Source organism: Cohnella massiliensis (assembly GCF_900169535.1).
GTDB lineage: Bacteria > Bacillota > Bacilli > Paenibacillales > Paenibacillaceae > Cohnella > Cohnella algarum.
Window position 1 is genome coordinate 1 of sequence record NZ_LT821255.1, and the last position, 56,548, is coordinate 56,548.

General features: G+C 59.0%; 51 protein-coding genes and 2 pseudogenes (1 of these 53 cut by a window edge). 19 read left to right on the forward strand and 34 right to left on the reverse strand.

Translation table 11 applies throughout. The features are described 5' to 3' along the window. Window positions 1-884: IS110 family RNA-guided transposase (locus B7E11_RS03320; RefSeq protein ID WP_139787052.1), on the forward strand; the 884-nt coding region annotated here is incomplete at its 5' end. On the opposite strand, the gene B7E11_RS03325 is transcribed toward B7E11_RS03320, so the two are convergent. From B7E11_RS03325 to B7E11_RS03355, 7 genes are all read right to left on the reverse strand, one after another. Continuing rightward, window positions 881-2,221: an FAD-dependent oxidoreductase gene (locus tag B7E11_RS03325; protein ID WP_080832208.1), complete on the reverse strand. Its 1,341-nt coding sequence runs from the start codon at window positions 2,219-2,221 to the stop codon at window positions 881-883. The genes B7E11_RS03320 and B7E11_RS03325 overlap by 4 nt on opposite strands. Before the next feature lie 340 nt (window positions 2,222-2,561). Further along, window positions 2,562-3,431, reverse strand: coding sequence for a carbohydrate ABC transporter permease (locus B7E11_RS03330; RefSeq protein ID WP_080832209.1), 870 nt, complete (start codon window positions 3,429-3,431; stop codon window positions 2,562-2,564). Beyond that, window positions 3,421-4,329 (reverse strand): carbohydrate ABC transporter permease, encoded by a 909-nt coding sequence (locus B7E11_RS03335; protein WP_080832210.1) that lies wholly within the window; start codon window positions 4,327-4,329, stop codon window positions 3,421-3,423. The genes B7E11_RS03330 and B7E11_RS03335 overlap by 11 nt, the downstream gene beginning before the upstream one ends. Before the next feature lie 7 nt (window positions 4,330-4,336). Beyond that, window positions 4,337-5,032, reverse strand: a complete 696-nt coding sequence (locus B7E11_RS03340; RefSeq protein ID WP_080832211.1) for a beta/alpha barrel domain-containing protein — start codon at window positions 5,030-5,032, stop codon at window positions 4,337-4,339. A gap of 64 nt (window positions 5,033-5,096) precedes the next feature. Further along, window positions 5,097-6,428 (reverse strand): ABC transporter substrate-binding protein, encoded by a 1,332-nt coding sequence (locus B7E11_RS03345; protein WP_080832212.1) that lies wholly within the window; start codon window positions 6,426-6,428, stop codon window positions 5,097-5,099. 118 nt (window positions 6,429-6,546) lie between these two features. Next, window positions 6,547-7,305, reverse strand: coding sequence for a response regulator transcription factor (locus B7E11_RS03350; protein ID WP_080832213.1), 759 nt, complete (start codon window positions 7,303-7,305; stop codon window positions 6,547-6,549). Then, window positions 7,283-9,091, reverse strand: a complete 1,809-nt coding sequence (locus B7E11_RS03355; RefSeq protein WP_176220588.1) for a cache domain-containing sensor histidine kinase — start codon at window positions 9,089-9,091, stop codon at window positions 7,283-7,285. Before B7E11_RS03355 ends, B7E11_RS03350 begins: the two co-directional genes overlap by 23 nt. 796 nt (window positions 9,092-9,887) lie before the next feature. On the opposite strand from B7E11_RS03355, the gene B7E11_RS03360 reads away from it, so the two are divergent. Further along, entirely contained in the window at window positions 9,888-11,105 is a 1,218-nt protein-coding gene (locus B7E11_RS03360) for an IS4 family transposase (protein ID WP_080832214.1), read from the forward strand. 626 nt (window positions 11,106-11,731) lie between these two features. On the opposite strand, the gene B7E11_RS03365 is transcribed toward B7E11_RS03360, so the two are convergent. From B7E11_RS03365 to B7E11_RS03375, 3 genes are all read right to left on the reverse strand, one after another. Then, on the reverse strand, window positions 11,732-12,511 hold the full coding sequence (locus B7E11_RS03365; RefSeq protein ID WP_080832215.1) for a sporulation protein: 780 nt from the start codon (window positions 12,509-12,511) through the stop codon (window positions 11,732-11,734). Window positions 12,512-12,620: 109 nt separating this feature from the next. Next, window positions 12,621-13,538, reverse strand: a complete 918-nt coding sequence (locus tag B7E11_RS03370) for a ChbG/HpnK family deacetylase (protein WP_080832216.1) — start codon at window positions 13,536-13,538, stop codon at window positions 12,621-12,623. Further along, window positions 13,507-14,856 carry an MFS transporter gene (locus B7E11_RS03375; protein ID WP_080832217.1) on the reverse strand — a complete coding sequence of 450 codons (1,350 nt, stop codon included), beginning with the start codon at window positions 14,854-14,856 and terminating at the stop codon, window positions 13,507-13,509. The genes B7E11_RS03370 and B7E11_RS03375 overlap by 32 nt, the downstream gene beginning before the upstream one ends. Window positions 14,857-15,097: 241 nt before the next feature. Here B7E11_RS03375 and B7E11_RS03380 point away from each other — a divergent pair, with 241 nt between their 5' ends. Beyond that, window positions 15,098-15,277: a hypothetical protein gene (locus tag B7E11_RS03380; RefSeq protein ID WP_080832218.1), complete on the forward strand. Its 180-nt coding sequence runs from the start codon at window positions 15,098-15,100 to the stop codon at window positions 15,275-15,277. 64 nt (window positions 15,278-15,341) lie between these two features. On the opposite strand, the gene B7E11_RS03385 is transcribed toward B7E11_RS03380, so the two are convergent. After that, window positions 15,342-15,608 (reverse strand): CD3324 family protein, encoded by a 267-nt coding sequence (locus B7E11_RS03385; protein WP_080832219.1) that lies wholly within the window; start codon window positions 15,606-15,608, stop codon window positions 15,342-15,344. Between the two features lie 306 nt (window positions 15,609-15,914). Between B7E11_RS03385 and B7E11_RS03390 the strand changes: the two genes are divergently transcribed. Next, window positions 15,915-17,216: an IS1380 family transposase gene (locus B7E11_RS03390; RefSeq protein WP_080832220.1), complete on the forward strand. Its 1,302-nt coding sequence runs from the start codon at window positions 15,915-15,917 to the stop codon at window positions 17,214-17,216. 387 nt (window positions 17,217-17,603) lie between these two features. Here B7E11_RS03390 and B7E11_RS03395 read toward each other — a convergent pair whose 3' ends face one another. Then, on the reverse strand, window positions 17,604-18,620 hold the full coding sequence (locus tag B7E11_RS03395) for an alpha/beta fold hydrolase (RefSeq protein WP_080832221.1): 1,017 nt from the start codon (window positions 18,618-18,620) through the stop codon (window positions 17,604-17,606). A gap of 99 nt (window positions 18,621-18,719) precedes the next feature. Between B7E11_RS03395 and B7E11_RS03400 the strand changes: the two genes are divergently transcribed. From B7E11_RS03400 to B7E11_RS03410, 3 genes are all read left to right on the forward strand, one after another. Next, window positions 18,720-19,337 (forward strand): TetR/AcrR family transcriptional regulator, encoded by a 618-nt coding sequence (locus tag B7E11_RS03400; RefSeq protein WP_080832222.1) that lies wholly within the window; start codon window positions 18,720-18,722, stop codon window positions 19,335-19,337. Window positions 19,338-19,453: 116 nt separating this feature from the next. Next, window positions 19,454-19,909, forward strand: coding sequence for a VOC family protein (locus tag B7E11_RS03405; protein ID WP_080832223.1), 456 nt, complete (start codon window positions 19,454-19,456; stop codon window positions 19,907-19,909). Next, window positions 19,906-20,652 (forward strand): ThuA domain-containing protein, encoded by a 747-nt coding sequence (locus tag B7E11_RS03410; protein WP_080832224.1) that lies wholly within the window; start codon window positions 19,906-19,908, stop codon window positions 20,650-20,652. The genes B7E11_RS03405 and B7E11_RS03410 overlap by 4 nt, the downstream gene beginning before the upstream one ends. Here B7E11_RS03410 and B7E11_RS03415 read toward each other — a convergent pair whose 3' ends face one another. Then, complete coding sequence (locus B7E11_RS03415; protein WP_245809610.1) at window positions 20,653-21,360, reverse strand: cupin domain-containing protein; 708 nt, start codon at window positions 21,358-21,360, stop codon at window positions 20,653-20,655. It lies immediately after the preceding gene. Window positions 21,361-21,562: 202 nt separating this feature from the next. On the opposite strand from B7E11_RS03415, the gene B7E11_RS03420 reads away from it, so the two are divergent. Both B7E11_RS03420 and B7E11_RS03425 read left to right on the forward strand, forming a co-directional pair. Next, window positions 21,563-22,303 (forward strand): TetR/AcrR family transcriptional regulator, encoded by a 741-nt coding sequence (locus B7E11_RS03420; RefSeq protein WP_080832453.1) that lies wholly within the window; start codon window positions 21,563-21,565, stop codon window positions 22,301-22,303. Beyond that, window positions 22,215-22,643 carry a Rossmann-fold NAD(P)-binding domain-containing protein gene (locus B7E11_RS03425; protein ID WP_139787053.1) on the forward strand — a complete coding sequence of 143 codons (429 nt, stop codon included), beginning with the start codon at window positions 22,215-22,217 and terminating at the stop codon, window positions 22,641-22,643. The genes B7E11_RS03420 and B7E11_RS03425 overlap by 89 nt, the downstream gene beginning before the upstream one ends. A gap of 37 nt (window positions 22,644-22,680) precedes the next feature. Here B7E11_RS03425 and B7E11_RS03430 read toward each other — a convergent pair whose 3' ends face one another. From B7E11_RS03430 to B7E11_RS03460, 7 genes are all read right to left on the reverse strand, one after another. Next, window positions 22,681-23,100, reverse strand: coding sequence for a VOC family protein (locus B7E11_RS03430; RefSeq protein ID WP_080832226.1), 420 nt, complete (start codon window positions 23,098-23,100; stop codon window positions 22,681-22,683). 115 nt (window positions 23,101-23,215) lie between these two features. Next, window positions 23,216-24,067: an AraC family transcriptional regulator gene (locus B7E11_RS03435; protein ID WP_240353177.1), complete on the reverse strand. Its 852-nt coding sequence runs from the start codon at window positions 24,065-24,067 to the stop codon at window positions 23,216-23,218. Between the two features lie 146 nt (window positions 24,068-24,213). Next, complete coding sequence (locus B7E11_RS03440) at window positions 24,214-25,260, reverse strand: glycoside hydrolase family 53 protein (RefSeq protein ID WP_080832228.1); 1,047 nt, start codon at window positions 25,258-25,260, stop codon at window positions 24,214-24,216. Window positions 25,261-25,289: 29 nt separating this feature from the next. Then, a complete protein-coding gene (locus B7E11_RS03445) occupies window positions 25,290-26,132 on the reverse strand; it encodes a sugar ABC transporter permease (RefSeq protein ID WP_080832229.1) in 843 nt (280 codons plus the stop codon). Beyond that, window positions 26,129-27,457 carry a carbohydrate ABC transporter permease gene (locus tag B7E11_RS03450; protein WP_080832230.1) on the reverse strand — a complete coding sequence of 443 codons (1,329 nt, stop codon included), beginning with the start codon at window positions 27,455-27,457 and terminating at the stop codon, window positions 26,129-26,131. The genes B7E11_RS03445 and B7E11_RS03450 overlap by 4 nt, the downstream gene beginning before the upstream one ends. Before the next feature lie 18 nt (window positions 27,458-27,475). Then, on the reverse strand, window positions 27,476-28,726 hold the full coding sequence (locus B7E11_RS03455) for a sugar ABC transporter substrate-binding protein (protein WP_080832231.1): 1,251 nt from the start codon (window positions 28,724-28,726) through the stop codon (window positions 27,476-27,478). A gap of 220 nt (window positions 28,727-28,946) precedes the next feature. After that, on the reverse strand, window positions 28,947-30,587 hold the full coding sequence (locus B7E11_RS03460; RefSeq protein ID WP_080832232.1) for a glycoside hydrolase family 53 protein: 1,641 nt from the start codon (window positions 30,585-30,587) through the stop codon (window positions 28,947-28,949). A 145-nt stretch (window positions 30,588-30,732) separates the two neighbouring features. Between B7E11_RS03460 and B7E11_RS03465 the strand changes: the two are divergent. Further along, window positions 30,733-31,200 (forward strand): annotated as a pseudogene (locus tag B7E11_RS03465) (SDR family NAD(P)-dependent oxidoreductase); the annotation flags it as partial. 7 nt (window positions 31,201-31,207) lie between these two features. On the opposite strand, the gene B7E11_RS03470 reads toward B7E11_RS03465, so the two are convergent. Together B7E11_RS03470 and B7E11_RS03475 are read right to left on the reverse strand one after the other, a co-directional pair. Continuing rightward, complete coding sequence (locus B7E11_RS03470; protein WP_080832233.1) at window positions 31,208-31,597, reverse strand: MmcQ/YjbR family DNA-binding protein; 390 nt, start codon at window positions 31,595-31,597, stop codon at window positions 31,208-31,210. A 45-nt stretch (window positions 31,598-31,642) separates the two neighbouring features. Further along, entirely contained in the window at window positions 31,643-32,449 is an 807-nt protein-coding gene (locus tag B7E11_RS03475) for a helix-turn-helix domain-containing protein (protein ID WP_080832234.1), read from the reverse strand. 114 nt (window positions 32,450-32,563) lie between these two features. Here B7E11_RS03475 and B7E11_RS03480 point away from each other — a divergent pair, with 114 nt between their 5' ends. Together B7E11_RS03480 and B7E11_RS03485 are read left to right on the forward strand one after the other, a co-directional pair. Next, window positions 32,564-33,790, forward strand: a complete 1,227-nt coding sequence (locus B7E11_RS03480) for an MFS transporter (RefSeq protein WP_080832235.1) — start codon at window positions 32,564-32,566, stop codon at window positions 33,788-33,790. 36 nt (window positions 33,791-33,826) lie between these two features. After that, window positions 33,827-36,949, forward strand: a complete 3,123-nt coding sequence (locus B7E11_RS03485) for a hybrid sensor histidine kinase/response regulator (RefSeq protein ID WP_080832454.1) — start codon at window positions 33,827-33,829, stop codon at window positions 36,947-36,949. A gap of 52 nt (window positions 36,950-37,001) precedes the next feature. On the opposite strand, the pseudogene B7E11_RS28760 reads toward B7E11_RS03485, so the two are convergent. Both B7E11_RS28760 and B7E11_RS03490 read right to left on the reverse strand, forming a co-directional pair. Further along, window positions 37,002-37,097, reverse strand: a pseudogene (locus B7E11_RS28760) (SDR family oxidoreductase); the annotation flags it as partial. A gap of 6 nt (window positions 37,098-37,103) precedes the next feature. Further along, entirely contained in the window at window positions 37,104-38,045 is a 942-nt protein-coding gene (locus B7E11_RS03490; RefSeq protein ID WP_080832236.1) for a helix-turn-helix transcriptional regulator, read from the reverse strand. Window positions 38,046-38,180: 135 nt separating this feature from the next. On the opposite strand from B7E11_RS03490, the gene B7E11_RS03495 reads away from it, so the two are divergent. Then, window positions 38,181-38,924 carry an alpha/beta fold hydrolase gene (locus B7E11_RS03495; protein ID WP_080832237.1) on the forward strand — a complete coding sequence of 248 codons (744 nt, stop codon included), beginning with the start codon at window positions 38,181-38,183 and terminating at the stop codon, window positions 38,922-38,924. Window positions 38,925-39,533: 609 nt separating this feature from the next. On the opposite strand, the gene B7E11_RS03500 is transcribed toward B7E11_RS03495, so the two are convergent. Then, the gene (locus tag B7E11_RS03500) at window positions 39,534-40,724 is read right to left on the reverse strand and encodes a YhgE/Pip domain-containing protein (RefSeq protein WP_080832238.1); all 1,191 of its coding nucleotides are present in this window, start codon (window positions 40,722-40,724) and stop codon (window positions 39,534-39,536) included. Window positions 40,725-40,893: 169 nt separating this feature from the next. Between B7E11_RS03500 and B7E11_RS03505 the strand changes: the two genes are divergently transcribed. Continuing rightward, window positions 40,894-41,517 carry a TetR/AcrR family transcriptional regulator gene (locus B7E11_RS03505; RefSeq protein ID WP_080832239.1) on the forward strand — a complete coding sequence of 208 codons (624 nt, stop codon included), beginning with the start codon at window positions 40,894-40,896 and terminating at the stop codon, window positions 41,515-41,517. Window positions 41,518-41,550: 33 nt separating this feature from the next. Here the strand turns inward: B7E11_RS03505 and B7E11_RS03510 are convergent, their stop codons facing one another. The 4 genes from B7E11_RS03510 to B7E11_RS03525 form a co-directional block, all read right to left on the reverse strand. Continuing rightward, a complete protein-coding gene (locus tag B7E11_RS03510; protein ID WP_080832240.1) occupies window positions 41,551-43,026 on the reverse strand; it encodes a sulfatase in 1,476 nt (491 codons plus the stop codon). 5 nt (window positions 43,027-43,031) lie between these two features. Further along, the gene (locus tag B7E11_RS03515; RefSeq protein WP_080832241.1) at window positions 43,032-43,898 is read right to left on the reverse strand and encodes a carbohydrate ABC transporter permease; all 867 of its coding nucleotides are present in this window, start codon (window positions 43,896-43,898) and stop codon (window positions 43,032-43,034) included. A gap of 10 nt (window positions 43,899-43,908) precedes the next feature. Then, window positions 43,909-44,781, reverse strand: a complete 873-nt coding sequence (locus B7E11_RS03520) for a carbohydrate ABC transporter permease (RefSeq protein ID WP_176220589.1) — start codon at window positions 44,779-44,781, stop codon at window positions 43,909-43,911. Window positions 44,782-44,849: 68 nt separating this feature from the next. Next, window positions 44,850-46,142, reverse strand: coding sequence for an ABC transporter substrate-binding protein (locus B7E11_RS03525; RefSeq protein WP_176220590.1), 1,293 nt, complete (start codon window positions 46,140-46,142; stop codon window positions 44,850-44,852). Between the two features lie 216 nt (window positions 46,143-46,358). Between B7E11_RS03525 and B7E11_RS03530 the strand changes: the two genes are divergently transcribed. The 4 genes from B7E11_RS03530 to B7E11_RS03545 all read left to right on the forward strand — a co-directional run bounded on the left by B7E11_RS03530 (window position 46,359) and on the right by B7E11_RS03545 (window position 50,515). Further along, complete coding sequence (locus B7E11_RS03530; RefSeq protein WP_080832244.1) at window positions 46,359-47,291, forward strand: helix-turn-helix domain-containing protein; 933 nt, start codon at window positions 46,359-46,361, stop codon at window positions 47,289-47,291. A gap of 208 nt (window positions 47,292-47,499) precedes the next feature. Further along, window positions 47,500-48,501 carry a formylglycine-generating enzyme family protein gene (locus tag B7E11_RS03535; RefSeq protein ID WP_080832245.1) on the forward strand — a complete coding sequence of 334 codons (1,002 nt, stop codon included), beginning with the start codon at window positions 47,500-47,502 and terminating at the stop codon, window positions 48,499-48,501. A 581-nt stretch (window positions 48,502-49,082) separates the two neighbouring features. Beyond that, window positions 49,083-50,147 carry an LLM class flavin-dependent oxidoreductase gene (locus tag B7E11_RS03540; RefSeq protein WP_080832246.1) on the forward strand — a complete coding sequence of 355 codons (1,065 nt, stop codon included), beginning with the start codon at window positions 49,083-49,085 and terminating at the stop codon, window positions 50,145-50,147. A 134-nt stretch (window positions 50,148-50,281) separates the two neighbouring features. After that, complete coding sequence (locus B7E11_RS03545) at window positions 50,282-50,515, forward strand: DUF7667 family protein (protein ID WP_080832455.1); 234 nt, start codon at window positions 50,282-50,284, stop codon at window positions 50,513-50,515. Between the two features lie 60 nt (window positions 50,516-50,575). Here the strand turns inward: B7E11_RS03545 and B7E11_RS03550 are convergent, their stop codons facing one another. The 5 genes from B7E11_RS03550 to B7E11_RS03565 form a co-directional block, all read right to left on the reverse strand. Further along, window positions 50,576-51,439 (reverse strand): alpha/beta fold hydrolase, encoded by an 864-nt coding sequence (locus tag B7E11_RS03550; protein ID WP_080832247.1) that lies wholly within the window; start codon window positions 51,437-51,439, stop codon window positions 50,576-50,578. A gap of 142 nt (window positions 51,440-51,581) precedes the next feature. After that, window positions 51,582-51,740, reverse strand: a complete 159-nt coding sequence (locus B7E11_RS29355) for a hypothetical protein (RefSeq protein WP_176220591.1) — start codon at window positions 51,738-51,740, stop codon at window positions 51,582-51,584. Between the two features lie 146 nt (window positions 51,741-51,886). Beyond that, window positions 51,887-53,929, reverse strand: a complete 2,043-nt coding sequence (locus B7E11_RS03555) for a Na+/H+ antiporter (RefSeq protein ID WP_080832248.1) — start codon at window positions 53,927-53,929, stop codon at window positions 51,887-51,889. A 62-nt stretch (window positions 53,930-53,991) separates the two neighbouring features. After that, the gene (locus B7E11_RS03560; RefSeq protein ID WP_080832249.1) at window positions 53,992-54,879 is read right to left on the reverse strand and encodes an alpha/beta fold hydrolase; all 888 of its coding nucleotides are present in this window, start codon (window positions 54,877-54,879) and stop codon (window positions 53,992-53,994) included. Beyond that, complete coding sequence (locus B7E11_RS03565) at window positions 54,866-55,525, reverse strand: TetR/AcrR family transcriptional regulator (RefSeq protein ID WP_080832250.1); 660 nt, start codon at window positions 55,523-55,525, stop codon at window positions 54,866-54,868. Before B7E11_RS03565 ends, B7E11_RS03560 begins: the two co-directional genes overlap by 14 nt. A gap of 317 nt (window positions 55,526-55,842) precedes the next feature. On the opposite strand from B7E11_RS03565, the gene B7E11_RS03570 reads away from it, so the two are divergent. Beyond that, window positions 55,843-56,548, forward strand: partial view of a bifunctional transcriptional activator/DNA repair enzyme AdaA gene (locus tag B7E11_RS03570; RefSeq protein ID WP_080832251.1) — the 5' portion only. 344 nt of this gene lie beyond the right edge of the window; only the first 706 of its 1,050 coding nucleotides appear in the window; the start codon lies at window positions 55,843-55,845; its stop codon lies off the right edge, out of view.

Consider the following 56,548-nt stretch of genomic DNA (forward strand, 5'->3'; position numbering starts at 1 on the left):
TGCAGGATTGGCTCGAGGAGCGCGAGTGCCGAGAGGTAGCGATGGAGAGCACCGGTGTGCTGTGGAAGCCAATATGGAACGTCCTGGAGTCCACCTGTGAATTGACTCTCGCCAATGCACGGCAGATTCAAAAGATGCCGGGACGTAAAACCGACGTTCAAGACGCACAGTGGATCGCCCAGTTGCACCGCTGCGGGTTGGTACAACCCAGCATGGTCGCCCCACAAGAAATCCGTGAGCTTCGGGACTTGACGCGGTATCGTCGCAAACTGGTGCAGCAAACGACCTCCGAGAAGAACCGTGTTCACAAAATCTTGCAGGATGCCAACATCAAGCTCACCACCTTTATGTCCGATTTGTTTGGCGTCTCCGGCCGGGCTTTATTAGACCGACTTGTCGACGGCGAGGTATTGGAGGAGGCGGAAGTTCGCCAGCTCGTCAAATCCCAGTTGAAGAAGAAAGTCAAACAACTCATGGACGCACTGAATGGTAAGCTGCTGAAACATCATCGCGAAATGATCAAGTACCACCTGGAGCACCTGAAGTTTCTCGAGGATCAAATTGGGCGGTTAGAAGAGAAAGTTCAAGTGCTGATCCAACCATACGAAGAAGAGGTGAAATTGCTAGATACGATTCCCGGCATGGATCGCACAGCGGCAATCACGCTGCTGGCTGAAATTACGCCTAATGCGGCTAAGCATTTCTCGTCAGATGCCAAGCTGGCCTCTTGGGTCGGTGTAGCCCCTGGGAACAACGAAAGTGCAGGCGCCGCATCATACAGGTCCGCTGGACGGACTACTTCTGCCGAGAGTCCGGACGGACGGCATCATGAGTCCGTCCAGCGGACTTCTTCGGTCCGTAGTCCGGGCCAGCCGGCCTGCTAGACGACGGCGCCGTCCCGCCGCAGCCATTCCCGCAGCAGCGCCGCGTCCACCTGCGCGGCCGTCGTGCCCAGATCCGCCGCCAACGCGGCGGCGGTGCCCGCGGCCTGGCCGGTCGCCATGCAGCTCGGCGTCAGGCGGGTCGTCGCCAGCGCCTCGTGCGTCGTCGAAATGCAGCGCCCGGCGGCCAGCAAGTTATCGACCCCTTTCGCGACCAGGCAGCGATACGGAATGTCGTAAGCGCCGTCGCCGCCGATCCAGGCGGCTTTGACGCCTTTGCCCGACGGGTCGTGGATATCGACCGGGTAACCGCTGCGCGCGACGGCGTCCGGGAATTTGCGCCCGGACACGACGTCGTCGATCGTCAGGCTGTACAGCCCGTCGATCCGCCGCGACTCGCGGACGCCGATCTGCGTGCCGACCGCCGAAATCGAAGCCCGGGCAAAGCCGGGCACGCTCTTTTGCAAAAATTCCGCCATCAGCAGCACCTGCCGCCGGCCCTCATCCTCCGCTCTCGTCAAATCTTCGACGTCGGTTCCGCTAAGCCCCTGCACCCGCGTGCAGTTGACCAAAACCTCGTCCTCGGCCGGCCCCGCGAACAGCAGCACCTGATCGCGGTTGATCGGCACGTTCGCCGCCTTCCACTCGGCATAGAAGCCCTGAATGCCGGTAAGCGGGATGCGCTCCAAATCGGCAAACGGCGTTTTATGATAAAAATTGTCCGGATTTTCGATCATCGCCCGCTTCACGGCTTCCAGATCGACGCCGCGCATCCGGAACTTCATCGTCATCGGCTGGGTAAGCCGGTCGCCGTCCCGCCCGACAAGCGTGGGCGCGCCGGACAAGTTCGCCACGTCCGCGTCTCCCGACGTGTCGACGAACATCGTCCCGCGCACGCCGATCCGCCCGGACTTGCCGGTCAGCGTTACGCCGGCAATCCGGTTCCCCTCCACCTCGGCCTCGTCAACGAAGCTGTGCAGCAGAAGCCGAACGCCGGCTTCCTTCAGCATATCGAGCGCCGTCACCTTGAACAGCTCCGGATGGTACGGCGTGACGGTGCTGACGAAGCCGACCGTATCGCGCAGATGGCCGGGAGAGCCGCCGCAAGCCATCAGCCGCTCCACCAGCTCCTGCGGAATGCCCCGGATGACCTGCTCTCCCGTTTCGGTATGAAACGTCATCCACGGGTAGACGAGCGCCGCCGTAGACATCCCGCCCAGAAATCCGTCCCTCTCGATCAGCACGGTGCGGGCGCCTTGACGGCCGGCCGCGATCGCCGCCATAATGCCGGCCGGGCCTCCCCCGACGACGACGACATCCGCCTCAAACGTTTTTTTCATTTTCGCTCGCGCCCCTTCCTAGGATAAGGCCGGCAGCCTTGACTTTCATTCCGGCCGCTTTCGGTCAGGCCGGCCTTTTTCCTGCTTGGCTGTAAATATTCAGCATTCAATCCGGTCCATTTCGGCTTTGAGCCATACATCTTCCAACTGCCGCCTCCAACTTCCGGCCGGGCATCTTCTCCGTCCGGCGTCTCCACTTTCAGCCGGGTAGCTTCTCCGTCGCCGTCTCCAACGTTCAGCCGCATCTTATCACTTGGCCGACCGTCCGATCCGCGCTTATCTAACTCCCTTTTTATATCCGCTCTGTCTCTTCATCTCTTTGCTCCGCCCCGCTTGGCCGTTAATCCTTCAGCCCGGTCATCGCCACGCCCTCCATAAATTGCTTCTGCGCGAAGAAGAAGACGATCAGCAGCGGCAGCGTGGCCATCACCGACGCGCTCATAAGCAGATGCCAAGCCGTGCCCGCTTCGTCGGTAAAGAGCGACAAACCGAGCGGAATCGTCATCAGCTCCCGGCTGTTCACGAAAATAAGCGGATCGTAAAACTCGTTCCAGCAGGTCAAAAAGGTGAAAATCGTCAGCGTCGATATCGCGGGCCCGGCGAGCGGCATCATGATCCGCCAGTAAATGCCGAACCGGGAGCAGCCGTCGATCATCGCCGCTTCCTCCAGCTCCTTCGGCAGCGTCAGGAAAAACTGCCGCATGACGAATACGCCGAACACGCCGCCCGCGCCGAAGATCGGCACGACAATTAGCGGAAAATGCGAGTCGAGGAACCCGAGCTCCCGCATGAACAGAAACATCGGAATCGACGTCGCCTCGTGCGGAATCATCATCGTGCTGAGCAGGATGAGAAAGACGAGATTGCGCCCGACGAACGGGATTCTTCCGAACGCGTACCCGGACAGAGAGGTGAACAGCACCGTCCCTGCGGTGACAAGCACGGCGATATAGACGCTGTTGAAGTAAAACCGGCCGAACGGGATCGTTCGCAGCACTTCGGCATAATTCTCCCAACGGATGGGCGAAGGAATCCACTCGGGCGGAAATACGAAAATGTCCGAAGGTTCCTTCAGCGACGTGGACAGCATCCAGACGAAAGGCAAAATCATCAAGACGGAGATGACCGCCAAAATCGAATAATGAATCAGCACGCCCGGACGAAACCGGAAACGAGGGGACGACGGTCTTGCGATCGGTTCAGCTTTCATGGAATACCCACCTTTTGCGAAGCTGCCACTGAATCAGGGTAAATACCAAAATGATGCAGAACAAAATGAACGCCACCGCGGAAGCGTAGCCGAGATCGTACAGCTTGAACGCCGTTTCCCAAATGTAATAGACGAGCACCTTGGTGGAGTTGCTGGGGCCGCCCTGTGTCATGACATAAATTTGACTGAACACTTTGAGCGAGCCGATCACCGTCATGATGACGGTCAGAAAGACGGTCGGCGTGATCATCGGAAGCGTCACCTGGAAAAACGTCCGGGTCCGTCCGGCGCCGTCGAGCTTGGCCGCCTCGTACAAATGCGCCGGAACCTGCTGCAAGGCCGCGATGAACAGCACCATGTTCAGGCCGACGTTTTTGAGCACGCTCGTCACGATGACCGCCGGCATCGCCAGGTCGGGATTGTACAGCCAAGCCGGACCTTGAATTCCGAATATTTGCAATATTTGGTTAATAAACCCCGAATCGGTGGCCAGCATGTACTTCCATACGATGGACCAGACGACGAGGGACGTAATGACGGGCGTAAAGATCGCCGTGCGGAAAAAGCCCATTCCCGGCAGGCTCTTCGTCAGAAGCAGCGCGAGCAGCAGCGCCAGCGCAATGTTGAGCGGGACGAGCCCGACCGAAAAGTAAACGGTGTTGCCGAACGATTTCCAGAAGATGTCGTCGTTCATGATGTTGCGGTAGTTGTCGAGTCCTGTGAACGACGAGCTGCCGAGCAGCGGCCAGTCGGTGAAGCCCATATAGAAGGCCATTGCCATCGGGAGAAGCAGAAAACAGATAAAACCGAGCACCATCGGCGAGATGAACAGCCATCCGGTCAAATTCGCGTCCCGGACGAGCGGGTTTTTCGAGGCTTTGCGTCGGCTCGAGCTCATGGCGTCATCATCCTCCCGCTTTGTCGATCGCTTCGCGGAACCGGCTCGCCGACCGGCCGATCGATTCCGCGGTCGAGCCGATCGAAACCGCGCCGACAAGCAGCGCCTTGACGCCGCAGCCGATCAGATGCGGGACGTCGTCCGGCGTCACCTTCCGCTGCGTCGGCACGATGACCGGCAGGCCGGAGCGCTCCGCCAGCCAGCGGTATTTCAGCAGGTCCGCCAGCGTCAGCGGCGTTCCGTATTCCGCGCCGGGCACGACGGACGCTTCCAGCGCGTCGATGCCGAACGCTCCGGCGGCTTCGAGCAGCCGCAGGTCAAACTTGTCGTCGATCGCGAACGTCCGGGCGAGCCCTTGCGCTTCGAGCATGAACGTCGGAAGGTGCCAGGCGTAGATGGAGAAAAAGTCGAAGCCCGCCTCGGGCAGGGCCGCGATTTCTTCCCGGCTGACGTCGGCCGCGGAGCCTCCCGGCACGACGCCGAGCGGCCCCCGGAACAGCGACCGGATTTCGGCGAACGTCTCCTTGTACGATTCCAGCGAGCCGAAGCTGTTTCCGCTTGCCCGGTGCGCGACGTTAAGGTGAACCTTCAGCCCGTCGGCCCCTTCCCGGACGGCGGCCTCGGCCAGCTTCGCATCGTTGGCCGGCAGGCTGACGAACAGCTGCAGCTTGCCGCTTTGCAGCGATTGGCGTAAACGGTTCATGACGGGGTCTCCCTTCGAATGAGACGACGGTTCGCGAATAAGCGAACCGTCGTCCCGCTTTTCGTTATTTGGTTAACAGCGGATCGATCGCTTGCTTCATTTGGTTCACGATGTCGGCCGGAGCGGCGGACTGTCCGAAGAGCCGGTCGAAGCCGAGCAAAATTTCGTTGTCGATTTTGGTCCATTGCACATGGCCCGGCTGCACGACGGCTTTCGGCATTTCGTCGATCAGCGCCTGCTTGATGTGCTCCGCCGGAGGATTGTTCGGCTGATTCAGGAACGCGTCCGAATTCAGCACCGATTGGCGCGGCGGCACGAAGTAGGTCGACGTTGCCTGCACGCCTTCCTGGCTGGCCAGGAATTTCAGCAGCTCTTTCGCTTCCTCCGGATGCTTCGTCTGTTCGAAGACGACGTAGCCGGCTTGCCCCATCATCGGAGCGGAACCCATCGAACCCGACGGGAACGGCGCGATGCTCCATTTGAAATCCTTGATTTCCCGCGCTTTGGACATGTAGCTGTAACCGTCGAAGTACATGCCCAGCTTTCCGGTTTCGAAGCTGATCTGCTCGCCCGCTTTCGGGTGGGAGCCGTCGACGAACATCATTCGGTTCAGCATCTCGAACGTTTCGACGCCGTACTGGTCGTTCCAGGTGAAAGACGTCATGTCGTCGTTGAAAATGTCGCTGCCGTTGGACCAGGAATAGGACGGAAGCATGATCCACGTTTTCCAATCCCGGAAAAACGTCGCGCCGTACGTTTTGTCCGCGCCGGTGCCGGACGTAAGCGCTTTAGCCGTTTCCGTGAATTTTTCCCAAGTCCATTCGCCGCTTGCCGCCAGCTCGTTCGGCGTCGGAAGACCGGCCTGCTCGAACAGGTCCGCGTTGTAGAAAATAACGCTCGGCGGCGTCGAGAACGGCAGGCCGTACAAGCCGCCTTCGCTCGAAAAAAGCTCCAACGTGGACGGAATGAAGTCGTTCAGGGCGAACTCGGCGTCATCCTTGATGTCGGAGATGTCCGCGAGGATGTCGTTCGCCATAAATTGCGGCACCATCCGTTCGGAAATCCACGCCAGATCCGGCAGCTCGCGGCCGGCGGCAAGAACGGACACCTTTTGCTGATAGTCGGCGAACGGCACCGATTCGAGCGTCACCGTAATGTTCGGATGCGTTTCCTTGAATTTGGCCAGCAGCGTTTCATACATGTCCAGGTGCTGCTGATTGCCCCAGGTCATAAACTTCAGCTCGACGGGCTCGCCGCCGGCCGATCCGCCTTGCTGCGTGCCCGACGCTCCCGGCGCCGTGGAACTCCCGGCATTTCCGGAATTGCCGGAATTGCCGCACGCCGCCGCAAACACGGCAAGCGCGACGAGCAGCATGGCCAATAACGATTTTTTCATCTCTCTTTCCCTCCCGCTTCGCGCTGATCATGTCGTACGTCTTTTATTGTAGGGAAAGGCAATGTTACAAAATATCACGCGACATACACTTTTGGTACGTTTTATTAGCCAGTTCGTTTTAGCCCCCGTGCTCCTCGCGGTAAACGCCCGGGGTAACGCCCGTCGCTTTCTTGAACACGAGCATGAAATGCTTCGGGCTCTGGTAGCCGGACAGCCGCGCGACGTCGTAAATTTTCAGCTCGGTGCCGGCCAGCAAATATTTGGCGCGCGCAAGCCTCGCCGCCATGATGTAATCGGACAGGTTTTCGCCGGTTTCCTGCTTGAACAGCTTGCTCAGGTAAACCGGGCTGAGATGGACGAGCTCCGCCAGCGTTTGCAATCGCAGATCCCCGTCCGGATGGCCGTCGATATGGGCTTTCAGCTTGCGGATCAGCTTCCGCCCGTCGCCCGGGGGAATCGCCTGCTCCTCCTCCGGTCCCGCAGGCAGAGCGATGCCTCTTTCCTTATCGATGAGTCCCCGGATGCGCTCCAGCGCCTTAAGCATCGCCGCCCGGTCGATCGGCTTCAGCAGATAGTCCGCCACCCCGTGGCGCAACGCCTGCTGGGCGTATTCGAAATCGCCGTAGCCGCTGATGATGACCAGCGGCATATCGGCGTACCATTCCCTCACTTTGGCAATTAGCGTCAGGCCGTCCATCTCCCGCATCCGGATGTCGGTGATGATGGCGTCGGGCACGTCCGTTTGCAAATAACTCAACGCTTCCTTGCCGCTCGCCGCTTCCTTGACGATTTCAAAACCGTCGGCAAGTCCCGTGATGACGCTGCGGATGCCCGTGCGTATCGTTTCCTCGTCTTCAACCAGCAATAGTTTGATCATCGCCGTGGCTCCTTTCTACGGCCGGAATCGTAATGGTGAACGCCATGCCCATGCCGGGGCTTCCGTCGATATGAAGATCGGCCTCCGGACCGAACATAAGGCGAATCCGCTGCGCGATGTTGCGCAGCGCCAGCCCGCGCTTCCGCGCGCCGGGCGGATCGGGGACGAGCAGCGACTGGCGCAGCCGCTCGATTTGCCTGTCGTCCATCCCGATGCCGTCGTCGCGCACGATGATGAGCAGCTCGTCCTCGAACGCGGCCGTGCTGATCCAGATCTCGCCGCCTTCCTCCCGATCGCCGATGCCGTGGAAAATCGCGTTTTCCACGAGCGGCTGGAGCAGCAGCTTCGGCACCTGCAGCCGCTCCGTCCCCGGCTCGACGTCGAACCGGACGCGCAGCCGCTCGCCGTAGCGGAGCTGCTGGATTTTCAAATAGGCGCCGACCGATGCCAGCTCCTCCTCCAGCGCCACCGTTCGCCCGCTTTGCGTTACGGTGTACCGGAGCATGCCGCCGAGCGCCGTGACCATGTCGGACACCTCGTAATTGTTTTTCTTGAGGGCCATCATGTTGATCGACTCGAGCGTGTTGTAAATAAAATGCGGATTGATCTGGCTTTGCAGGCTGGCGAGCTCTGCCTCCTTCTCCCGGATTTCGACCGCATACACCTCGTTGACGAGCCGGTTGATTTCCTCGGCCATCCGGTTGAAGCCTCTCCCGAGCTGCCCGATTTCGTCCTGCGTTTCCACGGGAACGCTCTGCTTGAAGTTGCCCGTTTCGACCAGCAGCATTTTCTGCTTCAGCTTGACGAGCGGCTGGCTGATCCGGTACGCGAAAAAAATCGCGATCAGGCAGGCCGCGGCGACGAACAGGACGGCGATGAAAATCGTGAACTTCTGCAACTGCTTCGTTTCCTGGAGCAGCACGCTCTCGGGAATGTAAGCGATCACCTTCAGCCCCGAATAGGAAGAATTATCGACGACGGTAATGAAACGCTGCCCGCCCGGCGCCCGCTCGTACACGCCGCTGCCGTACGTCGCGCTGACCGCCCGCAAATCGCGGGCTAGAGACGGATCGGTCTCGCCGCTCGTTTTTTCGAAAAACAGGTCGTTGCTCCCGTTCATGACGAACAAATTGCCGTTCTCCTCGAACCGGTAATTCGCCAAAATCGTGCGGAACACGTCCAGCTTCAGGTCGATGACGATCATCCCGAGCTGACGGTTGCTGCCGGGCTCGCGAAGCATGCGGGCAACCGAAAAATACTCGTCCGGGTCGCCGGGAATGTAGTGGCCGAGCGAATGAGGGGGAATGAGCGCCCAGGCGCCGTCGGCTTCGCGCACCTTTTCGCTCCAGGGCAGCGCCCCGATATCCGCGAATTTCATCAGGGTGGAATCGACGTTCGTAAAAATAAAGCCGTTGCCGGCGATAATCTGGATGCCTTTCACTTCCTGAAGGCCGTAGGCCGCGCCCGAAATGTAGAGGAACATTTTCTCCCGTTCCTCGATGGTCGGACGGATCCCGACGGAGGAGGCGCCGCCGTATTTGTTCAATATCGCCACCACGTTCGGATCGTACAGCGGCGTAAGCGACAACCGCTGCATCTCCGCCAGCGTCCGGTCCAGGTTGCGGTTGATTTGCTCGGTAATTTGCACGGTGTTCTCGGTCGCCCTACGCTCGGTGGACGACGAAAACTCCCGGTACGTCACGATGCCCTGCAGGCTCAGCGGAACCGTTATCATCAAGATGCTCAGCAGCAGCAGCTTCCAACGCAAGCTCATTTTGGCGAACATAACGCTCTCCTTCTTGGTGCGAATCTTATGGGCTACGGGCGTCCCGAAATGTAACAAAAGTTTACTTCATCGAAAAAGAATTAAGCAACGGTTTATTTGAAACGCCAAAAGACAGGAAGCAAAACGGAAGCCTCCCGCGAATTTCGATAGAATAGGGACGGGCGCGGCCGGCCGGTTCGCGAATAGCATTTATACCCAACTGCGTATGGCTGCATGCGTTTGGCGGGTTGAGATGAGTCATGACGACTCAACTGGATCGACGGCTTGCGTGCGGGGGCGGTGAAATGGGTATTTTTGACTCAACTGCGTATGGCTGCATGCGTTTAGCGGGCTGAGATGAGTCATGACGACTCAACTGGATCGACGGCTTGCGTGCGGGGGCGGTAAGATGGGTATTTTTTACCCAACTGCGTACGGCTGCATGCGTTTGGCGGGTTGAGATGAGTCATGACGACTCAACTGGATCGACGGCTTGCGTACGGGGGCGGTAAGATGGGTACTTTTTACGTATGGCCGCGTGCGTTTAGCGGGTTGAGATGAGTCATCGCGACTCAACTGGATCGACGGCTTGCGTGCGGAGGCGGTGAAATGGGTATTTTTTACTCAACGCAAGCTTGCTCGGCGCTTTCGCACGGTGAACACGACCAGATGGGCATGAGAGGCAGCGAAGCTTCGCTGGATTTTATCCACTACGTATGCAAAAAACCTGACATGAAGCTAGCCAAAATAAAAAAAGTCTCCTATTGTAGAGGAAGCAGACAAAATTGCCCATTTCCCTACAAAGGAGAACTAACCCATGGGCAATATACACCAAAAAACGGTTATGCGCAAGTGTTTAAAAGAACTTAAACTCCATATAAGAAGACTTCCTCTAGCGGATCGCTATTCAAAAAAATTGACGATCACCGCGGCCATCCTGTTATGTATCGAGGGGGAAATTCAACAGCGAAGGACCTTGGAAGATATTCAGCTCCATTTGGCTACCGATCCCTATCTTCAAGAACTGACTGGCGTGTCTTCCGTTCATGCCTCGACGCTGAATCGAAAGCTGGCGAAACTGCCCTTGGAATACTTGCAGTGCATCTTCAATCGATTAGCCTCCCGACTGCAACAACTGATGCCAGGCGCCAAGGGAGTTGGTCATTTGGGTAAACTGGCCCCTATCGATTCAAGCAGTTTCCTTCTTCCGTTTGTGTTTGGCGATTGGGCCTTTTATCAGGATCGAACCAAGGGGGTGAAGATGCACACTCGGCTGCTATGCTTGGACGAAGAAAATCCCTTTCCGGACCGGATCGTCTTGTCCACGGTTGGGGTCTCTGATCAGATGGCGGTTGATGAGCTCGTGACACGCAAGGATCTGACCTACATTTTGGACCGGGGCTACGTGAATTACACGCGCTTTTGTGCATGGGCGAAAGACGGCATTACCTTTGTGGCCCGACTTAAAACGACCAACACGTTCACGGTATTGCAGGAGCACCCTGTGAAGGCCGACACGCCGATCCTGCGGGATGCAACCGTCACGATCTACGACAAGAAGACGAAAACCCATCGGCCGTTTCGCTTGGTGGAGTTCCAGGACGACGAGCGTCGGACCTCCAGGCTGCTGCCCAACCGCTTCGATCTTAGCGCCGTGGACGAAGGTGAAGTCTATCGCTGCAGATGGCAAATTGAGTTGTTTTTTAAGTGGATCAATCAACACCTGACGACGATCACCTCTCTCAACCATGATCCAAATGCCGTATGGGCTCAGTTGTATCTGGGCGTCATTCTCTATCTGTTGTGCCAGCTCGTGCATCGTGAAACGCCGAACAAGTTGACCCTGTTTAACTTTGTTCGTTATTTGCGTCATTACAGCCAATACCCGTGGAAGCGGTTCGTCACCATCTTGAATAAACCTACGGAACGAACCAGTCGGGGAAGGCAAAAGCGAAAACAAGCCAAGACCGTCCCTCGGATTCAACCTGGCAGAGGCAAAAATGAACGTGAGGTTGTGAAGATTCTAGTCCCGTAACGAAACCATTTGGATCCAAACCTTTTTTTGGCAATTTTTCTGCGATTCCTCCCCTGTTGCTCGTTTTTCCTCTCCCCATCCAAACGACATGTAAAATATTAGGTCAAAGGAAATAATAATGACAAACCAACTCGGTACTGGATTTCGCGTTAGGTTTATTGCATGTATAGTGGATTTTATCCAATCAAAACAGACTTTTCCGCGAAACCAGTTGGCTTCGTTGGATTTTGTCCAATCTGGCGAGGCTTTTTCGGGGATTTCGCCCGAAACTCCCGTTCTTCGTTGGATAAAATCCACTGTAAACCGCGGTTTTCCCGTTTCCCGCTCCGGCGATTGGATAAAATCCAACATAGGCTGACTCGCGCCAATCGGCACCGCGACCGCCCATCGACGAAGGCATCCCGCCGCCCCTATCCGGTGCGTTCGACGCCGGTTTCTACCCTCAGCCCCGCTCTCCTTCTCCCCTAATCTTCCCTAAAACTCTTTCGTAAGGCGAATAACTTAAACTTCCCGATGCCGAAAAAAGGGCGCCGCGATCGCGGGCGCCCTTTATCGGGATGCGGATAGACTCCAGCGCGACGGGAGAACTCGCCGACCGGGGCGAACCTCTCGCGCGCGTCCCGGCTTCAGCTGTATCTATCGATAATGTTGGCCAGCACGCCGGCAACATGCGAGAGGCCTTCGCCCAAATCGCCGCCCGACAGCTCGACGCGGACGAACGTCTCGTCCGTATCCATCGCTTCCGCGAACAGGCCGAAAATGCTCGTCGCTTTGCGGTCGATCTGCAGGAGCAACGTTAAGCCGTCGCCACGGCTTCCCAGAAACATGAGCTCCAGTTCGTCCAGCCGCCCGCGGTAGCGTCCGCCGCCGGGAATCCATTCGAACTCCTGAACGAACGGCAGCGAGCCGCCGAGACGGGGCGCGTACACCGTTTCCGTCTGCTTCAGGCGGAATCCCAGCATGTCGATCGCGTCCAGCACGACTTTCTGATCGCGCGAAGGCATAATATGAATGCGGTCCTCGTCGGTCGGATCGACCGCGGATTGGATGTCCGCGTTCGTTTTGATCCAGACCGGCGTACGTCCGATCGACAGCGGCGTATTGCGCGGCAGGTAAAAGGAAAACGGAACTTCCTCGCGCGAGCCCGGCGCCAGAACGAACGGCTCCGTCACGCGAATGCGCGCGATTTCCGCGTTCTGATGCAGTTTGCTGTCGTTCACTTCCCGAACGTACTGGGACATGACGGTGAGGACGATTCCGTCGATCCGCTGCTCGACCGCCCCTCCCTCGATCCGCACGACGCCTCGGACTTCGTCTCCGGGAGCATAAGAGGATGTTTCCAGTACCGTGTCCACCTTTGCCGAACCGATGCCGACGCTTGCCAAAATCCGGCCGAAAAACGACATAGCCCACCCGACCTTTCAACTGAATTGGATAAATACATCCTCTTATACGAGAGAGAGGTAGAAAAGATTCATCCGCATACGGAAATTTCCATCGCGCCGGCCGCCTCCTTCAGGTCAGCAAGGATTTCGCCAGCCTGCCCGCGGCCCGGAGCCGGGGCCTTCTCATGTGCCGCTGCACGTGACGATAATCGGTCAGCATGACGTTGGCATCCTTCATCGCGTATTCGAAATCGGCGTCGAGCATGAGCCGGTATTCCCAAACCCGCTTCTTCCAGGACGGAATCGATTTCGCCAGCTTCTCGTCCTCGACCGCCGGATGAATGTACGTCTCGGTAACCCCGTCGGGCAGCTCGTAAAGCCTGGCGATCATCATGGCGCGAAACGATTCGTAGCTTTCGCCTTCTTCGGCATGGTACGGATGGCTGATCAAATAGTCTGGAACGCCGACGCCGAGCGTATCGGCGAGCGCGACGACTTTATCCAGCGCGCGCTGCGTTTCCGGGCTTGCGATGGACGCCATGAACGAGTCCCTCGGCTCGAAGCGGCGAAACAGCCGGAACGGCAACCTCCTGCGAGAGCATAACCACAGTACCTGGGGCAAATGGCTTTTGCCCGTCGCCAACCCGTACAGGCTGCCCATATGATTGTCGGCGTGCGCGATGTCGATCCCCGCCCGCCTCGCCGCTTCGAACTGCGCCTTCATCTCGAGCCTCACCGCCCTCGGTTCGGCGTTGCGCTCGAACTCCTCGACCGTGTGAAACATAAATCCCTCTTCGTCGTGCAGCGAAGGATGCCCGGTGAGGCTGCGCCAGCGAATCGCGTCGTATTCGCTCGTAAACGTCAAATGCAGGCCGACGCTTCCGATTCGGCGTTTTCGGCACCACGCCGCCGCTTCCGCGAACGCCGGAGCCGGCGGCATGATCGTCGCCGAAGACACCTTCCCTTCCTCCAGCAGATGCATAATCGCCCGATTGGCCGCGGCGCTCTGGCCGAAATCATCGCAGTTCAGAATCAATCGTTTGGCCATGCTCCTCCTCCTTTCTCCTGCGCCGGTCAAAGCCCGCCGGCGCCGCCGGCGCGCCCGGATCCTTCATGAACATCGAAACGGCGAACGAAACGGCGAGCAGGCAGAGCGGCACGATGCTGATCAGCACCCGAAACGTCGTCTCCGGATGCGGGCCCGGTTCGTCTCCGCTGACGTAACCGAACGCCAGCCCGACGAGCCAAAAGGCGACCGCCGAAATGAGGCCGCTCGAGCGGGTCACGAATCCGGCAACGGCCGTGTAGACGCCCTCTCTCCTTCGGCCGGTTTTCTCGGCGTCGAGGTCGACGATACGGCTCGCGAGCAGCGCCGGGGCGACGAGAAACCCGGCCATGCCGAAGCCCGCGGCAATGCCCGCCGCGATGCCGCCCCAAAGGCCGCCGGCGAACCAGAGCGGGATGACGGACAGTCCGTAGACGGCCAGCGCGAGGCGCCAGCTCTTGAGCCCGCCCAGCTTGCGGACGATGAAGTACCAGACCGCCACGAGCGGAATGATCGACACGAACACGGAGGCCAGCACGAACGCAACTTGGGATTCCGGAATTTTCAGCGCGTATTTGGCATAAAAGGGAATCATCGAAGCGAGGAGTCCGTTGACGGTCTGGGCGAACGAATTGGCGATGTAAAACGTCCAAAAGGGCTTGTTTTTCAGCGTTTCGCGGAACGCTTCCTTCAGCGGGAGAGGGGGCGCCTTGCGCGCGTTTTCGTCCTCGCGGACCGAGAACGCGAACCACAGCATGAAAGCCGCGAACGCCAGCGAATACGCGACCGACATCGGGCCGAAGCCGATGGCGGCATAGACGATCGGCGTTAGCGCGGTGCCGATCAAAATCGCCGCGATCTGAAAGCCCTGCTGCACGGCGGACGCCTTTGCGCGCAGCCGCTCGCCCCGGAACAGCTCGGGGAACAGCGCGCCGTAATTGACCCACAGCAAGGTAGAAACGCTTTCGAACAGGACAAGAGCCGTCAGAAACCAAACGAACAGCCCGCTCTCCGAAAGTTCGCCGGGAACGGAAAACACCATGATGAACGTCAGCATAAAGAGGGGGATGGAAGCGAAAATCCACGGCCTGCGCCTTCCGTGCCGGGTGTTCGTCCGGTCGGACAGATAGCCGGCCATCGGGTTGTTGACGGCGTCCCAGACGAGGTAAATCGTCCGGGCGATCGTGGCCAGCCCGACCCCGAGGCCGAGCTTCTCCACGTAGTAATAGCTGTAAAACGAGCTGAAAGCCTGACTGGGAATCATCATGGCGAACATGCCCAGCGCATAGGCCGCCGGGGAATTGATAAACTTCCTGTTCATCGGATCGGGCCCCCGTTTACGAAGAGTAAAGGCAGCAGCGAGAACGACAGGAACAGGCTGAAAGGAAATCCGAAGCGGGTTCTCGTTCCATTTTACCACGGCTGCGGGATCGGGAAAGCAAAAATTTAAGCGTTTTCTTTTCTTCCGGTCACGGCCCGCATCGGGATGGTCCGTTTATGATCGAGTCCGGCGAGACATGCTAACGGCAGAGAACGATAACTTCTAAAAACGGAGTGACGTGATGACGCAGCCATCTTATAAAATCGCCCGCTTGGACAGGCAGCCGCAAGCCGTAGAACAAATCCGCGAGCTGGAGCGCCAGTTAAGCGCCGAAGCCGGTTCCCCCGTAACGTTGATCGCCTATACCCGGTCGGATGACGAAGGGGACGCGGTAGACGAAACCCGGCTGCCGGGGGTCTAAGCGCGAAAAAAGCCTGAAAGCGGGACGTCTTCGTCCTGCCTTCGGGCTTTATCGGATTGCGCCTTTAGCGGGTTTTCACCAAGATTTTGCGGATGCTTTCGCCTGACAGGTGGTATTTCCCCTCCAGGGCTTCGACGGACCATCCGTCCTCATGAAGCCGGCGGATTTCCCGGTTCCGTTCCGCCAGCATTTGTCTCGTGCCGCTCACTTCTCCCCAGCGGGCGCGCCGCTCCTGCGGTTTCGGTATATAAATCAATTCGCCGTTCACATACTTTTGGAGTTCTTCCAGCAAGCTAGGGGGAAGCACATCCTTCCCGTTTTTGTATAGCAAAACAGACGTCCTCCTCGAACAGGTTTTCGCACGGCCGGCCGCTTAACGCATTGCCAACATTCATGTCTTGCTTCCTCCCCTCGTTTGGATATTCGTCTTTGCCGCAAAAACGCGAATACGGCTTCCCGCGCCGCTCTTCGGCTTCGAAAAAGCGGCATCGGCGGCGGACCTCGTCGCCGGTAGCCTACAGTATATAAACCTGAATTACGAAAGTACCACCTCATAAAAACATGAAAAAGTGCCCAGATCTTTGGTAGAATGGTGTTTGCCTAGAACATCACCAACCAAGAGAGGAGCACCCTTAAGGTGAAGTCTACCACAAAAATCGCGTCATTGAAAACGGCATTTTCTATGAGAAATGCAACAAATTTTGCAGGAAGCAAGGTGATCCTCGGATTTCTTGAAAACATCGGTTTGAATCAAGCCCTTCGGAGCCTTGGACTAGCCAAAGCGGCGAATGCCATCTTTCCGACGCATCGCATTCTGCAGATGCTCATCATCGGCTGGATTTTGGGCTGCGAACGTCTCTTTCATTTCAAATCCCTACAAGGTGATGCCTTGATCGCCCAGGCGCTGGGCGGCCGGGTGCCGCATCACACATTGTTAAACAAGGAATTGCTTCGTCTGGGCAAAGCCCACGACCATTTAGCGCCAGCCCTGCGAAACCTGAATGTCGAAATCATTGCACCGCAGCTACCCGACTCCTTGATTCTCGATCTGGATTCGACTGTTGAGACGGTGTACGGCAACCAGCAGGGAGCGGAAGTCGGTTTTAACAGTCAGAAGCGCGGCCGAAAGAGCTATCATCCCCTTCTCGTGTACGAAGGGCAGTCGCGAATGCTAGTGAATGCCGCGCTGCGTCCCGGCAACACGAGCAGTTCGACCGACGTCCTTTCGTTTGCCCGGCAAACGCTGGCGTTGTTGGAATCCCACCACGTACGCTATGCCCGGTTTGACAAAGGCTTTGGCGGAGAAGACTTCTACGCGTTCTGGGAGTCCCGTCAGATCGGCTACGTCGGCAAGCTGAAATGGACAAGTCGTCTCCAGGACCAAGTCAAAACCTGTGCGCATTGGACACGCTTTGTGGACGAGGACTGGATCATTGCAGGCATCGTGATGGCCTACCAAGCGATCGGTTGGAAGAAGATGAGCCGAGTTGCTGTCATCCGCAAAATGCCGCGTTGGGACGGGGATCAGTCTCAGTTGGAACTGGATTTGCTTTGGCAATACGAAGCCATGGTCACAACGGAGGAATGGGAAGCCATCGATGTGTGGCGGTTCTACAACCAGCGCTGCTGCATGGAGAACTACATCAAGGAAGGCAAGAATGGCTTTGCCATCCACCGCATTCCAACGCAGTCGTTTGCCGCCAATGAAATCGACCTGCTCTTAAAGCTGCTCGCCTATAATCTCTTTGAGCGATTCAAGCATCATTGTTGTGAGCCGATTCACCGATCCTACACCATCCAGCGGTTCCGGCGAACGTTTTTTGTTTGTGCAGGTGTGTTTGTCCAGCATGCCCGCCAAATGACATTGAAACTGAGTACGTCTTTCCAAAACCAGTGGGCATGGCGACGAATGGAGCGAAAAAGTATTTTATTGGAATAAACGATAATCCCAATTTGTGTCTTGGAAATCCCGTTGCCCCTTCATGTGGGGAGGGGGAAAGTAACGGCATTTTTGCTCGCATTCCATTTTGACTGCATATTCTGCCTCCATAATTGGTTGTGAAATCCAAGTTCTGCGTCTTCAAAAGCCTGATTCTATAGGCTTTCGTAATTTAGGATAAAAAGTCGGCTTGCGCCACAATCGTTTTTTTCCATGTAAAAGGGAGGCCGGAACGGCCTCCCCCGGTAACGGCGACTTCCGCTTACGCGGAAATCACCTCAGGATGGTTGATCAACGGGATCATCTCCTTTCACGCTTATTTGTCGGCCCGACAACCTTATTGTAGCTCCGATTCCGCCCGGCAAAAAAGTGAACAAACGGCTATAATCAATTTTTCCGGAGTACGTCCAGAATCGTCTCCACCACGAGCTCCGGCTGGTCATGAATGACCATATGGCCGCTTTGTTCGGCGACGATCAGCTCGCTGTCGGTCGAAATTTCGAGCATTTGCCGCTGGCCGGACTGCCAAATCTCCTCTAGCTTTCGGCCGCCGGCTTCCGAAATGCCCGCTTGGGCGTAGTCCTGCGGCAGCCCCCGGGCGATGATCCGCACCGGCAGCGAGCCCAACCGTTGTCCGCGAATGGCGTCTTCGGTCGAATAAGCCAATTCGGCTTCCTTCTCCTTCGCCTCGAAGTATTCGGGGGTTGCGATGACGTTGAGAAATTGCCCCCGGTCTTCCTTCGCCACCAGGCCCTCCAGCAAAAAGTCCTGGAACAAACGCAGCAGTCCCGACTGCTTGAGCAGTTTGAGGATAGAAGCCGGCGGATTCCCCGCGAAGTTCTCCTCCTTCAAAATTTCCCGGGTGTCCCGATCGTCGTTCTCCGGCCTCGCGTCTACCAGAACCAGTCCCATGACCTCGTCCCGGTACGTTTCGGCGAACAGCCGGGCATACATTCCGCCCAACGAGTGGCCAACCATCAGGTACGGTCCCTCGATCCCTTCCTGTTTCAGCGCCGTGTACAGCTCGCCGACGATATTTTCCCCGGTGCGTTCCCGGCTCGCCTCCTCGCTCCAGGCATATCCGGCCCGATCGTAGGAGACGACCGTGGCGTGGCGGGCCAGTTCCTCCGGGATATCGCGCCAGGACAAGCTCGTTTCGCCGCTTCCCGCTTCGAGAACGATCGTCGGGGAGCCGCTGCCGGCTTTGACGAGATGAAGCTTGTAGCCGCCAACGTCCACCAGGGTGCCGGGCGGAGGATAATTGTTCGCGGCTTGCCTCGAAGCGACGGCTTCATACGCGAAGCCGGAGCCGATCGCGAGAACCGCGACCGCCGCCGCGATCAAAAGTCCGTATTTCAGCTTTTTCCATTTCGATTTCTTCTTCCGCTTGCCGCCTGTGTCCATCTGAAAAATTCACGCTCGCTTTTCATTTATTTAGTACATTGTATTACAAAATCATTTTAGCACGTTGTATTAAAAAAGAAAAGCGCGTATAATAAAGCCATGCCGAAAATCGTCAATCATGATACGCAAAGACGCATCGTCGCCGAAGCCGCTTTAAGGGTGATCCGGCAATCGGGCCTGGAACAGGCCACCGTGCGCAAAATCGCGGAAGAGGCTGGATTGTCCGTCGGTTCCATGCGCCACTATTTCTCCACGCAGGTGGAGCTGTTTGCTTTCTGCATGGGTTTGTTCGTCGAACGAGTGGAAAAAAGACTGGAAGCTTTCGAGCCTCAAGGGCCGCTGCTGGCGGACTTGAAGCGGATACTGCTGCAGTTTTTGCCCGTCGACGACGAGCGGACGCTGGAAATGGAGGTCTGGTTCGCTTTTCATTCGAAGGCGCTGGTTTATCCGGAATTAAGGAGGTTAAGCTCGAATATTCAGGACGGGTTGTACAAGGTTTCGCGGTTTGCGCTGGAGGAGCTTGTCCAAAACAAGCTGGCGCGGCCCGGCATCGACGTCGAGATGGAAACGGAAAAATTGTACGCGCTCATCGACGGATTGGCCATTCATCGGCTGATGCAGCCCGAACGGCTGCCGAACGAAAGGCTTGAAGGCATCGTCGAAGCCTATCTGCAGGCGTTATGCGCCGCTCCTGGAGCGGCGGACGGAAACGATTGACAATACGGGCTCGCCTCCTATATTCTGTAGCCGTGAACCGCTTTTCGGCGACCTGCAAACGCTTACTATCCGTTGGCGCCGATAGCGCACACCCATTTCGAAGGGGGCTCCCGTCTATGCCGCAAGGACTGTTGGGAACGAAAACGATCACGCAAATCGGCATCCTGGTCAACGACATCGAGAAGGTAATCGAGGCGTACGCCGATTTTTTCGGCGTGGAGAAACCGAAGGTCATCGTGACGGACATCGCCGACATCGCGCAAACCGAATACAAGGGCCGGCGTTCCGAGGCCCGGGCGAAGCTTGCTTTTTTCGACATGGGGTCGGTGCAGCTCGAGCTCATCGAACCCGACCGGGAGCCGAGCACGTGGCGCGAATATTTGGATGAGCATGGGGAAGGCCCTCATCACATCGCTTTTGTCATCGAGGGCATGAAGGAGAAAATCACCCTTTTGGAAGGCAAACAGATGGCCCTGCTGCAAAAAGGCGAATATACCGGCGGACGGTACGCCTATATGGATACGATGAAAGAGCTGAAAGTGATCGTCGAGCTGCTGGAGAACGACGGATGAGCGCCCCGGGGAAAACGATTTTGGCGATCGCGGGCGACGATTACCATCCGGAGGCTCCGATCCGGGAAGCGCTGGAGCAGGCGATCAGGTCGGCGGCGGACACGAACGCCGCCGGGCTGCGGATCGGCGCGGCGACGGAGGCCGTCCGCGTCCGTTACGCTTCCGCGGAACGTCTGCTTGAGGAGCTTGCCGAGCGGCCCGCCGCCGTCGTTCTGTTCAAGGAAAACCGGATCAATCCGCAGGACCGCGAGATCAGGCAATGGATGACCGAAGAGGCCGAATCCGCCATCGCCGCCTATGCAGAAGCCGGCGGCGGGTGGCTCGCCTGGCATTCGGGACTTGCCTCTTACCGGACGGACGGGGCGTATGTCGGCATGCTGCGCGGCTATTTCCTCCATCATCCCGAACGTCACCGGCCCGTGCGCTATAGCGCGGAAGCGGCCGGCCCGCTCGCGGGAGGCTTCCCGGAGGGCGATCCGGGAAGCGGCTCGGGCGCCGCGAATCCGGCCGCGTCGTTCGAATTCGCGGACGAGCATTATTTTGTCGCGTGCGACGAACCGAATACGACGGTTTTCCTCCGCTCCGAATCCGCCGACGGGGAGTCGATCGCCGGGTGGGCGCATGCTTACGGCAAAGGCCGGGTATGCTGCTTGACCCCCGCCCACACTCCCGAAGGGCTGCTTCACCCCGGTACGGTCGGCACGCTCGGAAGGTGCGTCGCCTGGATCGCGAATATCGGATAGTCAATACGGGTAGGGGTAGGGGTAATACGGCGCGGGCTGTGCGGCCGCATAATTCGCGAAGCTCGCATAGCCCGGATAGCCCGGATAATTCGCGTAGTAGCCTTGCGGATAGAACGGCGCGGGAGGTTCGGGGGCCGTCTCGGGCGACGGCGCGGCCGCTTGCGCGAGACGGTCGTCCATGCTCGGAGCGAAGCCCGCGGGCGGCCCTAAAATGACGGACTGCCGAATCGGCTCCACCGCCTTCTCGTATTCTTTTTCATCCACGGAGTAAGCAAGCTGCATGATTTGCCCCGGCGTCATCCGAAGGAAATCGGAACCGTACACGATATCGGGCGTCGGCCGGTCGAAAACGGTCAGAATATGCGTGTCGTCCTCAAGCCCCACGATCCAGTGGAACCAGCCTTTGGGGAACATGGAGGCCTGGCCCGGCTTCAGCCGGTAGGACATCAATTTTTGCGTAAACGGATTGAACACGGTCGTCGCGACCTCGCCGCCGATGACAAAGACGAGCTCGTTCACATTCGTGTGCCAGTGAGGCTGAATAATGATCCCTTTGTTCATGCGAACGTTGAAAAAGCCCGTCTGAATCGCCGGCAGCTGCTCCGCGAACAGCTGCGTAATGTAATTGTCCGCATCCCGGCGGTACGTGACGACTTCGTTGGAGTCGCCCGTCAAGGTAAGCGACGGCGACGTTAAAACCGGATCCACAAGCTTTTTCCTCCCGCATAGGTTAATGTCTATCCATATGTATGCATAAACCGGCGGAATGCTCCTCGCTGGAAATGCAAGCCCTCCCGACCGAACCTCGTCTTGTTCCGCGCGATAAAGCCTTGGCCGCCAGGAACGCCGGTAGCGCAAGGGCGTTTGTGCTATAATCGATTACGGAAAAAACGAACAAGGACGGATGAACATGCCCGATTATGACGAGGCCGGTACCGGCCGTTCCGCTCCTCGCGGAAGGCCGAGAAGCAGGGAAGTCCATGAGCGCATCCTGGATGCCGCCATCGCTTCGCTCGCCGAGACCGGCGTCGAGAAACTAAGCATCGAGGCGGTCGCCCAGCGGGCCGGAGTCGGGAAAACGTCCATTTATCGCAGATGGAGCCGTAAAGAAGACCTGGTGGCGGACGCTCTCGAACGATTGAAGCCCCCGCTCGGAACGCCGACGCGGGGCGAACTGCGCGAAGATATGTTCGAGCTGGCGCACGGCTTCGCTCAGAGCATGAACAACCCGCTGGGCAAGCAAATGCTTTCCGTGCTGGTCTCCGCTTTGTCCGGGAGCTCGGAAATTTCGGAGCTGTACTGGCAGAAGCACTCCTTGCCCAAAACGAAGGAAATCGCCGAATGGTTCGAGCGCTATCGCCGGAAGGAGCCGCTTCGGGAGGATGCGAACCTCGAGGTCGTCGCCGAGTTTCTGATCGGCTTTATCATGTACCAGCTGTTGATGAAACCCGCTTCCGCCGATCTGGAAGATCGGCTGAACGCCGGAATCGACCTGATTTTGAACGGAATACGCCAACCTCCCGCCCGAAACGATGGCGGACCCCGGGCGATCGGATCTCGCGATGGCTTCGCTCTCCCCGTCCGCCAGAGGCCAAACCCGCTACTCCACGTCCAAGCTGTGCAACCTCTATTTCGCTTACGGGCTCGATGAGCGGCTTCGGCAAGCGGGCCGGGCGATCGAGGTCCATGCTTTCAATCCGGGCATGATGCCCGGCTCCGGACTCGCCCGGGACTACAGCCCGCTGGCCCGCTTCGCCTGGAACTCGATATTGCCGCTGCTGCGTTTCGTCCGTCCGGGCGTGCGCACGACCCGGCAATCCGGAGCCGACCTGGCGCGGCTGGTCGCAAGCGAGCCGCCGGGCCGAACGAGCGGAACGTACTGGGACGGCTCCAAGCCCATCCCCTCTTCCCCGGAATCCTACAGCCGGGAGCGCGCCGCGGAACTTTGGAGCTGGAGCGCGGGCAAACTCGGCCTGGCCGAACATGTCTAGAGGATCGTTAGAGGAGAATCAAGGGATTCGGTCGTCCTTACCTCTTCGTAAAAATTTGAAAAACGACGCCGAACCGGTCCGTTACCTGGCCGTACGCCGGACTGAAGTAGACTTCCTGCAGCGGAAAGTCGACTTGCCCGTCCTGCCGCAGCGCGTCAAAAAGCGCCTGCGCCTCCTCCGCATCGTTCGCGGTCAGGCAAAGGCTGACGCGGTTTCCCTCGCGGTTCGGCTGACCGGGCAGAACATCGGCCACGAACAGCTTCCCGTCCCCGACCTTCAGAACGGAATGCGCCACCCGCCCTTTGTCCTCGGCGGGCAAGGCGGCTTCCGGGCCGCTCGGCGCGTCTCCGAACGTTTGCATAAAAACAACTTCCGCGCCGAGCGCCAGCTTGTAAAACTCGATCGCGTCCTTGGCTTTGCCGTCCAGCATGATGTACGGGGTCAATTCGAAATTCATCGGTTTGCAGCTCCTTTTGTCCGGGTGATTAGAGTTTTTTCGAACTCGGAGCCAGTATAAACGTTAAACGCGACAGCTTTCGTCTTATTTAAATCAATGAATCCGATCAAACGGTTCACTCCGGATGCTGCGGAGACAAATGCAGCTCCCGGTATTTGGCGGGCGTAATGCCTTCTTTCCGGCGGAAGGTGGCGACGAAATGGCTGACGTCGTTAAACCCGGTCATGGCGGCCACCTCTTTCAGCGCCATGCCGGGCGTCGCGATCATGATCTTCTTCGCTTCGCGAATGCGGAGCCGGATCAGAAAGGAATAAGGGCTCATCCCGAACGCGTCCTGGAACAGCTCGTTCAAATAGGAAACGCTCATCTGGGCCTGCTCGGCGATTTCCGGCAGCCCGATATTGGCCGAGCGGTTGCGCTCCATCCATTGCACGACCGGGCGCAGCTTGTCGTAAAACTGCGAGAGGGAGGGCTGGTCGTTTCGCCGTCCGAATTTGCGCAGCAGCATGAGAAAATGGTACATCTCGGTGGACGATTCCAGGCCGGAAAACTCGGGATCCCGGCCGGCCTTGTCGATCATGTCCCGGATGGCGTCGGCAAACGAAACCTTCTCCGTTTCGGTGTACAGGGCGGAAACGTTCATGTCCAGCGAATCCAGAATCGCCGAAGCGGCCGCGCCGCCGAACGTTACGTACACCGTCGACCAGCGGTCCGAAACCGGGAAGTAGCGATGCGGGGTAAACGGGGTCAGCAGCACGCCCTTGCCCGGCGTCAGCATGACCTGCCCGCCCTGGAACTCGAAGGAGCCCTCTCCCTCCAGCGTCTGCAGCCAATGATAATAGGGATAGCCGTCGGGCCGGTCGAAAATCCGCTCCCACGCGCTGTAGCCGATCGTTTCGATAAAGAGCGGAAGAGACCGTTCCACCGACGTAAACACGTTGCGAATGTTGTCATCGCCCCATTTCATGCGCATCCCTCCCTGCCGGTTGTTCTCTCATTATCCGACAAGGGAGGGCGCTTTTTCAACGGTTCGCTTGCCTGCCCGGACAGCCCAGTCCAACGCTCTTGGGTGCGGACCGTTCGGTCGCCGCCACCCCGCTAAGCCGCTATTCGCTATTCCTTGAACGCGTCCAGCGAGGGCAGCCTGTTGCCGGCGTAATCGAACAGCGTCAGGTTCGACCAGTTGTTCTCGTGCCCGACGGACCAGGCCGGCTTGGACGGAATCCAGCAGGGCTCCCAGTAGTAAACGCCGGCGCCGTGCCCTCCGGGCGTCGCGCGAACGGTTTCCATCAGCCTGCGAAGCCACGCCGCCTGTCCTTCCGGGCTCGCCGGATAGCCGGGGTACAGCCACTCCTCGGCATTGAAAATAAGCGGCTGCTCGTCGGGCGGCGTCATCGTCCACGGATAGGCGGCTTCCACGACGACGATATCCTTGCCGTAGCGGCTTGCGAGATCCGCGAGATTTTCCGTCAAATCCTCGAGCGTCCCGTGCCACCAGGAGTAATAGGAAAGCCCGATCACATCGAAATCGACGTTCATTTCGGCCAACTTGTCGAAAAAATAGCGGCTGCCGGCGTTGTCCCCGCCCCGGTCGATATGAATCATGACCGGAACCGGCGCCGCGCCCTCCAGCGCTTCGTTCAGCCCCCGAATGCCCGCGCGGACAAGCTCTCCGAGCTTGCGCCACTGCTCCCCGGTGTTCCATTCCCCGTCGACGCGTCCTTCGCTCCATATCATGCCGTTCGTAATCTCGTTGCCGATCTGCACCATGTCCGGCAGCGTGCCTTGCCTTTTCAACGCTTCGATCGTATCGCGGGTAAACGTCCGGACGGCGTCGGTCAATTCGGCGAACGGCAGCTTCTCCCATGCCTTCGGCATGTGCTGCTTGGACGGATCGGCCCAATAATCGGAATAGTGAAAATCGAGCAGAAAATGCAAGCCTTTCTCTTTGATCCGCTTGGCCATTTTTTTCGTTTTTTCGAGATTGCAATAATCGAAGGCCGGCTCGTTCCAAAGCCGCAGCCTCGCGGAATTGATCCCGCTGTCCTTCAGGATGTCGAGGACGTCCCGCTTTCTCCCGTTTTCGTAGTAAGCGCCGCCCTCCGTCTCGATTTCGTCGACGAACGAGATGTCCGCGCCTTTCAGAAATTCCTTTTGCATCGTATGATTTCTCCTTCTCTCTTTCGAATTCAGCCTTTCGTCCCCCCGGCCGTCAGCCCGGAAATGAAAAACCGCTGCAAAAACAGATACACCAGCGCGACCGGAAGCGCGATCAGAATGGCGCCCGCGGTGAATACGGTGAAATGGTTCGAATACTTTTCCGTGACGAAGTGATACAAGCCGACCGCCAACGTATATTTGCCGGAATCGTGCAAAATGATCGACGGCAGGATGAAATCGAAAATCGGCATCATGAAATTGGACAGCGCGACGATCGCCAAAATCGGCGTAATGAGCGGCAGCAAAATCCGGACGAACACGCGCAGCTGGCCCGCTCCGTCGATCTTCGCCGCGTCGTCCAGCTCCCGGGGAATCGTGTCGAGATACCCTTTGACGAGCCAGGCGTTGAACGGAATCTGCCCCCCGACGTAAATGAGGACGAGTCCGGTCAGCGTATTCAAAAGCCCGATCAGGTTCAGGAAAATGTAAAGCGCGACCATCGCCATCATGACCGGGAACATCTGCAGCAGCAAAAACGCATACAATCCGCTTTTGCGGCCGACGAAATCGAACCGGGACAGGGCGTACGCCGTCGCCGAGGTCACGATCACCGAGAGCAGGCTGGTCGAGGCGGAGACGATCAGCGTATTTTTGTACCAGGTCAGGTAGTCGCTTTCGGGACTCGCGAACAGCCATCTGTAATGCTCAAGGGACGGATGGCGCGGAAACATGCTGGCCGAGTACAGGCTCGTGCCCGATTGCAGCGACAGCCCGGCCGCCCAGGCGAGCGGGTAAAGAATGACGGCGAACGCGACGGCCAAAACGAGGTAAATGCCGGCCACTTCGAGCCGGGATGCCCAGCTTGCTTTCATTGGAAATTCCGCTCCTCCTTGAACGATTTCGACCGGCGGAATTGGAAGAAGGCGAACGCGATGACGACGAGGCCGATAATCAGGGAAATGGCGGCCGCCATGCTGTAGTTGTTGTTGGTGAACGTCAGCTTGTAAACCCAGGAAATCAGAATGTCCGTCCCCCCGGCCGTCTGGCCCCGAACCGCCGGGCCGCCGCCGTTGAACAAGTAGATGATGTTGAAATTGTTAAAATTGGTCGTGTACTGGATCAGAAGCAGCGGACCGGTCGCAAACAGCACGTGCGGCAGCGTAATGTGCCGGAACTTCTGCCAGCGGGTTCCCCCGTCCACGTCGGCCGCTTCGTACCATTCGTTCGAAATGCTCTGCAGCACGCCCGTGAACAGGGCGAATAGAAACGGGAAGCCAAGCCAGGCCTGGATGCCGATCAGCGCGAGCTTCGTGTACAGCGGGTCGGTCAGCCACGGCAAGCCGCTGCCGCCGAACCATCCGGCCAGCGTGCGGTTGATCGCCCCGAATTGGTCGTTGAACAGCGCGGAGAAAATGAGAATCGACACGAAGTTCGGGACGGCCCAGGGCAGGATGAGCACGGTCCGGATCAGCTTCTTGAACTTGATCCGCTTGTCGTTGACGATCAGCGCGAAAAACAGGCCGATGCCGATCTGCAGCGACGTCGAGACGACCGTCCAGACGACCGTCCACGAAAAGACGCTGACGAAGGAACGGTTCCAGAGCGGAACCGTGGCCAGCTGGACGAAATTGTCGAACCCGACCCAGTCCACCAGATTTTTCGGCGGCGAATTGTACAGGTTGTAGTTCGTAAACGCCAGCGAAATCGCGAATAGCAGCGGGAAGATGACGACGAAAACGAGCATCAGGAAGCCGGGAACGGTGAGCAGATACGGGAAGGTCCGCTCGTACCCGGATTTGACCGACTCCTTCCATGTCGGCCGTTCCCAGCCTTCCCGAATCCGAATCGCCTGCCTGCGCGCGTCGCGGACGTTCAGCGCGTAGAGGCCGATGGCGATCGCGAGCAGCAGCACGGACAAAATGCCGTAGACAAGCAAAAAAATCGAATGATCCAGCCTCGGGATCGTGCCGAGCGTGTAAATGCCCCAAAGGCCGAGCTGGATGAAATCCGCGAAAACGACCAGAAACGCCGCTTCGATGACGATAAAGGCGATTCCTTTCGCATAGCTTCGGTTATACAGCTGCCCCAGGCCGGCAAAAAGGAGCGACAGGACGAGAGCTGCCGCCGGGCTGTGCCCGGCCCGGCCGTTCGCGCCGCTTCCTTTTTCGCCCGGCGGCCGCTCAAGACGCGTTTCCATCGGGTCTCACCCTCGTTTTCATTTGCCGGATGCGGCAATTTGCTGCTCGATTTTTGCCACCGTCTCGTCCAGCACCGCCTGCACGTCCTGTCCCTGCAGGATGAAGTCCAGGGCGCTGTCCATCTCCCACACCGGCGTCATTTCCGGCACGTTCGGCATCGGAATGCCGCTGGCGATCTGATCGATGAAGCCCTGGTACAGCGGATCCCCGATTTCCGCCGTGACGGCCGTCCGCGCCGGAATTTCGCCCGTCGTCTCGTAATAAAGCCGGGCGTTCTCGTCGTTCGTCAAATACGCGGCGAGGTCCATCGCCCATTGCGGGCTGACGGAATAGGAGGACACGAACCAGCTTTTGACGCCGACGAAGGAGGGAGAAGGCTTGCCGTTGACGGACGGAAGCGGCGCCGTTCCGAGCTTGTCGCCGAGCTTTTCCCCGAACGTCTTGAGCGACCATAGTCCGTCGACGACCATGCCGGCCTTGCCTTCCGCGAACAGCGTCTGCATGATGTCGGTCGTGAGCGTCTCGGGGATGGCGTTCTCTTTCATGAACGCTTGGTATGCCGTCAACCCTTCCGCCGCGCCGGCGTTGTTCAGCCCGATGTCGGCCACGTCGTAGCTGCCGGGACTTCCGCCGAAAATGTATCCGCCGTAGTTGGCGATGAACGGGATCGCGTAATAGAAGTCCGGCACGATCAGAAAGCCGAAGCGGTCGTTGGCCGGATCGGTCAGGCCGGCCGCGGCGTCGGCGGCGTCTTCGACGGAAGCCGGCGCTTCCGCGACGAGCTCCTTGTTGTAGTAAAGCGCGTACGTTTCGACCGTAATCGGGTAGCCGTACGTTTCCCCGTCGTAGCGAACCGCTTCGAGCGCCGCCTCGCTGTAGCCCCCCGCCGCCTCGCCGTCCAGCTCGACCGGATCGGCCAGCCCTTGCGCGACGACGTCCCCGAGACGGTCCTGCGGCTGATAGAACAAATCCGGTCCTTTGCCGGACGGCGCGGCGAGCGCGAGCTTTTGAACCTGCTCCGCGCCGCTCACGGGCGTGACTTCCACTTCGATCCCGGTCTGCTCCGCGTATTTTTGCGCGATCTGCTCGACCGCCTTCAAGTGATTGGCATCGTCGTTCGCCCATACGACCAACTTCGCGGGCTTGGCCGCGTCGGTCGCGGATTCGCCCGTCGGAATCGCTTCTCCGCGATCCGGGGCGCACGCCGCCACGACGGCGGACAATACGGCGATCGCGACGGCCGCCGACAGTTTTTTGATAACCGGCATGTTGAGTCCCCCTTGCTTTTCTGCTCCGAACGCGAGGCGTCCGTTCACCTCCGATTATAAAGCGTTTCCAAACCGCTTTATATATAAGAAATGCCCGCCGGCGATATAAGAATCTTATGTCCGGATCGCGACGGCTGGCCGTCCTCTCGCTCATCGCAAAAGCCCGAATCGCGATCGCGAGGACCGGGATTCGGGCGGAAAAATCAAACGGCGGACACGGTCAATTCGTTTTATAAAGCTTCACGTTGTCCATGTTGATCCAGTTGCCGGCGTTCGCATCGGAGTAAACGCCGATCTCGATCTGGCCGTTCGTCACCTGGATGTTGTCGATGCGGATTTTGACCCATTTGGCCGCGCTGACCGGAAGATCCTGCTGCAGCTCGCTGCCGCCGTAGTTTTTCGCGTAAAGATGAACTTCGTTCTGGCCGCCGCCGTTCAAGATCCAGGCCGTAAGCGAGTACGTTCCGTTGGCCAGCCCGGTAATCGTCTGATAGGTCGAAGCCTCATAAGCGGTGGCCTTCCAGTGGGTAAGCTTGTAATCGCCGGTTACGCCGGGCTCCTCCACCTTGATCGCGTCGTAGTCGGACGGATTTCCCGCCCAAACGCCCCAGCCCGAAGGCGAATTCGTCCAGCCGTCCTGCTCGAAGTCGTGGTTGACGACCCGATTCGCCGGCACGCCCTCGTCGAATACGGCCAACGTGGGCAGCGCGTTCCCGTCGAAATCGAACAACGTCTGATTGTCCCACGGGTTGGACAGCAGCCCCGTATCGTTATTGTACAGCTTGCCCGCCTCCGTCCCCCAGTTGGCGCCTTCGACCGGAAGCCATGCCGGCTCCCACCAGAAAATGCCGCGACCTCTTCCGTTCGGCACGTCGCGGACGATTTCCGCCAAATCGCGGATGTAAGCCATTTGCCCGGCCGCCGAAGCCGGGTAGCCGCCGACGCTTTCCTCCGTCGTATAGAAGGAGTTGCCCAGGCCGTCGCCGTCGCCGAGCGTCCAGCCGTACGCGGTTTCGACGATCATGACGTCCTTGCCGTATCTTTTGCTGATGTCGTTCAGGTTGTACTGCAGCTCGCCCATCGTGCCGTGCCAGAACGGATAATAGGACAAGCCGATAATGTCGTAGTCCACGCCCTGCTCCTCGATTTTGTCGAACCACCAGCGGTACAGGTTGTTGTCTCCGCCATGATCCAGATGCAGCGCGATTTCGACGTCCTCCCCGGCGCCGAGCGCGTCGTCGATGCCCGAAATGCCTGCCGACAGCAGCTCGCCCAATTGAGTAAAATCGTCGATGCCGCCGCCAACCTTGCCGTCGTCCCACAGGATGCCCGAGCTGGTCTCGTTCCCGACCTGCACCATTTCCGGCAGCACGCCCTCGGCTTTCATCGCCGTAATGACGCCTTTCGTATAATTGTAGACCGCCGTCTTCAATTGGGCATACGTCAGGCTTTGCCAGGCTTTCGGCTTCGTCTGCGTGCCGGGATCGGCCCAAAAATCGCTCAGATGCAAGTCCAGCAAAATGCCCATGCCTTCCGCCTTCGCCCGCTCGGCCAGAGCGATGGTCGTCGCCAAATCGTTCGTGCCCCCGCCGTACGGGTTCCCGACACTGTCATACGGATCGACCCACAGCCGCAAGCGAACGTAATTCATGCCGTTGCCGCTCAAAATTTCCAGAGGATCCTTCTGAATCCCGTTTTCGTAAAAGCTCCCTCCCAACTCTTCCACTTCGTTCAGCATCGAGACGTCCGCACCTACGATCAGTCCGCCCGGGTTGATCGCCTGCGCTTTCGGACTTGCGGCCGGCAGCAGCAGCCCGAGCAAAAGAGCCAGCATTCCCAGTTTTCGCACCTGCTTCTTCATCCGTTTTGCACTCCTTTTGAAATGAGTTTTTGGCAGATGATGTCGAGGCCAGGATGTCCAATCGTTCCCGTCTCAAATTATAAAGCGTTTTCATTTTGCTAGATATATAAAAAACGCCCGCCCGGCGATATAACAATCTTATGCCGCCGGCAGGACGCGGCACATCCCGCTCGACGACCTGGAGGGCGCGACGGAGGAGGTTTGGGACGAGCTTTACGCGGTGAATGTGAAGGGGATGTTTTTTTGCGCGAGAGCCGCGGCCCCTTATTTGAAACAAAGCCGGGGAGCGATTGTCAACCTCGGCAGCATCGCGGGACTGACGGGCTCCGGTTCGTCCCTGCCTTACGCCGTCTCCAAAGCCGCCGTGCACGGGTTGACGAAATCGCTCGCCCGGGCGCTGGCCCCGGATGTCCGGGTCAATTGCGTAGCCCCGGGAGCGGTCGCCACAAGGTGGTGGGCCGGCAGGGAGGAGCAAATGCGGACGCTGGCTCCCCGGTTGCTGCTGCGGCGGACGGCCGCCCCGGAGGACATCGCCCGTTTGATCTGCGCCGCCCTCGAGCAGGAAGCGATGACTGGGCAAATCGTCACGGTTGACGGCGGGCAGACGTTGTAGGATCGGGCTACCCGCCGTTCCGATCCGGCCGTTCGCGCAAGGAGGCGGCGATCTCTTCCCGCGCTGCCTTCGGCATTTTGGCCAGCACCAGCTCGTACGATTCCCGGAACATCTGAACGACCACCTCGTCCGGAACTTCGCCGTTCAGCAGGACGGTGTTCCAATGCCTTTTGTTCATATGGTAGCCGGGCAGCACCGCGCCGGGATACGTTTCGCGCTGCAGCCACGCCTCGTCCGGCGATACCTTCAAGTTGACGCTTTCCGCCCCCGTTTGACGGCTCATTAACGCGAACATTTTGCTTCCGACGAACAGCACCGCCATATCCGGGTCGAACGGATACCGCAGGCTTGTCCCTTTATACGTTAACCCGAGCTCGATTAATTGCGCATGATTCACCTTTTCGTCCCCCCATCCCGAATGTTCGCAACCCGATTTTGTCCCTTAGCGGCGGAAATGGCGAAATTGCTCGGGCGTCACGCCGACCGCCTTCATGAAAACCCGGTAAAATTGGCTCGCGCTGGAGAACCCCAACCCGAACCCGATGTCCGTAACCGACTCGTCCGAATTCCGCAGCCGGCGCTTCGCTTCCTCCATCCTTAGCCGGAGCACGTACTGGTACGGAGTCGACCCCGTCTCCGCTTTGAAGGAACGGATAAAATGATATCGGCTTTGCGCCGCGAGTTCCGCCAGCGTATCGATCCGGATCTCTCCCGCGTAGTTCGCGTGAATGTAGTCCAGCACCCGCCCCAAAAAAGGATCGGTTCCGAAAACGGCCGCGGACGGCGCCCGCCCGCGATCCCGCGGCTGATTGCCGGACAAGGCGTTGTACAAATAGGACAGCACCTGCGTCTCCGTCTCTTCCTTCGCCAGCCGGTCCGACGGGTCGCAAGCCAGAAGGGCATTCGTCCATTTGCGGAACTTCCCGGCGACGGAAGACGGGTCGAGCCGCTGCCGCAAGGAAAACTCAGGTTCCTTCCCTCCGGCAAGCTCCTTCATGCGGCTTTGGCGGACTTTGAAAATCAGCACGCCGGATTGAAGCCCGATATGAAAAGAGTGCCGCTCCCGGGGATGCTGGACAAGCCCGTCTCCGATCTGCAGGTCGTAATCCTTGTTTTCTTGCGTGAACCGGCAAGCGCCGCGAATCGGAACGGTAATTTGAAACTCGTCGTCGTGAGTATGCGGGAGGTTGACGAACTCCCCGTCAATCCGCCACAGCTCCAGCTGCGGCGTCGCCATTTGTACGATCATCGTGGATCACCCGCCTTTATTATAGCAAATCGTGCTTTCGTTCCGGGCAATAATCGCGAAGACAACGCCGCAAGAGCCCGTTAAGATGGGAAAAAAAGAAAAAGGGTGATCCGAATGACCCAACCCGCGATAGCCGAAACGGCCAGGCAGGCGGCAGGCGCCATGCTGATCGGCGTCAGCGTCGCGCATTTGCTTAACGATGCGATGCAATCCGTCGTTCCGGCCGTATTCCCGATTTTCCAAACGTCGATGCAGCTCAGCTTCGCCCAGATCGGATGGATCGCGTTTACGCTCAACGTGACGGCCTCGATCCTGCAGCCGCTCATCGGGGCCTATACCGACCGCAAGCCGCTGCCGGCCCTGCTCCCGCTGGGCATGGCCTTTACGCTGCTCGGCATGATCGGCATGGCGCTCTCGCCCGGGTTCGCGGCCTTGATCGTATCCGCCGCGCTCGTCGGGATCGGCTCCTCCGTCCTGCACCCCGAATCCTCCCGCGTGGCGCATCTGGCCGCCGGCAAAGGGAGAGGGCTGGCGCAGTCGGTCTTTCAGGTGGGCGGAAACACCGGCCAAGCGCTGGCCCCGCTGATGGTGGCGTTTATCCTGATGCCCCAAGGGCAGCTCGGCTTCTTATGGTTCACGCTGCTGGCCGCCGCCGGCATCGCGATCCAATGGCGCGTAAGCCGGTGGTATCGGGAGAGAATCCGGCTCTTTCCGAAGCCGGACCGCCGCGCCGCCGCGGCGGAGGAGCGCACGCTGTCGCGCGGCTTTGTCGTCGCCGTGCTCGGCATTTTAATCCTGATGCTGTTTTCCAAATTCGTCTACCTCGCCAGCATGACCGGCTATTACTCGTTTTATTTTATGGAAAAATACGGTTTGCCGCTGGAGAACGCCCAAATCTCCTTGTTCGCCCTGCAATTCGCGGGGATGCTCGGGACGCTGCTGGGCGGGCCGTTGGCGGACCGCTTCGGAAGGAAAAAAATCATCTGGTTTTCGATTCTCGGCTCGGCGCCGTTCTCCGTCTGGCTCCCTTACGCCAGCCCGACCGGCTCCGTTCTTCTATGCCTGGCCGTCGGCGCAATTCTCATGTCCGGCTTCTCCGTCATTATCGTGTACGCCCAAGAGATGCTGCCGGGCAAGGTGGGCACGATAGCCGGCCTCTTTTTCGGCTTGTCCTTCGGCATGGCCGGACTCGGGTCGGTCGTCCTCGGCTGGCTCATGGACCGGACAGGCGTCGCCCTGATGACGGAAGTCTGCTCCTTTTTGCCTTTGCTCGGCCTGTTTGCGCTGTTTCTTCCCGGCGATTCCCGGATCATGCGCGATCGACAATCTTTGCGCCCGTAAAAGGAATTGCCAAAAAGATGTCGAATGTATCCTTTTATGATCAAAACCAGAACGAAATCCATCTTAAAATATACCGCCGTGATCCTTTTGTTCGTGGCCGTCCTTTTCGGGCTGCGCCTGGCATGGTCGCATTTTTTTTACACGCCGGAGCATCCTCCCGTCGTTCGGGGCGTGCTCGACATGCGGGACTGGGACTTCGATACTCCCCGGTCCATCCCGCTGGACGGAGAATGGGAGTTCTATCCCGATGCCCTGCTTTCGCACGAGGATTTCAAGGAAGCGAATCCGGAGCCCCGGTACGCGAACGTTCCCGGAGACTGGAGCGCCGCGTTTCCGGACGATTCCGGCGGTTCGAGCGGCTCGGGCGGTTCGTACGGTTACGGCACCTATCGGCTGCGCATTCTGATCGATTCCCCGGACCAGCCCCTTGGGTTCTGGTTTCCGCGAATCCAGTCCTCTTCCACCGTGGAAATCAACGGTCAGCCGGAGGCGCTGTTCGGCCGTCCTGCCGAGGATGCGGATGCGTACGTGCCGGAAGTCAGCTCGTATACGGCGACTTATATCCCCGACGGAGCGGAGGAGATCGAGCTGCTGATCCGGGCGGCCAACTACGACCACCCGTATGACGGCGGCATCGTCCCTTCCGTGCGCTTCGGTTCGCAGGCGGCGATCGACACCGAGCGATGGTACTCGATCGGCTTTCAGCTCGCCACGTTCTTCATTTTGATGCTGCACGGGTTGTACGCGTTTATCCTGTATCTGTTCAAGCCCCGCGAGCGGACGTTTCTCGTCTTTTTCCTGCTGCTTCTGGCCGCCGGCACCACGATCGTGTCGGATCACGACTTCGTTTTGCAACTGTGGCTTCCGTTCGACTTTGCGTGGATGGTCAAGATCAGACTGCTCTCGTATATGTGGCTTTCCTTCTTCATGCTGCGGATGGCGCTGAAATTTTCGGCCCTGGAGTCGCCGTCCCTGACCCGGTGGGTCCGCATTTACACCGCCGTCCTGCTGCTCTATTCCGGCTTTCTGGCGGTCGCGCCGGCTTCGCTCGTTTACGTCACCAGGGAATGGCGGGTATTTTCCGTGCTCTATCTGGCTCCGCTTATCTGGTCCGCCTATTTGTTCTGGAAAATGTTCTCGCGCAACAAGAACGACGGCATTTTTCTGCTGCTTGCCGCTACCGGCGTCTTTTCCAGCGCCTTTTGGGGAATCTTCATCTTCAACAGGGTCTACTACCCGATCGATATTATCGCGGCGATTATCGGCTTCTCGACTTACTGGTTCAAGCGGTATTTCCGCAATGCCGAGGAGAACGCCAAGCTGAACGAGCAGTTGCTGGCGGCCGACAAACGGAAAGACCGGTTTCTGGCCCATACGTCGCACGAGCTGAGAACGCCGCTGCACGGCATGATGAGCATCGCCCAAAGCGTCGCGATCAAGGAAAAGGAGTCGATGGACGGGAAAAGCGCGGAAGACATGCAGCTGCTCGTCACGATCGGCCGGAGAATGTCCCACCTGCTGGACGATCTGCTGGATGTCGTTCGGCTGCGGGAGAAGCGCATCATTCTGCAAAAGAAGCCCATATCCTTGTCTTCCGTCGCGTCGGGCGTCATCGACATGCTGAACTATTTGACCGAGGGGAAGCCGGTTCGGTTGAAGTCCGAAATCGAGGACTCGTTCCCGCCCGCGCTGGCCGACGAAAAGCGGCTCGTCCAAATTTTGTACAATTTGGTGCATAACGCGATCAAGCATACCGAAGAAGGAACGGTCGCCGTCTCCGCCGAAATCCGGAACGGCACGATCGCCGTTCGGGTAACCGACACCGGATCGGGCATGGACGAGGAGACGCAGGCGCGCATTTTTCTGCCTTACGAGCAAGGCCCCGGCGACGGCGGCGGCATCGGGCTCGGCCTCAGCATCAGCAAAGAGCTCGCCGAGCTTCACGGCGGCGGACTGACCGTGCGCTCCGAGCCCGGCAAAGGCTCGACGTTCGAGCTGACGCTTCCGCTTGCCGAACGGGCGGCCCTGCCGGAGGCTTCCATGCCGGACGAGCCGGTTCCGCCGCTTGCGGAACCGTACGCGGAAGTCGCCGCCGCCCGGAGCCTGGAGGGCGCTTCCGCCGCCGGGCGAAACGCTTCGCCCGCAGCGTCCCCGCCCGTGGGAGAGCATGGCGCGACGATTTTGATCGTCGATGACGACGCCGTCAACCTGAAGGTGCTCGCCGGCATTCTGGCGTCGGAGCCGTACCGCATCCGCTCGGTCACGTCGGCCCGCGAAGCGCTCGAGCTGCTGGGCGCGGAGCCGTGGGACCTGATAATCGCCGACGTGATGATGCCGCAAATGTCCGGCTACGAGCTGACGCAAAAGGTAAGAAAAAGGTTTTCCGCCTCCGAGCTGCCGGTGCTGCTGCTGACCGCGCGCGGCGAGCCCGCCGACATTTACGCCGGCTTTCGGGCCGGGGCCAACGATTACGTGACGAAGCCGGTCGACGCCATGGAGCTGAAATACCGCATCTGGTCGCTTACCTCGTTGAAACGATCGGTGCACGAACAGCTGCGTTTGGAGGCCGCCTATTTGCAGGCGCAAATCCAGCCCCATTTTCTGTTCAATACGCTGAATTCGATTATGGCGCTAAGCGAGATCGACTCGGAGAGAATGCGCAAGCTCGGCAACGCGTTCACTTCGTATTTGCGGATCAGCTTCCACTTCCTGAACACCGGCGAGCTGGTTTCGCTCTCGCACGAATTGGACCTTGTGCGAGCATACCTGTACATCGAAAAAGAGCGCTTCGAGGATAGACTGCAGGTGTCCTGGGAAGTCGAGCCGGGAATCGACTTCCGGCTTCCTCCGTTGACGATCCAGCCGCTCGTGGAAAACGCGGTCCGGCATGGCGTGCTGCGGCAGGCGGACGGGGGAACGGTCCGGATTCGCATCGTCCGCCGGGAACGGTTCGCTCTCGTCGAAGTGATCGACGACGGCGCCGGCATGAGCGAAGAACGAATCCGGGAATTGCTGAAAGCGCCGAAGAAGGACAAGTCCGGAATCGGTCTGTCCAATACGAACCGGCGGCTGTTGCAAATGTACGGCAAAGGATTGTCCGTTCAGAGCGAGCTCGGCAAAGGAACGACGGTGTCGTTTGAAATTTCCGACCCGGGCTGACGGCAGACCGCCAAGGGCCGCGCTCCGCGCGGCTTTTTTCGTTGGCTCCGGATCAGGTTTCCGTCATGATGCCGCCGTTGACGTGCAGCACCTGGCCGGTCACGAAGGAAGAATCCTCCGACGCCAGATAAATGTATGCCGGGGCCAGCGCCGTTCAACCGTACAACGCCCGCATCGCTTCGAGCTTTCGCCCGATGTAGGCGACGGCTTCCGGCGGTTCCGTAATTTTGGCCTCGCTTCCGAGCCCCCACACCAGATCCGCATAAAAAAACAAATCCTCCGCCGCGATCCGGACGTTCGCGATCCCGCCGCCGTCCTCCCTGCGCCGGATAAACGGCGCGAACCGGGGGTTCGATTCCAGCAGCCATACGCCCTTTTTCGTCAGCTCCACCCGCAGCCCGGCCTGTTCCAAGTGAGCTTTGGAGGGCTTGCCGAGCACGGTTTTCCGCCGGACCTCCTCCCGGGGCCGGACGGCTTCGTTCGGCGCGGCGGACAGCATGCGGTCGGCCCGGAATTGCCGGACCTCTTCCCGAACGAAGCAATAGGCCGGGCAATACCAGTAGCCGTCGCTCGCGTAGAGTCCGACGGGCTGAATATCGCGCTTCGAGACTCCGCTTGCGGAGTTGTAGTCGATCGTGACGACGACGCCGCCCATGACGGCTTGCAGCAGCGTTTGCAGGATGTCCGGCGACATCGGGCGATACGGGCTCCAGAACATAACCCGGCCCTTGAGCCGGTCGATCTGTTCTTTTTTGTCGGCGGGCAAGTAGTGGTAAAACTTTTGCAGCGCGGCGCCGGTTACCTCGCCGAACGGATGCGAGCCGAAAAATTCAAGCGACTGGGCCGCGAAGAACAGAGCTGTCGCTTCGCTCTCGGAGAAGCTGATCGGCGGAAGCACGCGTTCCCGCAGCAGCTTGTATCCTCCCCCGCGTCCCTGGACGGAATAGACCGGCACGCCCAGCGCGCTCAGCTCCTGCAAATCCCGCGTGACGGTTCGGACGGACAGTCCGAATTCGTCGGCCATCTCTTGCGCCGTGAACGATCTTTTCGCGTTGATCCACATGATCATTTGAATGAGGCGCGACGATTTCGCCATACCGGCTCCTCCTTTGCGAACGGATGAAATTACTTTTAGTTTAGTTTATCACTTAAATAAGTCAAATTATGTCCTGTTTATGCGTTATCTTTACCTTGAAAGAACATTCGCAACAAATTCAAGGGGGAAACCGGTATGATCAATCAAACGCGGGAATCGGAAAAAACGGGCTTCGTCTTTATTCACGGGGCCGGACTTAACGGCCGGGTCTGGAGCCGGGTGGCGGAAAATTTGGACGCTCCTTGCCTGCTAGCCGAGTTCCCCTGCCGCGAAGGCCCGGCGGAGTCGCGCGGCGGGCTGTCGCTTGCGGAATATGCCGATTGCCTGAGGCGGCAGATCGAAGCCTGGGGAACGAGGCGGTTCGTCCTCGTCGCGCACTCGCTCGGGGGCCTGCCGGCGCTTCGCCTCGCATCCGAGCTGTCCGATCGGGTGGCGGGATTCGTCGCGGTGGGAGCGGCCGTCCCGAAAAACGGCGGCTCCTTCCTGTCCGCGCTGCCGTGGCCGAGGCGGGCGATTATGGCGGGAATTTTGCGCAAAATGGGGACGAAGCCGCCGGAAGGGGCCATTCGGGCCGGCCTGTGCAACGACCTTCCGGCGGACCTCGCGGAAGCCGTCGTGCGCGGCTTCGTGCCCGAGGCCGTGCGCGCGTATACGGACCGGACCGACGCTCCCGTGCCGGACGTGCCCAGGCTGTACGTCAAGCTGACCCGGGACAAGGAGTTCGGCCCCGCCCTGCAAAACCGGATGATCGCGAATTTGGCCCCGCATGCCGTCCGCACGCTGGCCGCCGGCCATCTGCCGATGCTGAGCGATCCGGACGGACTCCGGGCGATCCTGCGCCGCTTTCCGGCGGAAGCGGACGCCTGGCGCCAAGCCTAGGGCCGCTTCAGCGCGGCTCTTCCAGAACCTTTGCCAGCCCGATAAAGCTCCTGGCAGGATGAACGAGGGGACGCATTGACGAAGCAGGGTTGCGCGGGATGACGCAGGGCGCGGGATTGCGCGGGGTAGTGCGGGATGACACAGGGCGGCGCGTTGATTGCGCGGGTTGCCTGGGGTGGCGCGGGGTTCGGCGAAGCCTGGTTGGAATTTGTCCAACCAAAAACGGCTTTTTCGCGAAACTATCCGGCTTCGTTGGATTTTGTCCAATCTGGCGAGGCCGTTTCCGCGTTTTTACCCAAATTCCAAGTTCAAAGTTGGATAAAATCCACTCTAGACCACGGTTTCCCCGTTTTCCGCTCCCTTGATGGGACAAAATCCAACATAGGTTCCATCCGTCTTCCCTCCGCTTGCCCCTCCTCCCTCCATTTTCCGCAAAATTTTTTCGCAAGATGAAGAACTTAAACTTTCCGATATTCAAAGAAACGCGAATGAACAAAGACGTTCATCCGCGTCCCTTATGCGCAAGAGCGTGATTGATTGAATGGAATGGCCGTTCCTTTTTACAGCCATCTCAAGACGCTTATTCCTTCATCGAAACGATTACCGCGACTATGTCATTTCCCCGCGCGATTCCGCCGCCCGGCTCGCGGCGCGGCCGGGCCCTTTGCGGAAACCCGCTGCCAACAGGACGGCCAGGCTGATACCCGCCAGGCTCCACAGCACCGCGTAGGACAAGCCCATCTCGCGCTCCCCGCCGAAATACATGACATTCCGCAGCCCCGAGGCGACGTAGCGGAACGGCGTCCACGAGTACAGCCAATCCCGCGTCGCTTGAGGCATGAATTCGGGCGCGAGATTCAGAATCGGCAGCGAGAAAAACAGCAGCAGTACGAGCAAGGCCACGGCCGGGAGGCCAAGCCAGTGGAACAGCGCCGACTGCATCAGGAAAAACGCGATCGCCGCCAAACTCAGGAACAGCCAGACATCCGCCGAATCCGTCAATTCCATTCCGTACCAGGCTGTCGCCATCCAGACGAGGAAACCGGACGCCCCTATCGCCAGGACGATTCCGGTCAGTGCTTGTCCCGATAACGCGCCCCATCTGCCTCCGGCCTCTCTCGCGCTTTTGACCGCTTGAAACAGGAGCACGCTCAGCACCAGCGTCCCCATCCAGACGATCTGGGTCAGCATGTTCGGCGCGCTGCCGCTCCCGTTGTTGGCGCCAACCGGATTCACGGACGTCTCTTCGATTTGCACGGGGGCAAGCAGCGCCTGCACGGTCCAGACCGGAACCTGTTCGGCGCGCTGGCCGACCTGCTCCAGCACTTGCCTGGTCAGCTCCCGGCTGACATTGCCCGCGACCTGCTGCAGAATCGTCCTCACGGCGGAAACCCCTTGTGGGTTCATCCCCTCGTTCAAGTAGATTTTCACCGTCGCCGGCGCGGGTTCCGGTCCGGATACCGACAGCACGCCGGCGCTGAAATCGGCGGGCAAGACGAGCGCGCCGTAAACCTCCTGCCCGTTCATGGCCTCCAGCGCTTCTTCCTCGGATCCGACCGTTCTCCACTCCACCGGCAGTTGCTCCAGTCCGAGCAGATTCCCTTTGACCGCCTCTCCCAAAGCCAACTGCTCACCCGTTGGCAGTTCGGCCGGACGGTCGAGAACGGCAAGCGCGACCGGCAAAGCTTTGGGCTTCGCCCCCAGCACGGACCCCATCATCGCCAGCCCGAAAACCGTCAACACAACCAACAAGGCCACGATCGCAATAGGCACGAACTTCGATTTCAAAAAAGTTGTCATCTCGATCCCTCACTTTTATGAACAAGTTGTTGATTACTAGCCACAGCGTTAATTATAATGAGGGGAAAGAGAACTGCAATCGTCAGTTTTCGGCGAAGTGTTCAGTACTGAACGGGGCCGTCACGGATTGTCGAGGATTGCCTGCAAATTTAGAAAGGGGGGGATCCCCATGCCGGAAAAAGCGGCCGATCGCCGTACCGTACGCACGAAGAAACTGCTTCGTCAGGCGCTTATCGAACTGATGAGGGAAAAGGGAATGGATCATATTACGGTCAGCGATCTGACGGCGCGCGCGGAAATCAATCGGGGAACGTTCTATCTGCATTATCGGGACGTGTACGACCTGGTCGAACAATTTCAGCAGGAGATCATCGACGGGCTGAAAGAAATCGCCGCCCACATGAATATTCAGGATATCGCCGGTTATGCGGACAAAGACGAGCCTTATCCCGGGCTCGTCTCCATTTTCGAATATTGGGAACGACATGCCGATTTCGCCGGCGTCATGCTGGGCCCGAAAGGCGACCTGTCCTTCATCGGCCGCGTGAAGGAATTGATGAGGGAACGCATTTACGGCAAAGTCCTCGAAACGCTGCGGCTGTTCGGGCAGGACGACCGCGTTCCCATTCCTTTGGATTTCGTCATCGCCTATACGACATCGGCCAACTTCGGGTTTATTCAGCACTGGATCGAAACCGGACGGAAGCAATCGCCTGCGGAGATGGCGAGGATGATGACCCGGCTGATCAGCCAGGGCCCCCTGGCCAGCGCGGGCATTCGCCCGGTCGACTGAACCGCCCGCCCGGCTCGCGGCGCGGCCGGCCCGTCACTTGGCCGTCAGCCCGAGACGCTCGTACTGCTCTACGGGCGCGTCGTTGTCCCGCATCAGCTTCAGCAGCAGCCCGATCATCCGCGCCTCGATCTCCGGATCGCGAAACGGACGAAGCTGCCGCGGATCCTCCCGCACGTCGAACAGCAGCGTTCCATAAGCATGAAGATCGCCCCGGGTTTGCGCGGGAATGCGCAAGGGCTTCACGTTTTTCGTGAACGAAAACGGCTCCGCCAGCTCCAGCCGCGTCAGCTCCGCCGGATGGAACCGGCTGCGCATGTGCGTCGGCATGAGCGTATAGTCGTACAGCGGCTCGTTCTTCCCGGACGCGGCCGCCCGCATGTACACGTAGCGGCCGTCCGTCGCGTTGACGTGCCCGCCGTGAATGCCGAACAGCGCCGCCTCGCGCACCGGCTCGTCCGTCTCGATCGTCCGGCGGAGCGGCTTGCCCTGCATGTCCGGCGGCAGCTTCGCGCCGAAGAAGTCCAGCAGCGTCGCCGGAAGGTCGATCGTTTGCACGAGGCTTTGCCGGCGCTCTCCCCGCACGCCGGCGCGCGGATCCCAGACGAATAGCGGCGTATGCGCCACCTCGTTGTAGAACGGCTGCACGCACTTTGCCCACTGGTCGTGCTCGCCGAGCAGGAAGCCGTGATCGGTATTGACGATCAGCAGCGTATCCTTCCACAGATCGAGCCGGTCCATCGCGTCGAGCACCTTGCCCAGGTAATGGTCGCACATCGCGAGCAGCGCCGCGTATTCGCAGCGCATGTGCGCCACGTCCTCCGCCGACTCGGTCACCGGGCCGTAAACCGGCCAGTCGCCGAGGCGGCCGTCGTACTCGTGGGCGTACAGCTTTTTGAACGATTCCGGGCTGTAAAACGGCTCGTGCGGATCGAATGTCTCGATCTGCAGAAACCACCGGTCCTCCCTATGGTTCCGCTCCAGAAATTCCAGGCCGGCCGCGAACGTCCGGGCTTGCGGAAACTCGTCGTCGGCCCGAATATACCCGCGGTTGACGCGGTCCTGCCGGAACATATTCCGGGCGATCGGGTGAAGTCCTTCCAGGCTCAAGCCTTCCGGATCCTTCACCTCTCCCTTCCACGGATCCCCCTCCTGCCCCCGGATCAGCTCGAACGACCGGTAGCGCGGATGATACGTCCCGCCGCCGTCCTCCCAGTAATGCTGATGATCCGTGACGAGATGCGTGTAGACCCCCGCTTCCCCCAGCAGCTCGATCGCCGAATCGTCATACGGCTCCAGCGGTCCCCAACTGCGGTGCAGAAAATTGTAGCGCCCGGTGTGCAGTTCCCTTCTCGCCGGCATGCAGGGCATGCTCCCGACATAGCTGTTGTCGAACGTCGCCGTCCGGGCCGCCAGCCGCTCGAAGTTCGGGGTCTTGATCCAATCGGGACCGCCGTACGGAGACAGCATGTGCCGATTCAACGTGTCGAACATGACCATAATCGCTTTCATCGAATTCACCCTTTCACGCTGGATGCCACCATGCTGCGAATGAACTGTTTCTGGAACACGAAAAACATGACGACGATCGGCAGCGACACGAGCAGCGACGCCGCCATGAGCAGGTTGTACTGCACCTGGTGCTCGCCGCGGAACACCTGCAGCCCCAGCTGCAGCGTGCGCATCGCTTCGCTGTTCGTATAGATGAGCGGGTGGAAAAAGTCGTTCCACACCGCCACGAACTTGAAAATGCCGAGCGTAGCGAGCAGCGGCCCGCTCTGGGGCAAATATACGGAAAAGAACAGCCGGAGATAGCCGGCTCCGTCGATATACGCCGCATCGTCGAGCGCGCGCGGGAACTGCAAATAAAACTGGCGGGCCATGAACACGCCGAACGCCCCGGCCAGCTCCGGCACGATTAGCGCGTAATAGCTGTCCAGCCATCCGTTGCCGCCGGCGCCGAGCCAGTCGTTCCCTCCGAAGAGCGGGACCGACTTCAGGATGAGAAACTGGGGGATGACGACGACCTGCGCCGGAACCATCATGCCGACGAGCAGCGTCAGGAAAATCGGCTGCTTGCCCTTGAACCGGAGGCGGGCGAACGTAAAGCCGGCGAGCGAGTTGAACGCGAGACTCCCCGCCACCGCGACGGCCGTCACGATCGCCGAATTTTTGAAATACGTCGGCCAGTCCCCCATCCGCATCGCCCGGGTGTAATTTTCCGGATGCCAAGATGCGGGCAGCAGCCGCATCGCCCCGAGCGAAAATTCCTCGTCCCCCTTCATGGAGGTGAAAAAAGCGGTCAGCAGCGGCAGCACCGTCGCGGCGGAGAAAAGCACCAGCGCGAGGTAGGCCGCCGTTCGTTCGAGCTTCGAAAGTTTCATCCGTTCACCTCTATTCGGCCGCCTGGTTCCGGCTGCCGATGCCGTACTGAATCAGCGTCACGACCAGCGTGGCGGCCAGCAGAAACACCGCCATCGCGGCTGCGTAACCCATCCTGTACTCCTGGAAGCTGGCCCCGATAATTTGCGTGACGATCGTCGTGCTGGAGTTGGCCGGTCCGCCGCCCGTCAGGACGTAAACCAGATCGAACACCTGGAACGAGCGGATCGTGGCGGTGATGAACAGGAACAGCGTCATCGGCTTCAGCAGCGGCACTGTAATGTGCCATAACTTCCTGAAACCGGAGGCCCCGTCCAGACTCGCCGCCTCGTACAGGCTTTCCGGGATGCTCTGAATGCCGGCCAAAAACACGATCATCGCGTAGCCGATCCCCGTCCATACGCCAATGACGATGACCGTTTCCAGGGATGTCGCGGGATCGCCAAGCCAATTTCGGCCCTCGATTCCGAAAAACTCGAGCAGCGGATTGACCGGCCCCTGCGCCGGGTCGAGCATCCACAGCCACGTCATCGCGACCGCCACCGACGAGATGACGCCGGGCAAGTAAATCAGCGCGCGAAACGCGGCAAGCCCGCGCAGCTTCATCGACAGCAGATTGGCCAGTACAAGCCCGATCGCCATGCCCGGCACGACCGTGCCGATCCAGTACCAGGCCGTGTTCGCGACGGCGCGGTGAAAAATCGAATCGTGCAGCAGCCGGGAATAGTTTGCGAGGCCGGTCCAAACCGGCGCGCTCAGCATCGAATAGTCGGTCAGGCTCAAATAAAAGATCCACAGGATCGGAACCAGCACGAACACGGCAAACAACAGCACGTTAGGCAGAATGAGCAAATACGGTATGACTCGGTTCCAGCCTTTTTGCATCTCGTTCCTCCTCGAAACCAATGGACGCGCCGGGCGCGGCGGCCTTGCGGGTCCTGCGCTCATGCCGCTCACTTGGCGGCGGCGATTTCCTCTCTTGCCATCTCCGCGTTCGACTTCAACGCATCCGCCGGCGGCTTGATGCCGTTGAACGACTCCTCGAGCGCAAGGCGCAAATACTTCACGTTAATCGCCCAATGGCCGGAAGCGCCGTACCCCCGCGCGTCGTTCATCGCTTCGAACGCGACCTCGTTGCCGTCGCCCAGCTTGACGAATTCGTCCTTCGCCGACCGCAGCGGCGGGATCGATCCCGTCTTCGTCGCGAATTCGAGCACGTTTTCCTTCTCGAACCAGAATTTGATGAACGTCCACGCTTCTTCCGGGTGCTTCGTCTTCTGCGCGGCGGTCAGGAACGTGCCGAGCATGAGCGCGGTTTGCTTGCCTTCCGGCCCTGCCGGGGGCAGCGTCCAGCCGATCTTGTCCGCGCCGATCGATTGCTGCAGCGATGCCGCTCCTGCCGTGGAGACGAACGCCATCGCCGCCTGGCTGTTGACGAACGGCGTGCCGTTCACCTGCTGCTGGTTGGAGGCGATGATCGCGCCCGACTCGTACAGATCGACCATCTTTTCGACAAGGCCGACGGAGGCCGGCGAGTCGAACGTCGGATGGCCTTCCGCGTCGTAGAAATCCTCCCCGAGCAGCAGCAGCAGCGACAAATACGACTGTTCTCCGTTGCTCGTCTGGATGTCGATGCCGGCGCGCGTCGTTTTTCCGTTCTCGGCCTTCTTCAGCTTTTCGGCATAGGCGAAAATGTCGTCGAACGTCTTCGGCGGGCTTTCCGGATCGAGCCCCGCTTCTTCGAAAAAGTCCTTCCGCCACGCCAGCGGCCGGATTTCCGGCAGCAGCAGCCCGTATTGCCCGCCTTCGTACTGCCCGGCCTCCAGAATGTCCGGGAAGAAATCGTCCTTGCCTTCCCATCGGTCCGCCTCGATATAGGGCGACAGGTCCAAATATTTGCCCTGATCCACCGTGGAGATCAGTTGGCCGAAGCCAAGGCCGTGGATGTCCGGCTGCAAGCCGCCCGAATAGGCGACCGTCAATTTTTGAAAATAGTCCGCCCACGGAATCGAGGTTAGCTCCACCTTGATCCCGGGGTGCGTCCGCTCGAATTTTTGTATGACCTGCTTGACCGCTCCCGTCAAAATCTCGTCCGTTCCCGGGTACCAGAATTTCAAGACAATTTCCTCTGCGTTTGGATCCGATGCTGCGGCGTTCGAGCTTTCGGACGGTCCGCCGGAGCAGGCCGCCAGCGCCAATGCCAGCGCCAGCAGCATCGCGAGAGTTGCAATCGATCTTTTTTTCATGCGGGTTCCCCCTGTCCTCTGGATGTGATCAGACAAGCAGCATGCCATCCGGTCGTCCGGTCTGAAGTACAAGTTTACTATTCCGAGTAATTTACTTGTATTAATGCTCGCCAATGGTTAGTATTATAGCATCGAAGATTCCGAATCGTATTTATCCGCGGCAGGCGGAAAGGTTTCAAAAATGCAGATTCATTCTGACCGCTAAGAGGGACGACGATGAACAACCTGATGGAATTCAGCAATCAGAGCTCGCTCGATCATCTGAACTTGAACGTCCGCTGGCTGAAAGAGTGGTCATTGACCGAGGTGCCGCATCATTATTTGTTCCTGTTTCCGTACACCGCCTTCTGGATTGTCTTGTCCGGAACCGCGGCCATCGAGCTGAACCAGATTCCTTACGAGCTGAAGCAAGGGGATATCGTGTGCATTCCGTCGAAGTCGGCCCAATCGTGGAAGCGGATCGGCGCCGGCGAACCCTTCCATTATTTGTCCCTGGCATGCGAGGCGAAGGTGGGGGCGCTCGATTTCATCCGGTCGTACCGCTTCCCCCATGTCGTTTCGGACGTCCGCAAGGAGGAGCTGAACGGGCTGGTCGCGGCCTGGCGCGAGCTGGCGAAGGAGTACAACGAATTTCTGGAACTTTTCGACGAAAAAGACATCAAATCCAGCGAAAAAGGCGCCGGGCGATTTCCCGTCTTTATGCTGAATACCGAGCAGACGATCCGGCACCTGCGCATCCGGGCGCATGGCATGCTGTGGGTGCAATCGCTGTTCCGGGTCCTGCGCTCCCGGCTGCCCGAACGGCCCGTCGCTTACGACAACCGCGTGTTCGAGATTTGCGACTACGTGGAGCAGCGGCTGCACGAGCCGCCTGCGCTGGACGAGCTGGCGGCGTCCGTCTCGCTGAGCAAGGAGCAGCTCAGGACGCTGTTTCATGCGACCTTCGGCATTTCGCCGATGAAATATGTCCGGCATATCCGGCTGCAGCGGGCCCGGGATTTGCTTATGCTGACCTCCTATCCGATCAAGGAAATCGCCAAAGCGGTCGGGTTCGAGGATCAGCACCATTTTTCCCGCGCGTTCCAGCAGTCGGAGGGCATGTCGCCGATGGAGTACCGGCGAAGGCTGCTGCAGGGCGGCGGCGGTTAGCGGGCCGGTTGCTTATGCGTTTGCGGGCCGGTTGCTTATGCGTTCGCGGACCATCCGTTCGCGCGCCGAATATGCCGGAACGGATCGCGTTTTCGTTCGCGGCGGCCGCCGGTTGGGAAAAGTGCCCACTCTGTAGCCGCTTTCAAAAGCGGACAAAGCAAGATATAATGAAACACCAAAAGAGATTTTTCGGGAGAGAGGAATTGCGATGGATCAGAAGGAACAGAAACAGCCGCCGAACTCCTGCTGCGGCGCGACGGGACGCCGGGAAGCGGTGCAGCCCGTAGAAATGTCGTTCGGCTCGTTCCGAAGGGAGAAGCAGACGATCGAAACGCCGGAGCCGGCGCTTGCAGTTCCGCGGGACATGATTTTGCTTCCGGGCGGCGTTTTCAAAATGGGGACCGACGACCGCGAAGGCTTTGCAAGCGACGGGGAAGGTCCGGTTCGCGAAGTGGAGCTGTCCCCTTTTTATATCGATCCCTGCGCCGTGACCAACGCCGAGTTTGCCCGCTTCGTCCGAGAGACCGGCTATGTGACCGAATCCGAGCGATTCGGCTGGTCGTACGTATTCCACCTGTTCGTTTCCGAAGAGACGGCCAAAACGGTAACCCGCTCCGTTCAGCGCACCCCGTGGTGGTGGGTCGTGGAGGGCGCCAGCTGGGATCATCCGGAAGGGCCGGACTCCGACATTCGGGACCGGATGAACCACCCCGTCGTGCAAGTCACGTACAACGACGCCGCGGCCTACTGCGATTGGGCGGGCAAGCGACTGCCGACCGAAGCGGAATGGGAATACGCGGCCCGCGGGGGCCTGGAGCAGAAGCGTTATCCCTGGGGGGACGAGCTGAAGCCGAACGGCGAGCACCGCTGCAACATCTGGCAGGGCAAGTTTCCGACCGTCAACCACCGCAGCGACGGCTATGCCGGAACGGCGCCCGTCGACGCGTACGAGCCGAACGGCTACGGCTTGTACAACATAGTCGGCAACGTCTGGGAGTTTTGCTCCGACTGGTTCAGCCCGACCTATCCTTTGACCGCACCGCGGGTCAATCCCAAAGGCCCGCCGGAGGGGCAAAGCAAGTCGATGAGAGGCGGCTCCTACTTGTGCCACCGCTCCTATTGCAATCGCTACCGGGTTGCCGCGCGCAGCGCAAATACCCCCGACAGCGCCTCCGGCAATATGGGCTTCCGGTGCGTGCGGGACGCTTGAGAGTCGGACCCGGCCAAGAATGGCGGCTTTGCCGTTCTCTGCAGGATGCCGTTCTCTGCGGGATGCCGTTCTCTGCGGGATGCCGTTCTCTGCGGGATGCCGTTCTCTGCGGGATGCCGTTCTCTGCGGGTTCGGCTTTCCGCGCCCGGTTTGGCTTCGTTGGATTTTGTCCAATCAAAGGCGGCTTTTTCGCGAAATTCACCGGTTTGGTTGGATTTTGTCCAATCAGGCGAAGCCTTTTCGGAGATTTCGTCCGAAATTCCCGTTCCCCGTTGGATAAAATCCACTATAGACCGGGGTCTCCTCGTTTACCGCGCCGTCGATTGGACAAAATCCAACATAGGCTTGTCCGCTCCGGTTTCCCAGGTTTCCGCCAACGTGCGACTTATACTTTCGCACCTTAAATAATGGCTTACACGTCCGCCAAATCCCAAAAACGCGGCCTTTTCGCCGGACAAAAGCCGGCATGTCCGCCACCTTCAGGCCCAGGATGTCGTCTTCTTCAACTCACTATATTTGAGAAACTATAAAAAGTGTAGTAAACTGTAAGCAACGGTAACGATATGAAGGAGGCGAGCCGAATGTCCAATCCGGCGAACATGGAGATAGGAATCAGCACGTTTTTGGAGGCCGGACGGAACCCGGCAACCGGCAGGCTGGCCATCAGCCATGCCGAACGGCTGCGCAACGCGGTCGAGGAGATCGTGACGGCCGACCAGGCCGGTCTCGACGTGTACGGGATCGGCGAGCATCACCGGATCGATTATGCGGGAAGCTCCCCCGTCATTCCGCTCGCGGCGGCGGCGGCGATGACGAAACGAATCCGGCTGACGAGCGCCGTCACCGTGCTGTCCTCGGACGACCCGATTCGCGTGTATCAGGATTTCGCTTCCCTGGACGGCATCTCGAACGGACGGGCGGAAATCATGGCGGGCCGGGGATCGTTCATCGAATCGTTCCCGCTGTTCGGGTACAGCCTGAACGATTACGACGAATTGTTCGAGGAAAAGCTGGAGCTGCTGTTGAAGACGAGAGCTTCCGAGAAGGTGACGTGGCGCGGCGGCCACCGTCCCGCCATCGACAACCTGGGCGTCTACCCGCGCTCGGTCCAGGACCCGCTGCCGGTGTGGATCGCGAGCGGCGGCAACCCCGAGTCCGCCGTGCGGGCGGGGGCGCTAGGACTGCCGATCGTATTCGCGATTATCGGCGGCATGCCGGAGCGCTTCGCCCCCTTGGTCGAGCTTTACAGGAAGGCTGCCGCGCAAGCCGGGCACGATCCGGCCAAGCTGCAGATCGCGACGCACTCGCACGGATTCGTCGGCGATTCGACCGAAGCGGCGGCCGACGCGTTTTTTCCGCTGACGCAAGCGCAGATGAACATCATCGGGCGCGAGCGGGGCTGGCCGCCGTACACCCGGGAATCGTTCGACGCCGCGCGCAGCCTGCGGGGCGCGCTCTATGTCGGGGATCCCGAATACGTCGCGGAGAAAATCGTCCTGCTGCGCAAAAACCTGGGCGTCACCCGGTTTTTCCTGCACATCGACGTCGGCGCGATGCCGCACCGCGAGGTGCTGCACGCCATCGAGCTGCTCGGCACGAAGGTCGCGCCGCTCGTACGCAAGGAGCTAACGCGGATCGAAGGATAATGAGACGAAGAGGCTGTCTTCCGCCAAGCGGACGGCAGCCTCTTTTCGCTTCCGAACCGGAAAGTTTACGCCGCCCCGCAGCCGGATATGCTGATAAGACGGAGAAAACAAGGGGAGGGATCCTCGTGGGCTGGATGCCGATCTATGAGAGAATGGCGGAACTGCGCATGGTGCAAAAACGCCGGAAACTGACGGAAACGGAACGTCTGGAGCTGGAGCACTGTCTCGATATTAACGCCGACTACTGCTACCGGCTGGCCAATCTGTACAATTTGTCGTTAATGGCATCGATGATCGACGATCAGGAGTGGCAGCACGAGCTGTGCGGGGAAATCGAGAAACAGGGCGGCAGAGTGCCGCGCTTATAGCCAATGCAAAGCCGAAAAAGCAGCTTGGCCGCGGGCCTCGCCGCTTTTTCGTTTGCCCGGTCACTTCCGCAGGAAGCGAAGCGTCGCCTCGTTGACGATGCCGGCATGCTCCATCGTCAGCGAGTGGCTGGCGCCGGGGATCACGCGGGTTTCCAGATCGGCAATGAGGCTTTTCGCGGTCTCGGCCACTTTCCCCGCCGGGTAAATGACCTCTTTTTCCCCTACGACAAGAAGCGTGGGCACCGCAAAGCCGCGAAACTCCTCCGGCGGTATAACGGAAGGCACGACGTGCAGCTGCGGCATCGCCCCGCGATAAGCGGCGACAATGAGGGAGCGGATGGCGGGCTCCAGCGGCTCCTTGTTCCCCGACAGCCAGATGAACGCCTTATCCGTGAACCTCTCGGAATGAAAGATCAGGGCGGGAAAAATTTTGGCGAAAAACTTCAGGTTGATTTTATGAAAGGATCCCGCCGGGGCGTACAAAACAAGTTTGGACACGCGTTCGGGGCAGGAAAGCGAAAAATTGAGCGCCAAAAAACCGCCCATCGAATGGCCGGCCAAATCCGCCTTGTCGAGCTTCAGCGCATCCAGCGTTTCAAGCAGCCACCGCGCGGCCTCCTGCCGGCTTTTTAGCGGAGCCGCGGGCCTGCTTTTGCCGAAATCGCCCATCACGTCGATCGCATAAACGGTGCGGTCCTGCGCGAACGGCTTGACGTTCGGGTACCACATCGCGCTGCTCATCGTCATCCCGTGAAGCAGGACCAGCGGCTTTTTGCCCTCTTCGCCGAAGCGCAAAACATGCGTCTCCCCGAACGTCGTCGGGACGAACCGGGATTCGAACGGCAGTCCGAATTCGTTCAGCGTTTTGTCGTAGCAACGGTAATATTCCTGTTCGAGAGTCGGATCCTTAAAGAGAGATATCACAGCAGGCTCCTTGTTTTTCTTTCTATCATATCATCAATGCGGACCCTAAAAAAACCGCCGCCGGACGAGGCGTTTTACGACTTTGGTCCGAGGCGTAGCGCGCGCAAATACGAAAAAGGCGCGAGGACGCGGACGGCACCGGTCAACTCACGCCTTTTTCGTCGATTTTGGAAGACTTCCGGAGCATTTTTCTCCGGCCGGACAGCACTTTGTACCACAGGTTTCCCTGTTCGTCCCGGAACAATTGAAATCCCATCAGCTTCAACGGCGTCCAAATCTCGTGAAAGTAATGATAAGGCATTAATCCCCCTCCATTGCAACCAATATAATCCATTCCGCGCCCAAAGAATAGTTACCCGTGTCATTACTTTTATTACAGGTCAGTCATAAAATAGTAAAAAAGACCCCTTGCTTGCAGGGTCTTTCTTGAAAAATCTTTTTTCCCGTTCATTCCGCATGCTCATGCAACGTGACGCTTTCGATATAGTTGATCATTCTTCTTAGTTCCTTTGCCTGATCTCTGCTGATTTCCCCGTTTCCGAACATCCGGCGGATTTCCGCCCGTTCGACGTCGATGACCTTAAGCCGAAGCTCCTCCTTTTGCGCCTCCGCGATTTCGTCGAACGATGCCGTCGGCCGCTTCAAGCGGTCGATCATCCTTTTGTAATCCAGGATGACGGAATACGCGATGCCCGATTTTCCGTGCTCCTCGGCGTAAGTCTCCAGTTGGCCGAGAGCCGCCTCCAACGCCTTCAGCTGCACGTCCCGCCCCAACCGCAGCTTGACCACGTTCGCCGCATCGCGTCCGGCCCGCTTGCGGTAGCGGCCGGTCGACCGCTTCCAGTCCCTGACCGCTTTTCCGATGAGATAGACGATGCCGGAACGAACGTCGGTGGACAGGGCTTCTTCCCGGATGTCCAGCGACTTTTCGAAAGCTTCGAACACCTCTTTGTTCATTCCTTCGCCGTTCATCGCCTCGTGGATATATTTCCGCTCCGCCCTCAGCGCCATGAGCCGGATTTCCGTCGCCTTTTGCCGGCGTTCGTTCGCCTGCTCCAGCGAATCCCGCTCGGAGTGCAGGCGCCGGAACGTCCGTTTGTATTCGTCGATCAACTGATAGGCGGCCTCTTCGTTCTCCTCGTTCATTTCCGCCTTCAGCTTCTTCAGCGAAGCCAGCAGCAGTCTGCTCTTGGCCTCGCGCATATCCAGAAAGTCCGCGTTCTCCCCTTCCGCGGCCGCCTCCCCTTTGCTTAACAGAGGCAAAAACACGGTGGCCGCGATGAGCGTCAGCAAGATGACGCCCGCCGCCAGAAAGACGATGAGCGAACGCTGGGGAAAAGCCTCCCCGCTTGCGGTCGCGAGCGGCATGGACAGCACCCCGGCCATCGTGACGGCGCCGCGCACGCCGGTCAGGCTGACGAGCAGCGTATTGGCCAGAGCGGGTTTGGAGGTGTCCGCCGATTTTTTGAAACGGTGTTCGTAATATGAAAAGAGGCAGGACCAGACGAAACGAATGGCCAGGATGGCGAAGCCGATCGCGACCGCATAGCCGACCGCGAGCCCGTTGTCGATGAAGGGATTTTCGACCGTCGCGCGGATGGAAGGGGGGATGATCAATCCCAACAGCAGGAACACGATGCCGTTCAGGACGAACAGCACCGTCGACCAGACGTTTTCCGTGAGCACCTGTTCCTCGGCCAGCACGGTTTCCGTCCGTTCCCGGAGCAGGGAATGCACGATGCCGCCGACGACGACCGCGATCACCCCGGAGGCGTGCAGCATCTCTTCCGTGATGATGAAAATCAGGAACGGCGTCAGAAGTTGGAGAAGCGAATGCAGCGTGACGTCGTTGATCCCCTGTTTGCGCAGCGTGAACCGGAGCCAGGTCATGATCAAACTGAGAACGAGGCCCAGGACCGCTCCCGCAATGAACATATAGGTAAAATCGAAGACGGCTTCCCGCAGCGAAAAATAGCCCGTCACGACCGCCGCGACCGCATAGTTAAAGGCGACCAGGCCGGACGCGTCGTTGATGAGAGATTCCCCCCGGACGAGATTCAGCACCTTCTCCGGCAGATGGATTCGTTTGGCGATCCCGTTCACCGCGACAGGGTCGGTGGGCGACAAGATCGCGGCAAGCGCAAACGCGGCAGCAAGCGGGATTTCGGGAATGAGCCAGTGGATAAAATAGCCCCCGCCGATCGTCGTCAAGAGAACGAGAATGATCGCGTTGCCGAAAATCGGGGCTTTCATCTGCCACAATTGCTCGCGGGGAAAATGCCGCCCGTCGTTGTACAGGAGCGGAGCGACGAACAGCAGCAAAAACCATTCCGTTTCGATTTCCAGCCGGATGTTCGGAAACGCGAGCGCGAGCGCGAAGCCGAAAGCGATTTGCGTCAAGGCCGTCGGAATAAAGGGGATGTAGTGGCTGATGATGTTCGAGATGACGAGACAAACGAGCAGCAGAATGACGCTCATCAAGAGACCCATTTACTTCCCCCCTGAACGATTGGAAAAATACATCTATCCAGTGTTCCAACGCACAAGCCTATTTAAACCATTCCGGCCGTCAAAAAACGAATGATTTCCCGATTGACGACGCCGGGCTGCTCCTGGTTGATGCCATGCCCGGCGCGGGAAACGATTTTATACGAAAACGCCCCTTCGTTCAAAATCTCCAGCATCTCTTTGTTGAGATTCAATTTGTGCTCCCCCAGCATAAAAAAGAGCTTGTCCTTGACGGCCGCGCCTTTGATCGGGTCGTATTTTTCCAGCTTGTGCGCGAACATCGCCTGGCGGTTGTGGCTTTTCATCAACAGAATCAGATGCTCCGCGATGAGCGGATGCCGCTCGAACAAATCCGAGCCGGGAGCGCTCATTTTTCGGAGGACTTTGAGCAGGTTCCGGTCCGTCGGGACGACGATTTCCGGAAACATCAGCAGAAGCGTCCGGATCATCGATTTCAGCGGGGCGGTCACGATCCCGCCCTCCATGCAGACGGCCCGCGCTACTTTCCCCGGATTTTCCGCGGCATAGTTGTAGGCCATATAGCCGCCGTTCGAAACCCCTGCCATATTCACCGATTCGAACCCGAAATAGCCGATGACTTGATCGATCCAATCCGTTTGGCGAAACGAGCTTTTGTCGTAGCGGTCGCCCGGCACGCTCTTGCCCGGTCCGCCGATCGTATCGATCGCGATGCAATAAAAGCGCTCGGACAACTCCTTCATGTTCAGCGCCCACATGACCGCGGAGTTGTCCCCCACTCCGTGAAACAGCATCAACGGCGGATTCGCCGGATTTCCGCAAACGATGCAATGGGTGATTCCGTACGCCGTATCGACATCCGTTTCTTCGTAGTCGGTTGCCCAGGTCCCGAGCAGCTCGTCGTAAGACCGCATGACCTTCTGTTTGGCGCTCCCGTTTTTAAAAATGCGCATCGCGCTCTCCATCCCCCTTGGGCGATTTTTTCATAAATCGCAAAACGACCTCCGCCGACGGAAATGGCAGGTCGCCGACCGTCTGAATCCTCGCGATGCCCAAGCCCTGGATGGTCGAAAAGTACGTAATGGCCAGCATCATCGGATCTTCCTCTATGATTTCGCCGGCCTTCTGCCCCTCGACGATGATCGGGATCAGATGCTCGAAGGGCCGTTTCATTTTCTCGGCCGACACCCGTTTGGCGCTCTCCGGGGCCCCCTCCGATCCTGCGCTCTGCAGCAGGATGAGCCGCCAGTGCTGCATGGCGATGCTGTCCGGGGCCAGGAAGGCTTCGGTCAGCCAGGTGATTTTGTCCAACGGCGATCCCGGCAGCTCCGCCGCGAAAGCGACGGCTCGCCCGGCCCCGTCCGCCGCAAGCTCGACGATTTGGGTAAAAATCTCTTCCTTCGATTTGAAGTACGTATAAACATAACCTTGGCTGAAACCGGCGCTGGCGGCGATATCCTTAATTTTTGCCGCGGCGAAGCCCTTTTTCGAAAATACCTCGATGGCGTGCAAAAGAATTTGCCGAATCGCATAATTGGGCATCGCGTTCGCGAAGTTTTCGGCATACCTTGCTTTCAACCAATCGCTTTGCCGGGACATGGGGCCGATCCTCCTCTATTTCCGATATGGTGAATGAACGTTCGTTCATATTCTACTATAATTTAACATTAAAATTCAGTTCGGACAACGGAAAGCGGCGGCTTTTTCGTTCTCTGAGGGCGCGACTCTCCCGGTTCGGCTTGGCTTCGTTGGATTTTATCTGATTTTATCCAATCAAAGCCGGCTTTTTCGCGAAACGGGCCGTCCCCGTTGGATAAAATCCTCATTTAAAAAATGCATGCCCGAATTTCGGCGACGGGGGGAGCGGCAGCGTTTTATAATAAAAGCATCTAATTCACGTGCGGGGTGTGGAACCGATGATCGCAACCGAACGCAAGCAGGAATTTTACGAGGCGCTCCTGGATCGAAATACCGAATACGAAGGGGTCTTTTATGTCGGCGTCAAAACGACGGGCGTGTTCTGTCGTCCGACCTGCCCGGCGCGAAAGCCCAAAATGGAAAACTGCGAATTTTTCGAGACGGCGCAGCAGGCGCTTTTGGCCCCGTACAGGCCCTGTCAGCGCTGCCGACCGCTGTCCCATCCGAACCAGGTGTCGGACGTTGTGCGCGTCCTGGTCGAAGCGGTCGAGAACCATCCCGAGAAACGCTGGAAGGGCCGGGATTTCCGGGAACTCTCGGTGGACGAGTCCACGGCGCGCCGCCAGTTCAAAAAGCGCTTCGGCATGACGTTCATCGAGTATGCGCGCGCGCGGCGCATGGGACTCGCCTTAAAAAACATCCGCTCCGGCCAATCGTTCATCGACAGCCAGCTGTCCGCCGGATATGAGTCGAGCAGCGGCTTTCGGGACGCCTTTTCCCGGATTATGGGGGCGGCGCCGACGCTGCTGGACGACCGCAAAATATTGAAGGCGGCCTGGATCGACACGCGGCTCGGCCCGATGATGGCGATCGGCGACGAGTCCGCCCTCTATTTGCTCGAATTCATCGACCGCCGCGGCCTGGAGCGCGAGGTGGAGCGCCTGCGGAAGCGGACCCGGTCGGCCGTCATTCCCGGCATGACCG

Bases quoted from the DNA above. Each gene is read 5' to 3' on its own strand.
- B7E11_RS03325 (WP_080832208.1), bottom strand. From the start codon at position 2,221: ATGAAAAAAACGTTTGAGGCGGATGTCGTCGTCGTCGGGGGAGGCCCG.
- B7E11_RS03330 (WP_080832209.1), bottom strand. From the start codon at position 3,431: ATGAAAGCTGAACCGATCGCAAGACCGTCGTCCCCTCGTTTCCGGTTT.
- B7E11_RS03335 (WP_080832210.1), bottom strand. From the start codon at position 4,329: ATGAGCTCGAGCCGACGCAAAGCCTCGAAAAACCCGCTCGTCCGGGAC.
- B7E11_RS03340 (WP_080832211.1), bottom strand. From the start codon at position 5,032: ATGAACCGTTTACGCCAATCGCTGCAAAGCGGCAAGCTGCAGCTGTTC.
- B7E11_RS03345 (WP_080832212.1), bottom strand. From the start codon at position 6,428: ATGAAAAAATCGTTATTGGCCATGCTGCTCGTCGCGCTTGCCGTGTTT.
- B7E11_RS03350 (WP_080832213.1), bottom strand. From the start codon at position 7,305: ATGATCAAACTATTGCTGGTTGAAGACGAGGAAACGATACGCACGGGC.
- B7E11_RS03355 (WP_176220588.1), bottom strand. From the start codon at position 9,091: ATGTTCGCCAAAATGAGCTTGCGTTGGAAGCTGCTGCTGCTGAGCATC.
- B7E11_RS03360 (WP_080832214.1), top strand. From the start codon at position 9,888: ATGGGCAATATACACCAAAAAACGGTTATGCGCAAGTGTTTAAAAGAA.
- B7E11_RS03365 (WP_080832215.1), bottom strand. From the start codon at position 12,511: ATGTCGTTTTTCGGCCGGATTTTGGCAAGCGTCGGCATCGGTTCGGCA.
- B7E11_RS03370 (WP_080832216.1), bottom strand. From the start codon at position 13,538: ATGGCCAAACGATTGATTCTGAACTGCGATGATTTCGGCCAGAGCGCC.
- B7E11_RS03375 (WP_080832217.1), bottom strand. From the start codon at position 14,856: ATGAACAGGAAGTTTATCAATTCCCCGGCGGCCTATGCGCTGGGCATG.
- B7E11_RS03380 (WP_080832218.1), top strand. From the start codon at position 15,098: ATGACGCAGCCATCTTATAAAATCGCCCGCTTGGACAGGCAGCCGCAA.
- B7E11_RS03395 (WP_080832221.1), bottom strand. From the start codon at position 18,620: ATGGACACAGGCGGCAAGCGGAAGAAGAAATCGAAATGGAAAAAGCTG.
- B7E11_RS03400 (WP_080832222.1), top strand. From the start codon at position 18,720: ATGCCGAAAATCGTCAATCATGATACGCAAAGACGCATCGTCGCCGAA.
- B7E11_RS03405 (WP_080832223.1), top strand. From the start codon at position 19,454: ATGCCGCAAGGACTGTTGGGAACGAAAACGATCACGCAAATCGGCATC.
- B7E11_RS03410 (WP_080832224.1), top strand. From the start codon at position 19,906: ATGAGCGCCCCGGGGAAAACGATTTTGGCGATCGCGGGCGACGATTAC.
- B7E11_RS03420 (WP_080832453.1), top strand. From the start codon at position 21,563: ATGCCCGATTATGACGAGGCCGGTACCGGCCGTTCCGCTCCTCGCGGA.
- B7E11_RS03425 (WP_139787053.1), top strand. From the start codon at position 22,215: ATGGCTTCGCTCTCCCCGTCCGCCAGAGGCCAAACCCGCTACTCCACG.
- B7E11_RS03430 (WP_080832226.1), bottom strand. From the start codon at position 23,100: ATGAATTTCGAATTGACCCCGTACATCATGCTGGACGGCAAAGCCAAG.
- B7E11_RS03435 (WP_240353177.1), bottom strand. From the start codon at position 24,067: ATGAAATGGGGCGATGACAACATTCGCAACGTGTTTACGTCGGTGGAA.
- B7E11_RS03440 (WP_080832228.1), bottom strand. From the start codon at position 25,260: ATGCAAAAGGAATTTCTGAAAGGCGCGGACATCTCGTTCGTCGACGAA.
- B7E11_RS03445 (WP_080832229.1), bottom strand. From the start codon at position 26,132: ATGAAAGCAAGCTGGGCATCCCGGCTCGAAGTGGCCGGCATTTACCTC.
- B7E11_RS03450 (WP_080832230.1), bottom strand. From the start codon at position 27,457: ATGGAAACGCGTCTTGAGCGGCCGCCGGGCGAAAAAGGAAGCGGCGCG.
- B7E11_RS03455 (WP_080832231.1), bottom strand. From the start codon at position 28,726: ATGCCGGTTATCAAAAAACTGTCGGCGGCCGTCGCGATCGCCGTATTG.
- B7E11_RS03460 (WP_080832232.1), bottom strand. From the start codon at position 30,587: ATGAAGAAGCAGGTGCGAAAACTGGGAATGCTGGCTCTTTTGCTCGGG.
- B7E11_RS03475 (WP_080832234.1), bottom strand. From the start codon at position 32,449: ATGATCGTACAAATGGCGACGCCGCAGCTGGAGCTGTGGCGGATTGAC.
- B7E11_RS03480 (WP_080832235.1), top strand. From the start codon at position 32,564: ATGACCCAACCCGCGATAGCCGAAACGGCCAGGCAGGCGGCAGGCGCC.
- B7E11_RS03485 (WP_080832454.1), top strand. From the start codon at position 33,827: ATGATCAAAACCAGAACGAAATCCATCTTAAAATATACCGCCGTGATC.
- B7E11_RS03490 (WP_080832236.1), bottom strand. From the start codon at position 38,045: ATGGCGAAATCGTCGCGCCTCATTCAAATGATCATGTGGATCAACGCG.
- B7E11_RS03495 (WP_080832237.1), top strand. From the start codon at position 38,181: ATGATCAATCAAACGCGGGAATCGGAAAAAACGGGCTTCGTCTTTATT.
- B7E11_RS03500 (WP_080832238.1), bottom strand. From the start codon at position 40,724: ATGACAACTTTTTTGAAATCGAAGTTCGTGCCTATTGCGATCGTGGCC.
- B7E11_RS03505 (WP_080832239.1), top strand. From the start codon at position 40,894: ATGCCGGAAAAAGCGGCCGATCGCCGTACCGTACGCACGAAGAAACTG.
- B7E11_RS03510 (WP_080832240.1), bottom strand. From the start codon at position 43,026: ATGAAAGCGATTATGGTCATGTTCGACACGTTGAATCGGCACATGCTG.
- B7E11_RS03515 (WP_080832241.1), bottom strand. From the start codon at position 43,898: ATGAAACTTTCGAAGCTCGAACGAACGGCGGCCTACCTCGCGCTGGTG.
- B7E11_RS03520 (WP_176220589.1), bottom strand. From the start codon at position 44,781: ATGCAAAAAGGCTGGAACCGAGTCATACCGTATTTGCTCATTCTGCCT.
- B7E11_RS03525 (WP_176220590.1), bottom strand. From the start codon at position 46,142: ATGAAAAAAAGATCGATTGCAACTCTCGCGATGCTGCTGGCGCTGGCA.
- B7E11_RS03530 (WP_080832244.1), top strand. From the start codon at position 46,359: ATGAACAACCTGATGGAATTCAGCAATCAGAGCTCGCTCGATCATCTG.
- B7E11_RS03535 (WP_080832245.1), top strand. From the start codon at position 47,500: ATGGATCAGAAGGAACAGAAACAGCCGCCGAACTCCTGCTGCGGCGCG.
- B7E11_RS03540 (WP_080832246.1), top strand. From the start codon at position 49,083: ATGTCCAATCCGGCGAACATGGAGATAGGAATCAGCACGTTTTTGGAG.
- B7E11_RS03545 (WP_080832455.1), top strand. From the start codon at position 50,282: ATGCCGATCTATGAGAGAATGGCGGAACTGCGCATGGTGCAAAAACGC.
- B7E11_RS29355 (WP_176220591.1), bottom strand. From the start codon at position 51,740: ATGCCTTATCATTACTTTCACGAGATTTGGACGCCGTTGAAGCTGATG.
- B7E11_RS03555 (WP_080832248.1), bottom strand. From the start codon at position 53,929: ATGGGTCTCTTGATGAGCGTCATTCTGCTGCTCGTTTGTCTCGTCATC.
- B7E11_RS03560 (WP_080832249.1), bottom strand. From the start codon at position 54,879: ATGCGCATTTTTAAAAACGGGAGCGCCAAACAGAAGGTCATGCGGTCT.
- B7E11_RS03565 (WP_080832250.1), bottom strand. From the start codon at position 55,525: ATGTCCCGGCAAAGCGATTGGTTGAAAGCAAGGTATGCCGAAAACTTC.